Here is a 54,840-nt window from a genome sequence, read left to right on the forward strand (position 1 = left end):
GGAGCAAGCCGCTCGACCACCCCGGACCGGTCAGCCCGCGGACCGCCGACCGACTGGCCGCCCTCGGCCGCACGGTGGAGGACCGGACGTTCCCGGCGGACGTCACGGCGCCTCGTACTGGCCCGGACGTCACGGCTGTTCGTGCCGGCCCGGACGCCGAGGAGCCGCCAACCGGCCCCGACGCCACCGTTGCCCGTACCGGCGCCGACGCGACGGGGCCGCGTACCGGTCCGGAAACCACGGCTGTTCGTACCGGCCCGGACGCCGAGGAGCCGCCAACCGGCCCCGACGCCACCGTTGTCCGTACCGGCGCCGACGCGACGGGGCCGCGTACCGGTCCGGAAACCACGGCTGCTCGTGCCGGCCCGGACGCCGAGGAGCCGCCAACCGGCCCCGACGCCACCGTTGCCCGTACCGGCGCCGACGCCAGGGAGCCCCGTACCGGCCAGGACGCCGACGTCCGGGTCGGGCACCCGTGGCCGGTCGCCGCCGCGGCCCCGTACCGCCTCACCTCGGGCCGCGCCCCCGCCGCCCCGGGCGAGATCGTCGTCACCACCCGGCCCGGCGGCGGCGCCCCGCTCCGTACCGGTGACCGCGTATCGGTCCGCACCCCGGCCGGGAGCACCCCCCGGACCGTCGTCGGCACCGTGGCCGGCCGGGGCTTCGAGGACGCCGTCTTCTTCACCGACGACGAGGCCGCCCGGATCTCCCCGGACATCGACGCCCTCGTCGTGCACGCCGACGCCACCGCCGTACGCAGGGCGCTCGGGCCGGACAGCGGCATGGACGTCCTCACCGGCCACGACCGCCGTCGCGCCGACCCCGACCCCGACCGCGACGCCCGGGCCCTGGTCTCCGTCAACGCCCTGCTCGGCACCGCCGCGGGCATCACCCTGTTCGTCTCCGCCGCCGTCGTGGCCTCGACGTTCTCCTTCGCCGTGGCCCAACGGCGGCGGGAGTTCGGCCTGTTGCGCACGGTCGGAGCGACGCCCGGCCAGATCCGCCGTACGGTGTGCGCCGAAGCGGTCCTCGTCGGCGTCCTCGCCTCGGCCGCGGGCGTGTGGCTCGGAGCCGGGGCCGCGCCCCTGCTCGTCGGCCGGATGACCGAAGCGGGCCTCGCACCGCCCTGGTTCGCCCTCGGCGACGCCTCCTGGCCGCTGCACACCGCCTTCTGGACCGGAGTGTTCGTCGCCACGGCAGGGGCGCTCGTCTCCTGCCACCGGGCCGGGCGCACCGCCCCGACCGAGGCGCTGCGCGAGGCGGCCGTCGACAGCCGCGTCATGCCGGCGAGCCGCTGGGCGGCCGCCGTCCTGGTCCTGCTCGCCGGACTGGGCCTGCCCGCACTGGCGTTGGCCGTCGACCCCGGCGATCTGCTCGGCCGCAAGTCCTACATCACCCGGCCCATGCTCCTCGTCGTCGGCCTCGCACTCCTGGCCCCCGTCCTGGTGCGCCCCGTCGGCCGGCTGCTGACCTGGCTGCCCGCGCGGCTGCCCGGCGCCACCGGCGTACTCGTCCGGGAGAACACCGCCGCCGGGGCGCGCAGGACCGCGGCCGTCGCCGCGCCCGTCCTCATCACCGTCGCCCTCGCCACCACCCTGACCGGCACCGTCGCCACCCTGGAGGAGGCCAGGGCCACCGAGGCGCGCACCGCCACGACCGCCGACTTCGTGGTGACGTCGGGACAGGAGGGCCGGCCGCTGGCGCCCGCGTTCGTGGAGCGGGCGCGGGCCGTCGAGGGGGCCGTGGTCAGCGTCTCGCGGTCCACGGCCGTCACCGTCCTCGAAGAGGACACGGCCCTCGTGACCTCCGAGGCGCGCGCGGTCGACCCCGCCCGGCTGGCCGCCGTTTCGGAGCTGCCCGTGACGGCGGGCCGGCTCTCCGACCTCGACGACGGCGCGATCGTCGTCAACGAGGAGTGGCTGACCACGCGGGTCGGCGACCGGGTCACTATCTGGCTGGGCGACGGCCGCAAGGCCTCGCTGCGGATCGCCGCCGTCCTGGCCACCGGCACCGGCGACAACGGCGTCTACGTCACCCGGCGCAACGCCGGGGGCGCGGGCGTCGACCGGATCGACGTCAAGGTCGCCGAGGGCGCCGACCGGCGGGCCGTCGCCGCCGCGCTGCACACCGCCGGGACCGCCACCGGTACGCGGGTGACGACCCGGGCGGAGTGGCTGGCCGCGAACGGCCCGGGGACGAGCGACCAGACCAGGACCGGGCTCCGGATGATCCTCGGCATCGCCCTTCTCTGTACGGCGACGGCCCTGGCCAACACTCTGGTCATGGCCACCTCCGACCGGGTCCGCGATCTCGCCGTGCTCCGTCTCGCCGGAGCCACCGTCCCCCAGGTCCTGCGGCTCGTCGCGGCCGAGGCGGTGGCGGCGGTCGGTGTGGGCGCCGTCCTCGGGGGCGCGGTCGCGGCGGTGAACCTGCTGGTGGTGTGGGGTGCGCTGGTGCTGCTGGGCGTCGTGTCCGCCGTCGTGGTGCCCTGGGGAACGCTCGGCCTCGTCGTCGCGGCCGCCGCGCTCCTGGCCGCCGTCTCCGCCGTCCTGCCCGCCTCGCTCGCCCTGCGCACCCGGCCGGTCGAACTCGCCGGCGCCCGGGAGTAGCCCCGTCGGCTGCTCACCGGCGCCCGGGAGACGTCCGTCGTCGCCGACTGCTCACCGGCACTGCGAGGAGTCGTTGCCGGACCCGTGACGCCCGTGAGCAGCCGACGACGCCTTCACAAGGCTCGTGATCAACCCGTCCAGGGCATAGGCTCGCCCCATGGGCAGCCACTCCGCACATCTGCCGAACCCGACCACCCCGGCCGGCCGCGAGGGGCTCGACGCCGTTCTCGCCCGGCCCGACCGCGCGGTCGTCGCCCTCGACTTCGACGGCACGCTCGCCGACATCGTCCCGGACCCCGAGCAGGCCCGCGCCCACCCCGGCACGGTGGCCGCGCTCGCCGCGCTCGCGCCGAAGGTCGCCGCCGTCGCCGTGATCACCGGCCGCCCGGCGGGCGTCGCGGTGCGCTACGGAGGTTTCGCGGGCGTTCCCGGACTGGAGCACCTCGTCGTGCTCGGGCACTACGGCGCCGAACGCTGGGACGCCGTGACCGGCACCGTGAACACCCCCGCCCCGCACCCCGGCGTCGCCGCCGCCCGGGCTGAACTCCCCGGCGTACTGCACGAGTTCGACTCCTGGCGCGGCACCTGGATCGAGGAGAAGGGCCAGGCCGTCGCCGTCCACACCCGGCGCGCCCAGGACCCGCAGGCCGCCTTCGAGACGCTGCGCGGCCCCCTCGGCGAGCTGGCCGCCAAGCACGGTCTGATCGTTGAACCGGGCCGCCAGGTCCTGGAGTTGCGCCCGCCCGGGATGGACAAGGGCGTCGCGCTCGGCAGGTTCGTCGCGGAGCTGGACGCCGAGTCCGTGATCTACGCCGGCGACGACCTCGGGGACCTCGCCGCGTTCGCGGCGGTGGAGAAGCTGCGGACCGAGGGCCCGGACGGCATCCCCGGCCTCCTGGTGTGCAGCGGCAGCGCCGAGGTGCCCGAACTGGCCGAGCGGGCCGACCTGTCGGTGCCGGGCCCGGCCGCCGTGGTCGCGTTCCTGGCGGCGTTGGCCGAGCGGCTCTGAGCCGAGTCGAGCGACTCCGAGTCGAGTCAAGCGGCCCTGAGCAGAGTCAAGCGGCTCTGAGCAGAGTCGGGAGACCGGCCGCCTCACCCCTGCCGCAGCGCCTCCAGCTGGTCCAGGAACCACTGCTGGGGCGGCAGCGCGGTCGCCGCCTCGGCCAGGCGTTTCGTGCGGCCGGACCGCTCGTCGGCGCTCATCGTCAGCGCCTCGTGCAGGGCCTCCGCCGTGCCCACCACGTCGTACGGGTTCACCACGATCGCGTCCTCGCCCAGCTCCTCGTACGCCCCCGCCTCCCGCGACAGCACCAGCGCGCAGCCGTGGTCGGAGACGACGGGGACCTCCTTGGCGACCAGGTTCATCCCGTCGCGGATCGGGTTGACCAGAGCCACGTCCGCCAGCCGGTACGCGGCCAGCGAGCGTGCGAAGTCGTCCTTGACGTGGAGCACGACCGGCGTCCAACTCTCGGTGCCGTACGCCCCGTTGATCTCCGTGGCCAGGGTCTGCACCGCCGCCGTGTAGTCCCGGTAGACGGCGAGGTCCTGCCGGGAGGGGTAGGCGAAGGCGATGTGCACGACGCGCTCGCGCCACTCGGGGTGGGCGTCCAGCAGGGCCCGGTACGCGTGCAGGCCGCGCACGATGTTCTTGGACAGCTCGGTGCGGTCCACCCGGACGATGGTCTTCCGGCCCTCGCCCACCTGCTCCCGCAGCGCTGCCATCCGCTCGTCCACGTCGGCCTCGTGCGCGCGCCGGCGCAGGAAGTCCGCGTCGGCCCCCAGGCCGTGCACCCCGATCCTCGTCCGGCCCGTGCCGCCGAGGATCTCCGTGCAGCAGCCGATGAACGCGTCCGCCCAGCGGCGGGTCAGGAACGCGGCCCGGTCCGCGCCGAGGATGCCGCGCAGCAGCTGCTCCGCGATGTCGTCGGGCAGCAGCCGGTAGTAGTCGACGGGTGCCCACGGGGTGTGCGAGAAGTGACCGATCCTGAGGTCCGGGCGCAGCTCCCGGAGCATGCCGGGGACCAGGGCCAGGTGGTAGTCCTGCACGAGGACCGACGCCCCGGGGCCCGCCTCCTCGGCGAGCGCCTCGGCGAAGGCCCGGTTGTACGTCTCGTACGAGCCCCACCGGCGGCGGAACTCCGCGTCGAAGACCGGCTCCACGGGCGTCTGGTAGAGCAGGTGGTGGACGAACCACAGCACCGAGTTGGCGATGCCGTTGTACGCGTCCGCGTGTACCTCGGCGTCGATGTCGAGCATCCGCACGCCCGTTTCGCCGACCCCGCGCCGCACCGCCTCGCGGTCCCCGTCGCCGAGGGCCGCGCAGACCCACAGCTTGTCGTCGACGGCGCTCAGTCCGGAGACGAGACCTCCGCCGCCGCGCTTGGCGTCGAGCGTCCCGTCCTCGCCGAGCGTGTACGAGATCGGGCCGCGGTTGGACGCGACGAGGACCTGGGCGGTGGAGGCGGCCGCGGGTTCGGGTTCGTGTTCGGCGTGCTCGGAGACCATGTAGCGGAACCTAGCCCGTTCGGGAAGCCCCCAAACGCCTCAGGGCTTCATGCGGCCCACCGCCTCACGCCGCGTGGCGCTCCGCGTACTCCGCGATCTCCCGCATCGGCGGCCGCTCCTCCGTGTCCACCGCATGGGTGCGGGGTACGAAGCCGCCCTCGCCGCGCTCGAACTGGGTCAGCGCGGGCCGCACCAGATGACCCCGGGAGAGCCGCAGCTGCGCCGTGCGGTAGATCGCCGCCGCCATCCGGCCCAGCGCCTGCCCGTCCTGGTGGCGGTGTCTGCGCACGCCGACGTCGACCTGGCCCAGCGCGTCCAGGCCCACCGTGTGCAGCGCGTCGACCAGCAGGCCCAGCTCCACTCCGTAACCGACCGGGAACGGCAGCCGCTCCAGCAGGGACCGCCGCACCGCGTACTCGCCGCCCAGCGGCTGCACGAACCCGGCCAGCTGGGGCCAGTGCAGATTGAGCAGCGGGCGCGCCACCAGCTCGGTGACCCGACCGCCCTGACCTGCGCTGTCGCCGAGCGGGCGGTCGTACATCGCCTTGACGAACTGGAGGGACGGGTCGGTGAGCAGCGGTCCGACCGTGCCCGAGACGAAGTCCGCGGAGAAGTCCCTGAGGTCGGCGTCGACGAAGCAGACGATCTCGCCGCTCGTCACCAGGAGTGACCGCCACAGCACCTCGCCCTTGCCGGGCAGGGCCGGGACGCGGGGCAGGATCGCGTCCCGGTGGACCACCCGGGCACCCGCCGCCCGGGCCACGGCGGCGGTGGCGTCGGTGGAGCCGGAGTCGATCACCACGAGTTCGTCGACCAGCCGGACCTTCTCCATCAGCTCCCGGCGGATCGTCGCCACGATCGCGCCGACCGTGGCCTCCTCGTTCAGCGCCGGCAGCACCACGCTCACGGACGTGCGGTGCGGATCGGCGTCCCGGGCGTCGGTGAGCCGGTTCAGCGGGCGGTCGCCGGACGACCAGGAACGCCTGGTCAGCCAGCGTTCCACCTCTTCGAGCACGGTCGGCACTCCCTGTGTGTGATCCATCTCGCGGTTCGGACGACTATCTCAACGGTCCGGTGCTTCGGTTACAGTCTTGAACAACGCGTATCGCCGTCGCATGTCGGGGTCGGAGCGCGCATAAACGCCTGGATCGAAGATCCAGCGCCATAAGAGCTCATCCAGAGGGACTGAGGGAACGGCCCGTTGAAGTCCCGGCAACCCTCCTGCCGACCGCGAGGTCACGGTGGGGAAGGTGCCAATTCCGTCTTGCGGCGAAATGCGTCGTAGGGAAGATGAGGAGAAAGGGACCTCCGCCATCATGGCTGTTCAGACCGTTGCAGGTAGCACCGCTTCTTCCGCCCCGGCCGTCGATCTCGGCCCCGCCGCGGCGCTTTCCTGCCGCGAGTGCGGCGAGCGTTTCGAGCTCGGCCCCCTTTTCGCCTGTGCGTCCTGTTTCGGGCCGCTGGAAGTGGCCTACGACCTGCCCACGGGCTCCCCGGAGGAGCTGCGCAAGCGCATCGAGGCCGGCCCGAACAACATCTGGCGCTACGCCCCGCTGCTGCCGGTGCCCGCGGACGTCGCGGAGAAGCCCAACATCAACCCCGGCTTCACCAAGCTCGTCAAGGCCGACAACCTCGCCCGTGAGCTGGGCGTCACCGGCGGCCTGTACGTGAAGGACGACTCCGGCAACCCGACGCACTCCTTCAAGGACCGCGTCGTCGCCATCGCCGTCGAGGCCGCCCGCGCCTTCGGCTTCACCACCCTCTCCTGCTCCTCCACGGGCAACCTGGCCGGAGCCGTCGGCGCCGCCGCCGCCCGGGCCGGACTGCGCTCCTGTGTGTTCATCCCGCACGACCTGGAGCAGGGCAAGGTCGTCATGGCCGCGGTGTACGGCGGTGAGCTGGTCGGCATCGAGGGCAACTACGACGACGTCAACCGCTTCTGCTCCGAGCTCATCGGCGACCCGCTCGGCGAGGGCTGGGGCTTCGTCAACGTCAACCTGCGCCCGTACTACGGCGAGGGCTCCAAGACGCTGGCGTACGAGATCTGCGAGCAGCTCGGCTGGCGGCTGCCCGACCAGATCGTCATCCCGATCGCGTCCGGCTCCCAGCTCACGAAGATCGACAAGGGGTTCCAGGAGCTGATCAAGCTCGGCCTCGTCGAGGACCGCCCGTACAAGATCTTCGGCGCCCAGGCCGAGGGCTGCTCCCCGGTCTCCGCCGCCTTCAAGGCGGGCCACGACGTGGTGCGCCCGCAGAAGCCGAACACCATCGCCAAGTCGCTGGCCATCGGCAACCCGGCGGACGGCCCGTACGTCCTGGACATCGCCCGCCGCACCGGCGGCGCGGTGGAGGACGTGACCGACGAGCAGGTCGTCGACGCGATCAAGCTGCTGGCGCGCACCGAGGGCATCTTCGGCGAGACGGCGGGCGGCGTGACGCTCGGCGTGACGAAGAAGCTCGTCGAGGCGGGCGTCATCGACCCGACGCTCACCACCGTCGTCCTGAACACCGGCGACGGCCTCAAGACGCTGGACGCGGTCTCCGCGACCTCGCAGGCCACGGCGACCATCAAGCCGAGCCTGGACGCGTTCCGCGCCGCGGGCCTCGCCGCCAGCTGATCACCAGAGACTTCAGGAAGGCACCCACCATGAGCGTCAAGGTCCGCATCCCCACCATCCTCCGTACGTACACGGGCGGCCAGGCCGAGGTCCCGGCGGAGGGCGCCAAGCTCTCCGAGGTCATCGAGTCCCTGGAGAAGGACCACCCGGGCATCGCTGCCCGTGTCCTGGACGACCAGGGCAAGCTGCGCCGCTTCGTGAACGTGTACGTCAACGACGACGACGTGCGCTTCGAGGGCGGCCTGGACGCGGCCACGCCCGACGGCGCGGGCGTCTCGATCATTCCCGCCGTCGCCGGCGGCTGCTGAACCGCTGAGGGCCCGTCCCGCTCCACGGCGGCCCATCGCACCTCTGTGTGACCACAGTTGCCCCCTCCGCGAGAGAAGCGGAGGGGGCAATTCTGTATGGTTGAGCACGGTACAGTTGGGGAAGCCCCGCCCGCTGCCCGTGCCGCCCGCATATGTGAATGCGCCCGGACCCGATAAGAAGCAGCCAAAGTGCGTGAACCTCTTGCGGCATAAGTGCCCTTTGTCTGGCCCGACTTGCCCGTAAATCTCAGCAAACCCGCATATTCGCGTGTTCTGCTGTGCCCAGAATTCTCGTCTGATTGACCTGTTGCAGAGGGCAGTTGGGCGGATACATTCGGCCGCGGTCGACGCGCTGCGGCGCCGCACACCCTCTCCTGTCGGGGGTGAGTTCCGACCCGGGTCCGCGAAGTGCGGTCCCGTGCAAGGGCCAGTAATAGGGGAGTTAGGCATGGCTCAGGGCACCGTCAAGTGGTTCAACGCGGAGAAGGGGTACGGCTTCATCGCGGTCGACGGTGGTGCGGATGTTTTCGTCCACTACAGCGCGATCCAGATGGACGGGTACCGCACCCTCGAAGAGGGTCAGCGAGTTGAATTCGAGATCTCGCAGGGCCAGAAGGGGCCCCAGGCCGACATGGTCAAGCTCGCCGTCGGCTGAGCTCGGCGCGGTCGTCCGACGACACTACTCACGCACGCAGGGCCCGGCCCCCGGATCAGGGGACCGGGTCCTTCGTGCGTCCCGGGGGCCCTGTCGGGAGGCGCGCCGCCGCCCGCCGCCGCCCGCGTCCGATGCGCGGCGCCGCCTGCCTCCGACGCGCGCCGCTGTCCACATCCGGAGAGGGACGCTTGCACTCGCAGGGGTCGAGTGCTAATCATTGGCGTTAGCACTCTCCAGGTGAGAGTGACAGAAACTTGGACCGGGCCGGTGAGGCCCGCAGGCGCGGTGGGGCAAGGAACCACCACGCAGGCAGGCCGTCCGTCGCGGGCGCCTCTCGGTCCGGAGAAATCCACCCCTGTCCGGGAGGACCACTTCACATGGCCAAGATCATCGCGTTCGACGAGGAGGCACGGCGCGGTCTCGAGCGCGGGATGAACCAGCTCGCCGACGCCGTCAAGGTCACCCTCGGCCCCAAGGGCCGTAACGTCGTCCTCGAGAAGAAGTGGGGCGCGCCCACGATCACCAACGATGGTGTTTCCATCGCCAAGGAGATCGAGCTCGAGGACCCGTACGAGAAGATCGGTGCGGAGCTGGTCAAGGAGGTCGCCAAGAAGACGGACGACGTCGCCGGCGACGGTACGACCACCGCCACCGTTCTGGCTCAGGCTCTCGTCCGCGAGGGCCTGCGCAACGTCGCCGCAGGCGCCAACCCGATGGCCCTCAAGCGGGGCATCGAGAAGGCCGTCGAGGCCGTCTCCGCCGCGCTGCTGGAGCAGGCCAAGGACGTGGAGACCAAGGAGCAGATCGCTTCGACCGCCTCCATCTCCGCCGCCGACACCGAGATCGGCGCCAAGATCGCCGAGGCGATGGACAAGGTCGGCAAGGAAGGCGTCATCACCGTCGAGGAGTCCCAGACCTTCGGTCTGGAGCTTGAGCTCACCGAGGGTATGCGCTTCGACAAGGGCTACATCTCGGCGTACTTCGCGACCGACATGGAGCGTATGGAGGCGTCGCTCGACGACCCGTACATCCTGATCGTCAACTCGAAGATCGCCAGCGTCAAGGACCTGATCCCGCTGCTGGAGAAGGTCATGCAGTCGGGCAAGCCCCTGCTGATCATCGCCGAGGACGTCGAGGGCGAGGCGCTCTCCACCCTGGTCGTCAACAAGATCAAGGGCACGTTCAAGTCCGTCGCCGTCAAGGCTCCGGGCTTCGGCGACCGCCGCAAGGCCATGCTCGCGGACATCGCCATCCTCACCGGTGGCACCGTGATCTCCGAGGAGGTCGGTCTCAAGCTGGAGAACGCCGGCCTGGACCTGCTCGGCCGTGCCCGCAAGGTCGTCATCACCAAGGACGAGACCACGATCGTCGACGGCGCCGGTGACAGCGACCAGGTTCAGGGTCGCGTCAAGCAGATCCGTGCCGAGATCGAGAACTCCGACTCGGACTACGACCGCGAGAAGCTCCAGGAGCGTCTGGCGAAGCTGGCCGGCGGCGTGGCCGTCATCAAGGCCGGCGCCGCCACCGAGGTGGAGCTCAAGGAGCGCAAGCACCGCATCGAGGACGCGGTGCGCAACGCCAAGGCCGCCGTCGAGGAGGGCATCGTCGCCGGTGGTGGCGTGGCTCTGCTCCAGGCCTCGGCCGTCTTCGAGAAGCTCGACCTCACGGGCGACGAGGCGACCGGCGCCAACGCCGTGAAGCTCGCGCTGGAGGCCCCGCTCAAGCAGATCGCCGTCAACGGTGGTCTTGAGGGTGGCGTCGTCGTGGAGAAGGTCCGCAACCTGCCGATCGGTCACGGCCTCAACGCCGCGACCGGCGAGTACGTGGACATGATCGCCGAGGGCATCATCGACCCGGCGAAGGTCACGCGCTCCGCTCTGCAGAACGCCGCGTCCATCGCCGCGCTCTTCCTCACCACCGAGGCCGTCATCGCCGACAAGCCCGAGAAGGCCGGCGCGGCCGCCCCGGGCGGCATGCCGGGCGGTGACATGGACTTCTGATCCGCCGCGGAGTCCCGGGCCCGCCCGGAAGCCCCTCCGGCTGATCGAAGTTCGCCGTACGTCCCACAGGGGCGGTATCTCCTTCGCGGAGGTGCCGCCCCTGTGGCGTTCCCCGACGGGCCGATGCGCGCCGCCGCGTGCCGAGGCATGCCGACGCGTGTCGCCGCGGGCCGATGCGTGCCGCCGCGGGCAGCCCGGTGTGCGGGTGCATGGCCGAATGGCTACTTGCCGCGTCCTTCCCGGTGAGGCACCACGTGCCGGCGCGGTGGCGCCGTTCACGGGGGCGCGCCCCCGACCCCTGAGGCAGGGCGGACGTGGAGCCGCCTGGAGGACCGTCCCGGCTGGTTCCCCGCTGCCCCGGTGGGCCGCTCCCTCTCGTGGCAGCTCACCGCCCGGTCCGGCGACCGCAGCCGGTCAGTGGTCCAGTCCACCTCGCGTCCGCACCCTGGTGGTGTGCGACTGCACATGGCGCCCGGCCGACGTCCCCGGCCCCGGTGGAGACGGTCCGGAGCGGCCCGCCCCGGACCTCGCCGCTCGCGCTATCCAGCCAACTTCGGATGGTAAGTCGGAATCATGCGTACCGGCGGGACTGCGGGACATGATGGCTCTCGTGTTCACGTGGTGAACACCAGTCGCATAAACAACTTCCGTTATGCGGAATCCACTTGGGCATAACGGACGTCAACCGCACAGAAGGGAAGGTGTCATGAAGCTGCGGAAGAAGGCTTACGTGAAGCCGTCGCTGTTCAAGCAGGGCGACTTTTCGAAGAAGACCGCCGGTTACTTCTACGGCTCGTACAAGGAGTACTGGGTCCGTCGCATCAGCTGACCCGGCCCCCGGCCTCCTGTGCGCTGTATGAGAACTTCCGGAAGGTGAACATGCCCGGCCACCCGCGTGACTACTTCGTCGTCCTGCCGGACAGTGCGGCGGGAGCGGCGGTGGCCGGGCAACTCCCCCCGGGCACGGGTCACCCCCCGGGCACGGTCCTCTCCTCGGGTGCGGGCTTTCGCGCCGGTACGGGCGCCACGGGCGGGACGCCGGTCGTCGCCCACGCTTCGGGGCGGCCCTGGATCGTCGCCCGCCCGCTGGTCCGCGAGGTGAGCCACCTCCGCCGGGGCGACGACGCCCTCGTGCTCATCGGCCCGGACCGGGTCCCCGAGGCCGTGCTAGCCGGTCTCCTGGGGGGCGCCCGCGACCGGGCGGGCCTGGAACGCCGCCTCGCCCGACTGCCCGGCCTCCACCACGTGGTCGCCCGGCTCTCCGGCGAGACCTGGATCCGGGGCACCGCCTCCGGGCTGCGCCGGGTCTACCACGCCCGGCACCCGGAGGCCGGAACCATCGCCTCCGACCGTCCCGCCGTCCTCGCGCACCTGATCGGCGCACCCCTGGACGACGGTGCGCTGGCCCTGCGCATGCTCGACTTCCTGCCGCACCCGCTGAGCCGCCGCGTCGTGTGGCGGGGCGTGTACGAGACCGGCGCCGGGTACGGCCTGGCCCTGCCCGTCGCAGCACCGGGCACGGCCGCCGTCCCGGGCCCCACGGAGCACCGCTGGTGGGAGCCGCCGCCCGCCGAACTCTCCCTGGCCGAGGGGGCCCGAAGACTCGGTGACGCCGTCGCCGCCTCCGTACGGGCCCATGTCGGCGGCCTGGACCGGATCAGCTGCGAGCTGTCCGGCGGCCTGGACTCCACCGCGCTCACGTTCGCCGCCCGTGCGACCGGGCCCGCCGAACTGTCCCTCCTCACCGTGGCCGCCCGGGACCGCTACAGCGAGGACGAGACCTGGGCGCGGCGGGCCGTGCAGGCGGCCGGGGGGAGCGGGGCGGCGGCCGGGGGGAGCACGGGCACCGCGTCCACCGCCCTGGACCACCGGATCATCCCCGCCGATGACGTCCCCTACTTCTACGCCGATCTCGCCTCCTGCGCCGAAGAGTTGAACGACGAACCGCTCCCCGTCGCCCCCGGCCGGGCCCGCGCGCACCTCCTGCTCGGCCGCGCCCACGCCACCGGATCGCGCTACCACCTCACCGGCTACGGCGGCGACGAACTCTTCCTCGGTCTGCCCCACGCCTACCAGGACCTCTTCCACGGCAACCCGTTCACCGCCTGGAGTCACCTCGGCGGCCTGCGCCACCAGCTCGGCTGGCCGCTCCTGCCCACGGTGCGGGCCCTGCTGAACCGCTCCACGTTCCCCCGTTGGCTCGCCGGGGCGGTCACCGCCGAACCCCAGCCGGTCGCCCGGACCCCGCTGCTCTCCTGGGGCGTACGGCAGTCGCTGCGGCCCTGGTTCACCGACCACGCGAACTCCCTGATCACCGAGGAGTTCCGGGCCGCCGCCGAGCACGCCGAGCCGATCGACCCCTGGCGCGGACGGCACGTCGACATCGACGCCGTGCGGATGGGGGCCCGGCACTTCCAGGCGATGGAGGACGTCGGCATGACGATCGGGCTGCCGGTGGCCGCGCCGTTCTACGACGACCGCGTCCTGGAGGCGACCCTTGCCGTCCGCCTGCCGGAGCGGATCAGTCCCTGGCGCTACAAACCGCTGCTCGTCGAGGCGATGCGCGGCGTGGTCCCGGACGCGCTCCTGACCCGGACCACGAAGGACCACATGTCCTCCGACGAATACCAGGGCCTGCGCGAACACGCCCCGGAACTGGCCGCTCTGTGGACCGGCTCCCGGCTGGCGGAACGCGGTCTGGTCGACTCCCGCCGTCTGCTCCGGCTCGCCGCCGAACCCTTCTCACCGGTCCTGGTCGAGCACTCCATCAGCTCCACCGTGGCCGGGGAGACCTGGCTCCGCACGGCCGAGGACGCCTGGCCGGCCCCTCGGACACATACGGCATCGCCGGCATCGCCGGCATCGCCGACATCGCCCATCTGACCACCAGCGAGGCATCCGATGAAGCTCAGAAAAGGCATCGCCGTCACGACCACCGAGTACGGCGGCGTCCTCCTCGACGAGAAAGACGGCAGCTACTGGCAGGTGAACGACACCGGCGTCGTCATCGTCGACACTCTCGCCTCGGGGCACACCCCCGAGATCGCCGTGGAGCGGATCCTCGCCGACTTCGACGTCGAGCGGGCCGAAGCGGAGGCGGACGTGGCGGAGCTGACCCGGCAGCTGGTCGAGGCGAGGATCCTGCACCCATGACCACCGAGATGACGATGCCGCGCCGGGGCGCGGGAGCGGGCGGGTTACGGCTGCGCACGGCCATCGCCGCCGCGTTCGTCCTGGCCCGCCTCAAGCCTGGGCGGCTGCGCCGGGTGCTGGCCGGGTGCGCCCGGGGTGCGCGCCCGGCCTCGTACGCGGAGACGCTGGAGGTGTGGGAGGCGGTCGTCACCACCAGCCGCCGCTGCGCGGGCCGTTACGGCTGTCTGCCCCGCTCGGTCGCCGTCGCCCTGGCCTGCCGGATGTCCGGTGTCTGGCCCGACTGGTGCGCGGGGGTGCGGGCGGCTCCGCCGTTCTCCCCGCATGCTTGGGTGCAGGCGGGGGGCCGTACGGTCGGCGAGCAGGCGGAACCGGCGGATCTGCGTCCCTTGATGGTGGTGACGGCAGACGGAGGGGATCCGGGTGAGCACGGTGACGGGGACGACGGAGGCGGACGAGGGCCGCGGGCCTGAGGGGAGGCCGGACGGGGCGCAGTCGGCTGGGGAGCAACCCGCAGGGGATCAGCCCGCGGGGAAGGGGCCTGCGGGGGAGGGGCCTGCGGGGGAGCAACCCGCCGGGGAGCATCTTGCGGGGAAGGGGCCCGCCAGGGAGCGGCCCGCGGGGATGGAGCCTGCCGGGAAGCAGCCTGCCGGGAAGCAGCCTGCCGGGAAGCAGCCCGCCGGAGAGCGGCCCGCGCGGGATGCGGCGGAGGGGCCCGCCCAGGGCGAGCCGGGTGCGGGCCCGTCTCCTCTCCGGCTCCTCCTCTCCCGGGTCCGTCCGCACCGGGGCGTCCTCGTCCGCGCGGGTCTGCTCTCGCTCGCCGGTTCCGGGGCGGGCCTCGCCATGCCGCTGATGGCGAAGCACGCGGTCGACGCGTTCGCCGCGGACCGCTCGCCCGCGGGACCGCTTATCGTGCTGACCGCGCTCGTGCTGGCGGGAGCCTGCCTCTCCGCGTACGGGCGCTATCTCATGTCCCGTACGGGAGAAGGCGTCGTCCTCCGCGCACGCGATCAACTCGTGGGCCGCATCATGCGGTTGAAGGTCCCGGCGGTGGACCGGCTGACCCCTGGCGACCTCCAGTCACGCGTGACCAGCGACACGACCCTCCTGCGGACGGTTCTCTCCAGCGGCCTGGTCGAGTCGTTCAACAGCGTGCTGATGCTGCTGGGGACGATCGGCTTCATGGCGTACATGGACCTGACGCTGCTCGGCGTGACGCTGGTGGTGATCGTCGGCATCGGAGCCGTGACCTCGCTGCTGATGCCGCGCATCCAGCGGGCCCAGCTCCGCGCCCAGGAGGCCGTGGGCGCGATGGGCGCGGCACTGGACCGGGTGCTCCAGGCGTTCCGCACGGTCAAGGCGAGCGGGGCGGAGGAGCGGGAGACGGCGGCCGTCGCGGAGGCCGCCCGGCACGCGCACGACCGGGGCGTCTCGGTGGCGCGGTGGTCGTCGGTCTCCGACGTCACCATGGCGATGTCGATCCAGCTGGCGTTCCTGGCGGTGCTGGGCGTGGGCGGCGCACGGGTCGCGTCCGGCTCGCTGGAGATCTCGTCGCTGATCGCGTTCCTGCTCTACCTCTTCTACCTGATGGGCCCGATCGGCGGCCTGGTCGAGGGCTGGACGGGCTTGCAGAGCGGGCTCGCGGCGGTCCGCAGGATCGACGAGGTCGAGTCGCTGCCCGGCGAACCGGCCGCCGGTCCCGGAGCCGTAGCCGTACGGCAGGAGATCCCCGCGACTCCGCTCGGCGTCACGTTCCAGGACGTGACGTTCGGGTACGGCGACGAGCGGGCCCCCGTCCACAAGGGGGTGACGTTCGACGTCCCGACCGGCGGACTCGTCGCGCTGGTGGGCCCGTCAGGGGCGGGCAAGTCGACGGTGTTCAGCCTGCTGGAACGCTTCTACGACCACGACGGCGGCACGATCACGGTCGCCGGCCGGGACATCCGCGACTGGCCCCTGGCCGAGCTGCGGGGCTCGCTGGCGTATGTGGAACAGGACGCGCCGGTCCTGGCCGGAACGCTGCGGGAGAACCTCCTCTTCGCCGCCCCGGACGCCGAGGAGAAGGAGGTGGTCCAGGCAGTGGCCCGCACCCGCCTGGACAGCCTGGTCGACCGGCTGCCGGAGGGCCTGGACACGGCGGTGGGCCACCGCGGCGTCACCCTCTCCGGCGGCGAACGCCAGCGGATAGCCATCGCCCGGGCCCTGCTGCGCCGCCCCCGTCTGCTGCTGCTCGACGAGGTGACCTCGCAGCTGGACGCGGTCAACGAGCAGGCGCTGCGCGACGTGATCCTCGAACTGGCGGAGCACACAACGGTGTTGGTCATCGCGCACCGTCTCTCCACCGTCCGGCACGCGGACCGCATCGTGGTCCTGGAGGACGGCCGGGTCCGCACGGCGGGCACGCACGAGGAGCTGATCGCCGGGGACGACCTGTACCGCGAGCTGGCGACCACCCAGCTCGCGGCCGAGGTGCGGTGAGGCTTCAGCGGGCGTAGTCCTTGAGCTCCTCGGTGTCCAGGGTGATGTCGACGGGGCCGGGGAGGGGGACGGCGTCGCCGTAGTCGTACGAGTGCTGCTGCCGGTAGCGGCCCTTGACGGGCTCGCTGTGGACGACGAGGGTGCCCGACTCGCGGTCGATCAAGAGGTACACCGGGATGTCCGCTGCCGCGTAGCCGTGAGGCTTTTCGCTACGGTCACGACGGTCGGTGTCGTAGTCGTAGGAGGTCACTTCCACCGTCATCAGAACACCCTTGGCGGGCGCCCACTCCCCCTGCCCGGCGAAGTGCCGACGGGGGGCGAGAGCGCCGTCGGGGCGGGCCCGGCCCTGCCGGTACGCCTCCACCATCAGCCCCTGTTCGGGGTGCAGGTCGAGTTCGGGGCGATGTTGCATGCACTGACGCAGCAGCCACATGAAGATGGTTCCGTGGTCCCCGTCCGGCACTGGCTTGACCTCCAGCTTTCCGTTGATGAGCTCAAGCGTCACGGTCTCGGGGGACGTACGGGCGAGCTGCTCGAACTCCTCGACGGACAGCTGGGCGTGCGGGACGTGATCGGCGGTGCTGGGGGTCATGGCGTCGCCTCCTCCCCTCCATCGTGCCCTGTCCGGTCTGTGGGTGAGCTGCACGGTCATCGGTATGTCCTCTCGGATCGGGGAGTCAGACCCGCCCGGACCGCGTTCATCCGGTCCCGTACGCCGGGCGGCTGCACGGCTCCCGGCGGGCCGACCGGGGGTTGTGGGGACGGACCCCGGCACGGCCGGCAGAGGCCGCCGAGCGGCGCTTCGGGCGCGCCGGGGGCCCCGCACTCACCGCACTCCAGGGTGCGCAGGACCGTACGGGGGCCCGGCAGGACCCGCTCGGGCGGCAGCTTGTCGCGCAGTCGCCGTTCGACGAGGCGGGCGGCGCAGTGGACGGGCGACGGCAGTCCGCCGGTGAGCGCGTGCAGCAGCTCGGCCTCCGTGGCGCCCCGCGCGAACCACTCGCTGACCTGCGGTTCCAGCTGTACGCAGTCGGCGGCGGACAGCGTCAGCGCGGGGGCGGTCCGGCCGAGCGCCGCCAGCAGGATGAACGCCCGCGAGCGGGTCGGCCGCCGGGGTTCGTCCGGCGGGGCGTCACCCCGGGTGTAGGCGTTCCACCAGTCGTCCTCGCGTGCGGTGCGGGAGAAGAAGGTGCGCGTCACCCAGAGCATGACCTCGTCGGTGATCACGCACTCGCTGCCGCGCCGCAGGTGCCCCGCGTCCTGGAGCCGGTTGAGGGTCGTGCCCAGGGCGCACTGGCCGTACGGCAGGTGCTTGGCCAGGGTCTTCACGGAGATGTCGGAGCCGTCGGGCAGCCGGTCGATGTAGGCGGCGACGGCGGCGTCGCGGGGGAGGAGGTGGGCGAAGTCCCGGTCGGTGCGGGGGCGTTCGCCGGGGGCGGAGCGCTTGCCGTAGCCGGGGTTGGCAAGGGGGTGGGGGTTCGCGGAGGGGCTCGCGGGCGGGCTCGCGGCATCGCTCTCGGGCGGGGTCTCGCGCGGGGTGCGGTGGGCATCACTAAACTGGCTGGCAGCCATGGGGATCGTGTCTTTCTGAGTGGATCGATCTTCGGTGGTCAGACCCCTGTCGGTGTTGGAGCACCGGTGGGGGTCGACTTTTTTTGGTCCAGGTCCTCCGCACGCTAGAGCCTGGCGACCGTGTGTCGCAACTCGATCACAAATTGTCAACTTCGTAGCCAGGGTGGGTGGGTGGGACAACTGACCCATCCACCCCATCCTTGTTAAGAGCGCTCGGATCTCACGGCTTGAGCTTCGGGAGGCCGAAGCGGAACGGGGGACGGTATGAAGGACCCAGAGGACGCGAGTGAGGGCGCGGGCGCGGGCGCGGAGCTGACGGCCCGGTTCGCCGCGGAGGTCGACTGGACGAAGGTCGTCGACCTCTACATCCCCCTGCCGGAGGGGCAGTACGGGCCGGACCTGCTGGAGCGGCACTGGTCCCCCGATCTGCTGACGGCCGAAAACGCCCAAGCCATCCTTCACTTCGCGTGCTGCGGCGACGGCAGCTCGGTGTCCCCCGCGGCGCCCGAGGTGCTTCCGTTCCTCGTCGAGGCCGTCAGGGACCCGGCCGTGAAGGTGCGTCCGCAGATCCTGGAGACGCTCGTCGTTCTCGCCCGAGCCGGGAACGCCGCCCGCGCCGCGGAACTCGGCCTGGGGCACGGCGGGCGGTGGCGCACCGCACCAGCCGCCTGGCCCGCCGCCTGGGATCGGGCGGTCGACGCGTTGCTGCCGCTCCTCGCCGACGACGTGGAAGGCGACGAGGACATCCGGGTCGGAGTGGCCGCCGTACTCGCAGGGGCCATCCGCCGGGCGGACGACCTCGTCGACCGCTTCCTGGCCCGGTTCGAGGACGAGCCCGATCTGTCGGTGGCGGAGCAACTCGTGCTGACCGTCGGCGAGCTTGCCCCTCACGCGGTGGAGCGGCGCGAGGACGCCGTCGCGTGGCTGCGGGAGCGGACGACCGACGCCGGGAAGGGCGAGGAGCCGGACATGGACGACGACATCGACGCGTGGCTCGCCTGGATGGACCGGCACGGGCACGATGTCCGGCCGGCCGCGACCGTCGCGCTGCGCAGCGCCCTTCGACCGCAGTGACGCTGTGACGTTGTGACGCTGTGACGACCGTCACCCCCGATTTCTCCTGGGTAGTGTCGACCGGATGACCTGCGGCGGGCGTATACCCGGTGAAGCGAAAGAGTCCGGGAGCAAGTTTTGACCGTCGAGGAGTTCGAAGAGTTCTACGCCCAGGCGGTCGCACGTCTCACGGGCCAGCTGTACGTGATGACCGGCGATCTCCAGGAGGCGCAGGACGTCGTGCAGGAGGCGTTCGTCAAGGCGTGGGTCCGGCGCGGCCGGCTGGACCGCGACGGCAGCCCCGAGGCGTGGATTCGTACGGTCGCCTGGCGGCTGGCGGTGAGCCGTTGGCGCTTCCGGCGGCGTTCGGCGGACGCCTGGAGCCGGGGGAGCGGCGCGCCCGGACACGTGGAGCCGCCGGACCCGGGCCATGTGGTCCTGGTCGACGCGCTCCGGGAACTGCCCCCGCAGCAGCGGCGGACGCTGACCCTGCACTACCTGTGCGACCTCACGGTTGAGCAGATCGCCGGGGAGACCGGGCTTTCCGGCAGCACGATCAAGACGCATCTGGTTCGCGGACGGGCGGCGCTCGCCCACCGTCTGCGGGACCCCCGCATCGAGGAGGCCCCTGATGTCTGACCCGCGGGATCCGTTGCGGTCCCTGTTCCGGGAGGCCGGTGAGTTCGGGCAGGCTCGCTCCGACGCGGACGACGCGTCGAGCATCACGCGACGAGGAATGCGCGCGCAGCGACGCCGGATGGCCCTGGTGGCAGTGGGTGTGTGCCTGGTCGTCGGCGGGGGCGGCGCGGTCGCGGTGAGCCTGCTGCCGGTGCGGCCGCAGCCGGTCGCCCCGGCCACGGACCCGTCGCCCAGCTATCCGTCACCCGTACCGTCGGACCGGCTGTCGACGCAGCCGCCGTCCCTGCCGCCGACGCCGAGCACCACGCTGCCGGAGGGCCGGTCCACCGGGCCGGGCGGAGCGCCGACAGGTATGAGTACGAGTACGAGTACGAGTGAGGGCACGGGTACGAGCAGGGAGACGGGTCCGGGTACGACGCGGCTGCCGCCCACGTCCACGCCGTCCACGCCGTCCACGCCGTCGGCGACGACCGATGGGGCGACGTCGATGCCCTGACACCCCGGCTGACGCCGCGCCGCCGTACCCGATAACCCGGGCCCGTCCGGGTCCGCCATGGTCCGCCCGTTTCCGCTTCCTCCCCGCCCCGGCGACCTCACCGGGCGATCCCGTACGCCTCGACGTATCCGCGTATCCGCGAGGCACGCCCGAAAGGTGCCTCAGTTGTCCACGCTCTCCCCCGGGCTGCGGCCTTCCGCCGGCCGCCCCGTACCACCCGAGCCCCGGACGTCCGCGCGCGCCGAACCCCGGACTGCCGCCCCGCCCGAGCCCCGGACGGGGCGGCTCCGCCGGGCGGCGGCCCGCCTGACCCCTGCCGACCGGGCCGTGCTGTGGCTCTACCTCCTGACCCGAATATCCCTGTGGATCACGGTCCACTTCGCCCGCTGGCTGTTCCCGGCCCGCCCCGGCACGCGGGAGGCGACGCCCGTACTCGCGTCCTTCCAGCGGTGGGACGCGAACCACTACCTCCACATAGCGCGCGACGGCTACTTCCCGGCGGGCGCTGGCCCGTGGACGAGCGGCTGGGACAACCGGGAGGCGTTCTTCCCGGGCTATCCCTTCCTGCTCCGTGCCGTGCACACGGTGGTGCCGGACTGGACGGCGGCCGGGCTGCTGATCTCGTTCGTCGCGGGGGCGGTGGCCGTACTGGCCCTGGCCCGTATCGCGCGGGCGTATCTGCCGGAGGACGCGGCGGGCCGCCGTACGGCTGTTCTCTTCCTGCTCTCGCCCTGCGCGGTGTTCCTGGCCGCCGGCTACACGGAGGCGCTGTTCCTCGCGTTCGCCCTGCCCGCCTGGCTCGCCGCCGTGCGGCACCGCTGGGCGCTCGCCGCCGTGCTGACGGCCCTGGCGACGACGGTGCGCGTCAGCGGCCTGTTCCTCGCCGCCGCCATCGCCCTGCTCTTCGTGCTGACCGCCCGGGAGAAGCGGGACCGGCGGAGCTGGCGAGCCGCCGGCTGGATGCTGCTCCCGGCGCTGCCCCCGGCCGCGTACAGCTGGTACCTGCACGCGCGGACCGGCGACTGGATGGCCTGGAAGCACGCGCAGGAACGCGGGTGGTACCGGACGTTCCACACCCCGTGGGAGGCGTGGTCGAACACGTGGGACGGGGCGTTCAGCCACACGCAGACGACCGGCTACGCGCTCATGTTCCAGGCCGAACTCGTGGCGATGCTGGTGGGGCTCGCACTGGTGGCCGTGCTCCTGTACCGCCGTCGCTGGCCCGAGGCGCTGTACGTGGCCCTCAGCCTCTGGGCCCTGGGCACCTCGTACTGGTACACGTCGATCCCGCGCGCGACGCTGCTGTGGTGGCCGCTGTGGATCGGCCTGGCGGCGCTGAGCCTGCGGAGACCGTGGTTCAGGACGGCGTACCTGAGCGTGGCCGCGCCGGTGACGACGCTCGTCGCGCTGACGTTCCTGACGGGGAGGTGGGCGGGGTGAGCGCGTCCCGACGGGGCTCCTTGAGGATCTCCGTCAGCGCCGCGATGCTCTGCGTCCCGTAACCGGCCTCCACCGCCCTCTCCAGCAGCTCGTGGAACGGCTTGTGCCACTCCACGTCGAGGCCCGCCTCCTTCCCGAGCTCCGCGTCGTGCGCGGCCCCGGCCACGAAGACGTTCACCGACGACAGCGGTTCGCTGTAGTCGCCGCTGTCGATCTCCCGGGCCAGCACGGGCAGCACCGAAGCGATCATCTGCAACCACTGTTCGCTGAACCGCACCATCGAAGCCGCCTCCAGGCCACGTGCCCGCAGCGCCGCCGCCCCCTGGAAGAAGCCGACGAGGGCGGGCAGCAGCGTGCCGCCCACCGCCATTTCGTACAGAGCGGCGAGGTCCGGGTCGGCACCGAGATACACGGTGTCCCCCCCCAGTACCCGCAGCACCGGTTCGTGGGCGGTGAAGACAGTGCCATCGCCGCTGTAGTAGAGGAGCGTGTCCTCGGCGCCCACCGCCGGCGGTACGTTCTTGATCGCGCCGCCGAGGTAGCGTGCGCCGTGCCCGCGCGCCCACTCCGCCGTGCGGCGGGCACCGGCCGGAGACCCACTGTTGAGGGTCACGAGGTCCCGGCCCTTCAGCGCGGTGGCCGCCGGCTCCAGGGCCTCGATGGTGTCCTCGTACGTCGTCAGACAGGTGATCACGAGCGGGCTCGCCGCGACGGCCTCCGCCACGGTCTCCGGATGCGCGGCGCCCTGGGCGACGAGCGGGGCAGCCCGTGACGCGGTTCTGTTCCACACCGTGGTCGGGTGCCCCGCCGCTATGAAGGCCGCCGCCAGTGCGCTTCCCATCGCGCCCAGGCCGATGACGGTCACGGGGGTCTGGTGCTGGTGTTGTTGCTGGTTGCGCGTGGACATTTGCCGCTCCTGTTACGGGAGTTGGAGGGTGGGCACGGAAGGCCCGTTGGTCCGGGCTCCGGTGATCTCCATGCTGTGACGGCACGATAGATTGCACAAGTACCGACAATTTTGTTCGGTACCCACACTCTTGTCAGTGGGAGAGGTCATGCCGAAGTACACCTGCGGATTCGACGCCGCCATCGCCGTCATGGGCGGAAAATGGAAAGGGCTGATCCTCTTCTGGCTCGGTGAGGAAGAGCGGTTGCGCTTCGGGGAGTTGCGGCGGACGGTCGCCGGAATCAGCGAGCGGATGCTGACGCTGCAACTGCGCGAGCTGGAGGCGGCCGGGCTCGTCCACCGCGAGGTGCACGAGCAGGTGCCGCCCAAGGTGGAGTACTCGCTGACCGACTTCGGCCGCTCACTCGTCGCCGCGCTGATGCCGCTCGGGGAGTGGGGCGAGGAGCACATGGAGCGCCTCGAAGACCTGCCGTGACCGGCTGCGGCAAGCACTCAAGCACTCAAGTACTTACGCCTCCAGGCACTCAGCCTTCGGGGTAGAAGACGAAGAGCGTGCAGCCCGACGCCGTCTGGGGGATGTGCCAGGAGCCGGCGGGAGCGTGAATGAACGAGCCTGCCGGATAGTCCCGTTGACCGTCGTTGAAGACACCGGAGACAACGAAAACCTCTTCCGGCCCCGGTTCGTGCACGTCGATGCCCTCCCAGCACGTGTGCGGATCCATCTCCAGCAGTTGGGCCTTCGCGCCGTTCCCGCCGCTCCATAGGGGGCGCACGCGGATGCCGGGGAAGATCTCATGCGCGGGCGCGTCGTGCACGGCGGACCAGACGTAGCCGGGCAGCTGTCCCCCCGCCCGCGCCGAAGTGTCCTCTGCCTGCGTCGTCTGTGCCGTTCGTGGCTTCTGCTTCGTCATGGGGCAAGCCTTGTCGACCGCCCACGCCCCGCCCAGTGTCTCGATTGACGTTCTCCGGTACTTTCCTGCCATGCACCGTGTAGCGGCACTCGTCCACGCACCTCAGTCGACCTTCGAACTCGCCTGTGCCGCCGAAGTGTTCGGCATCACACGACGCGAGCTGCCCACCCGTTACACCTTCGGCGTATGCACCGAGAACCCCGGCCCTGTCGCCACGCGCGCCGGATACGACATGCTCGTCATGGAGGGCCTTGACGCCCTGGACCGGGCGGCCACCGTGATCGTCCCCGGCTGGCTGCCCACCGACGAACCCCCGTCGCCCGCTGTCGTACGGGCTCTGCGCCGTGCGCACGAGCGGGGCGCACGCGTGGTCAGCATCTGCTCCGGCGCCTTCGCCCTGGCCCACGCCGGTCTGCTCGACGGCCGCTCGGCGACCACCCATTGGGCGCTGGCGGACGAGTTCGCCGCGCGCTTCCCGGCCGTCCGCCTCGATCCGGACGTGCTGTACGTGGACCACGGCGACGTCGCCACGAGCGCGGGCGCCGGGGCCGGGGTCGATCTGTGCCTGCACCTGGTACGGGCCGACCAGGGCGCCGAGTACGCCGCGCACGTCTCCCGGAACATGGTCATGCCGCCGCACCGCGAAGGGGGGCAACTCCAGTACGCCGCGCCGCCCCACCCCTCCCAGGTCGACGGCTCGCTAGCGCCACTCGTCGAGTGGGCGACGGGCCGCCTCCACGAACCGCTGGCCGTCGAGGACCTGGCCGCACACGCCGGTTGCTCCGCTCGCACCCTGGCCCGTCGCTTCACCGAGCAGCTCGGCACCAGCCCGGGGCGGTGGCTGCTCGCACAGCGGATCGTCGCGGCCCGGGAGCTGTTGGAGTCCTCCGATCTCCCGGTGGACACCGTCGCCCGCCGCGTCGGGCTCTCCTCGGCCACCAACCTCCGCAGACGTTTCCTCGACGCCCTGGGCACGACACCGGGCGCCTACCGCCGGGCGTTCCGGGCGGAGCCGAGATGACAGCCCCCCCCAGGACGCCACCGGCTCGCCGCTGTCGTGGTGGCCGCACCGGTGTCGATGCTGGGTCGCGCTGACGTTCCCGGCGGGGAGGTGGGCGGGGTGAGCTCGTGCCATCCGTGGCATCCGTGCCGATGGCCTTGTCCGGTGCGTCCAGGCGCCTCCAGGAGGCCGTCCCCCGACCCTCAGCCAGTAGTCTGATGCGATGGTCGACGTGGGGGTAGGCGAGCTGCGGCGAAGCCGCGAGCGGCTCGCGAAACAGGGAGACGCCGCCGAGCAGGCAGGGGACGGCGCGATCAGCGGGTTGCTGCTCTTCTATGCTGCCGAGTGCGGGTTGAAGGCCGAGGTGTTGCGCTGGATCCTGCAGCGTGAGGACACGTCTGCGCTACCCAGTGACCTGCGATCCCACAATCTGCGCCGACTGGCCAAGGCGTTGAATCTTCAGGACCCCACCCCCGGACAAGACCCACTGCGGTGTCGTCGGCACAAGGACAGCACGTGGATCGAGAGCCATCAGCTGCATGAGGCATGGCGCTATGGTGCAGAACTGTGCGTGGATGATCAGAAAGCTGCGCTGGAAGCCTTGAAGTCGCTGGTGAAGGACGCCAGGAAAGGATCTTGAGCGATATGGCCGGCAAGCTCTTCACCTGGGTGGACATCGATTCTCAACTGGCCGAGGCAGCTACGGACGGCCAGTGGCCGCAGTGGCTCCTGGAGGTCGACGCTTGGTGGGACACTCTGGAACTGACGGTGCGCCCAGGTACGGAGAGCGGAGCAGTCCGCGAGTGGCTGGACAGCCAGTTCGGCCTCGGATCAGCGGCTGAAAATGACGCGGGCCTGGAACTCGCCCTGGATCGTCCCGCAACTCACGCCCCCCGCTCCCTCCCTGTGCGCCTGGCCGAGTCGGACGATTTCGGAGCAGCCCCCCGCCGTCCGCGACTCAGTGAGCGTCGTGTCACCTCAGCCCTGGGGGACGCCCTGCCGCGACCCGAGCACACTCAGTTCGCCGGTGACAAGCAGCTCATCGCATTCCACTCCTTCAAGGGCGGCGTGGGACGCACGTTGCATGCCGTGGCTCTCGCTGATTTTCTGGCCTCCCAGGGCCAGCACGTTCTCCTCGTGGACGCGGACCTGGAAGCCCCCGGCATTACCTGGATGTACCAAGCACAGGGGGGCCGCTGCGACGTCGCGTACGAGGACGTTCTCGCTCTCCTGCACTCTTCCAAGCAAGGTGACCCCACTCAGGCGGTGGAAATCGCTGCTGCTTATCTTCCCAACCAGCGTGTCTCACGCTACTCGGGGTCAGGCCGCGTGACCGTTCTTCCCGCCAGCCGACGTAGTCGACTCGGTCCGCCCCGAATCAGCCCCACCGACCTATTGACCGAGGACCGCTCACCGTACTTCCTCAGCGAATCCCTTGCGGCCCTCGCTGTCGCGGCCGAGGTCGACACCGTCGTGTTGGACTTGCGGGCCGGAGCCTCTGAGCTGTCAGCACCCATCTTGCTGGACCCCCGCGTGACTCGGATCTTCGTCACCACGGTCAGTAGCCAGTCCCTTCAGGGGACGGAGACTATGATCCGGCAGTTGGGAGCCCAGTCTCCGGCCGTAGCGCGAACGGATCCGACTCCCGGCGCGATCGTGACGCAGTACCGGCTGGACGTCCATGACCTTCATGCCGAGGAGGCCCGACGTGGTCTGTCCGCAGCGCTGTCGTCCACCCTTGCCATGGCGGCCACTGATGAGTACACCTCGGAAGACCTCGCGGTGGACGAACAAGTTCTGACCGAGCCACTGCTGAGTCCGTTCCGCGAAGAGCTGCTCGCACTCCCGCAAGACTGGGACGCAGTCGTGGAAGTCATCCGACGCTGCGGTCTGCCCAGCTTGCTCAGTGAGTTCGCACCGAGCGCTACGCAAGCGGCACCGGCGTCCACAGACGAGCTGTCAACCTTGGACGAGCGCCGACGCGCAATGGAAAGCGCAGCAGGTCGTCTCGTCTTCGCTGAGCGACAAGGTATGGATTCCAGTCTCGGCTTCCTCACGACCGAGCCGGTACGTCGCCTGATCGCAGATCACAGCACCGACCTCCCGGTAGCAGTCGTCGTCGGCGCGAAAGGCGCAGGCAAGACGTTCACGTTCGCCAGGATGTGCACCGCAGGCACGTGGGACGCCTTCGCGCGCGAGAACGGTCAGAGCGTCGAGCGGACAGCAATGGTCATTCCTGTCCTGGACCCGGCCAACATCGCGGAGCCGCAAACCGGCGTGCTCTCACCACAAGCCCTCAGGGACCGCGCCGCAGGTGGGCCAGGCGTCACCGCTGATGAACTCCGCAGCTATCTGAACGCCGGCCTGACGGATGCACAGGCCCACGAGTCAGAGTTCTGGAGACGGCGCTGGCTGGAATGCCTGGCCTGGTCAGCCGGTGCCCCACACGGCGAACCAGCCGAGGAATTCCTCATCCAGCGGACTTTGGATACGTCCGGAGCCTGTGTCTTCGTGATTGATGGCTTGGAGGACTGGCTCGAGACGCTGGATGCGGAACCTCGGCGCATCGCCCTCCGAACCCTGCTGATCGAGGTCCCGGCCTGGTTCCGTCGCCTCCGCAACCGCTCGCTCGGCCTCGTGGTGTTCGTGCGTCAGGACCTGGTCCGCACGGCGATCAAGCAGAACCTCGGGCAGTTCCTCGACCGCTATTCCCCTTACGAGCTTCGCTGGGACGCCGAAGACGCGCTCCGGCTGTCGTTGTGGATCGCGTCAAGCTCCAACGCAGTGGTGACGCCTGACTCTCCGATCGCAGATATGGGCTTCGACGAGATCGTCCAAGCTCTCCTTCCCCTCTGGGGCGCGAAGCTCGGTACCGAGAACTCGCGTGAAGCGTGGACCGAGCGGTGGGTCCCCGCGGCTCTCGCCGACTTCAATGAACAGATCCAGGCTCGCGATGTCGTCCGTTTCCTGCGGGAGGCGGCTTCCGCTTCCACCGGCGATGAGCGCTGGCAGGACCGAGTTCTGACCCCGGCTGCCATGCGTCACGCGCTGGGAGCCTGCAGTCGCGAGAAGGTACAGGAGATCAATCAGGAGAATCCCCGCCTCGGGAAACTCCTTCGGCACATGGCAACCTTTTCGGACTCCGTCAAGATGCCCTTTGATGCGGCTGACCTGAACCTGGCCCCTGACGCGGTCGAAGCCCTGGAGCAGTGGGGTGCACTGGCCAGAGACGCCGACGGGCGCTACCGCATGCCCGAGATCTATCGCCACGCGCTCGGTTTCCGCACCCAGGGCAGGGCACGAGTGATTCGGTGAGTGAACCGTTCCGGATTTGGTAGAGATCTCAGGTTGTAGTTGCGACCTGGGAAAGGGTTCGCCAGGGCCGCGCGGGCAGCGGTCAGCGGGCGGTGGGAGCGGGGCGACTTTCCGAGACGTCTCTTGAATCCGGTGTCAGGATCGGCTTCCCAGGGGCTGACCATGCTGCCGCCCTCCCCGCACGAGCGGGTCAACGCACCAGTGACGGCTGGATCGGCATGGCCGCGTTCGGCGTCTACGGATGCGCCCTGATCGCCGCCACCCGCTCGTACTGGGTCCGCACCCGTCCCGTCGCCGTAACGTGACCAGCTCTTACGGCACATGAGCCGGGTCCACCGGGCCGGACGCGCGGGGGCGGCCGATCAGGAAACCCCACCGTGCGGGTGCGCGTGCGTGGCACGGTGGGGCGGCGGTCCTGGGACGGCTCGTCAGACCGTGTCGAACGTTCCGCCCCGGACGGCCTCGACGAAGGCCGAGAACGCGGTGACGGGGACGTCGACCACGGGGCCGTCAGCGACCTTGGAGTCACGGACCGGGACGATGGCGCGCGGGGCGGCGAGGTTGGCGGCGACTTCGACGCAGGCGCCGCCGTTCGAGCTGTACGAGGACGTGAACCAACGAGGGGATTCGTTCGTCATGAGGTGTCCTTTCGTAGCAGGAAGCCCCACCGTGCGCGGCACGGTGGGGCGGTGTCGGCTCGTCCCGTCAGACGGTGTCGAGCCTTCCGGCCTGTACCCCGGCGACGAAGGTGGAGAACGCGTCGGCGGGGAAGCTCAGTACGGGGCCGCTGATGTCTTTCGAGTCGCGGACCGGGACGATGCCGCGTGTGGCGGCGAGGTTGGCGGCGACCTCGACGCAGTTGCCGCCGTTGTCACTGTACGAGGACTTGAACCAACGGGGGGATTCGCTCATCACGGGGTGCCCTTTCGCAACTGGCTGATCTTGGCCACAGACGCCGCCTTCGACAGCGCCTCGCCCTGGAGTTGATGGTAGGCCGTGAGCATGGGTACGACGAACGAAGTTTCGCGCTCGACGTACCCCTGTGTCTGCGATTCGGCATACGCGACGATGGAGCGGTCGGCAAGGGTCAGCAGATTGACCGGCAGGTAGAACGCCCTCCGTGCCCCCAGGCTGAACGGTGCCACCTGGATGATCCAGTTGGGTAGCGCGGCCATCTCCTCCAGCCGTTCCAGCTGAGCGTCCATGACCTCCGTTCCGCCGACAGCCTGATGCAGGCAGCTCTCGTCCATGACGACGAAGACCATGGGCGGACGTGACCGCACCAGCGCCGCTTGCCTCTCCGCCAGGAACGAGACGCGCTCGTCAGCCTGTTCGGCGGTGATGGATCCGCGTTCTACGTGCCCGTATGCCACGGCACGTGCGTACTCCGGTGTCTGTAACAGCCCTGGGATCAGGCCGACGTCGAACAGCCTGATCTCCACCGCCCGGCCCTCGTACCCGACGTACTCCGGGAAGCCCTCCAGCAGCGAGCCGTTCCGCAGCTCGGCCCACTCGCGCTCGAACGAGTCGGCCGTGCCGGTCGTACCGAACGCCTGGTCAGACCTACGCGAAAAGCGCAGGGTTGGCGGTTTGCGAACAGTTTCCACGGCCGAGACATGCTGACTGGAGTACCCGATGCGGGGGGCCAGTTCCTCCTGGCTCCACCCCCGCGCCTCCCGGAACCGCCGGATGCGGGCGCCGTAGGCCGCCTGCGGGCTGCTGCCCGGGTTCAGATCCTTGCGATTGACCATGCTGAAGCCCCTCCCCTTCCTTCTTTTCCAGCTAGTTGAAGGGTTCTTCACGCTAGGCCACTCTGAGGACCCCCGGTAGTCAAACAGCTACGGAGAGGAGCGATAGGTGTACGGCGAGAACGCGCGTCCGAATACCCCGGAGCCTCCTGGCCCCACGGTTCCCCCGGCCCCCGGCACGCCCATGGTGGACACCAGCCGCGGGAATCGCGTGGGCGAGTTCCGTGGCATCGCCGGCCTCTACTGGTCCCTCCGCCCCATCGGCGGCGGCATCGAGTGGGAGGTCGAGCCCCGCCACGTACGCCCCGCGCTTCCCATAGAGCAGCTCCGGGCCCGTACCGCGCGGGCCAACGCCCGGAGCCGGGGTGAGGTGTTGTGAGCGTCCTCGCCCGGTCGCGGGTCCGGCTCGCGGTCACCGGCGAGCGTGTCGTATGACGCGCACGGGGTACGCCGCCGAGGTCACCCTGACGGACGGGCAGTGGTTCGCCTCGCTCGGCGGTGTGACTGTACGGAACCGGCGGCTGGCCCTCCTGTGGCTGCGGGGGCAAGCGCTCCGCCTGGCCAACGGACACGGACACGGACACGGGCACGGACACGGGCACGGACACGGGCGCGGGCGCACGAGGCACCCCGGCCCGCCGGAGTCGTCGTCGGCCCCTGATGTGCGGCCCGTCCTCTTCCACGGCTCCGACGCGCCCCAGGGGTTGCGGGCCTGGGCGACCGACGGTGAGCGCCAGGACGACGCGATACGGGCCCTGGAAGCAGGTTTTCCGTTGCTGTTCACCGTGGTCGACCCCGCTGTCGGGCTGAGCCTGACCCTCTCGGGGTGGCGCGGTTCCCTGACCGATCATCTCTAGGCCCGCCGACAGAAGAGGCCGACGTGCTGCAATGCACCGCCGTGACCCAGGCTCCTCCCAGTGACGCTCCGGACACCGTCGTCCCGCCCTCCTTCCTCCTCTGCGAACTGGGCGAGCACGACGCCTTCACCGAGCACGCCGCCTTCCTCCGGGCGGCCGAGCCGTCCAGCGCTCCGGCTCTGTGGTTCTTCTGGACCGGTACCGGCCCGGACCGGTCCCACCGGGTGGCCTCCGTGCCGTGGTGCCCGGCCGTCCTCCGCCACCTCGGTACCGGCGTCGTACGGCAGTGCGCGTTCCCCGACCATCACCCCGCGCCCCATTCCTGGAGCGTGACGGACCCGTTGGGCGACCTGATCGCCGAGCGGCTCCTGTCCGGCGACGGGTCCGACACCTCATGAGGACGGCCTCAACCGTGAACCAGTGCACCGCTGTTGCCCTGCTGAAGCCCCCGGATTTCCTTCTCCCCTTGTCCGCCCCCGGGCGCCGGCCGGAGCCCGGACACGTGCTCTGCGAACTGGGCGAGGACCATGCCGGTGACCACGAGACCGACCACGATCACGCGGCGCTGCTGTGGGACGAGGGCGGTCGGCCCGGAAGCGCCGTCTGGGTCAGGTGGAGCGCGGAGCGTACGCGCTTGGACTCGCTCCCGTGGTGCCCTGCGCGTGATGCGCGGAAGGAGGCGTGCGAGCTGTTCGCCGGGCATCGGTCCGAACACAGCTGGGGCGTCACGGACCCCACCGACGAGGCGATCACCCGGGTCCTCGCCGCGCAGCATCCTCATCTCTTCCCCGAGTGCCGGGACGGGGGCGGGACGACGTGATCCGTACCGGCCTGTGAGCCGGATCACGTCCGCTTTCGGCGCGGACCGGGCCCCGGCGGGTGGTTAGGATGGATGGGCTCGGCCCCGTGGCCGAGGTGGTCGGACCCCGCCTTGCGGTGTCCGGTCCGAGGCTTGAAACCTCCGGCGCTCATCTGGACAGAACCCCGGAGGTTTCTTCATGTCTGTCCCCCTGCCTTCCCAGCCCTCCATACCCGATCCCCGCCGATGGTGGGCGCTCGCGGTGATCGCGCTGACACAGCTGGTGGTCGTGCTCGACGCGACCATCGTCAACGTGGCCCTGCCCCAGGCCCAGCTCGAACTGGAGCTGAGCGACACCGAGCGGCAGTGGGTCATCACCGCGTACGTCCTGGCGTTCGGCGCCCTGCTGCTGCTCGGCGGACGCGTCGCCGACTACTGGGGGCGCAAGCGCAGCTACATGGTCGGAATGCTCGGATTCGGCGCCGCCTCCGTGTGGGGCGGTCTCGCGCAGAGCGGGACCGAGCTGATCGCGGCGCGCGGTCTCCAGGGCGCCTTCGCGGCGCTGCTGGCCCCCGCCGCGCTTGCTCTGCTGACGGTCACGTTCCCGGCCGGGCGCGAGCGCGGAACGGCGTTCGCGGTCTTCGGCACCGTCGCCGGCACCGGCGCCGCGGTGGGCCTGGCCCTGGGCGGTGTCCTGACCGAGTACGCCGACTGGCGGTGGTGCCTGCTGGTCAACATCGTCTTCGCCGTCGTCGGCCTGATCGGCGCGCTGCTGTTCGTCTCCGAGAGCCGGGTCGAGGGCGACAACCGGTACGACATCTGGGGCACCCTCGCCGTCACCCTCGGCCTGGCCGCCCTCGTCTACGGGTTCACCCTGGCCGAGTCCGGATGGACCGAGCCGGACACCATCGGCTTCCTCGCCGCCGGCCTGGTCCTGCTGGCGGTGTTCGTGTGGATCGAGTCCCGCGTCGCGCAGCCGCTGCTGCCGCTGCGGGTCGTGCGTGACCGTGCCCGTGCCGGAGCGTTCCTCATCCAGGCGGCCATCGGCGCCGTCTACATCGGGATGACCCTCTACCTGATGTTCCACCTCCAGATCGTGCTCGGGCTCTCCCCGCTGCTCGCCGGACTCGCGAGCCTCGCGATGACCTTCGCGACCATGATCACCGCACCCGTGGCCGCCAGGCTGCTGCCCACCCGGGGGCCGCGCGTCCTGATGACCGGTGGGCCGCTGATCGCCGCGGCCGGGATGGTGTGGCTGACCTTCGTCACGGCCGACGGGAGCTACTGGACGGAGGTGTTCGGCGGCCTCGTGGTCGTGGGCATCGGCATCGCGTTCGTGATCATCCCGGTGCAGAACGTCGCGCTCGCCGGCGTCGGTCACCACGACGCCGGCGCGGCATCGGCCCTGGTCAACTCAGCCATGCAGATCGGTGGCTGCGTGGGCCTCTCGGTGTTCACCACGATCTACCTCGGCGCCGTCGAGCGGTCCGCCGCGGCCGGCTCGGGCCGGGGGGCCGCCCTCACCGAGGGCTATTCCGCGGTGTTCCTCGCCACGGCCGTCACCCTGGTGGTCGCGGCGGTCGTCGCCGCGACCATGCTCCGCGGGCCGCGCCCCTCGGTCACCCCGCAGCAGCTCGCCGAGGTGCCGGTCCACGTCGGCTGATCGCCTGATCGCCGTCCCCGTTCCGGGAGCGGACCGGGGGCCGGGCTTTCTTCATTCGTGCGGTGTTCGGTCGGTACCGTCCGGACACCGTGACGCCCTGGACCCGCTTCCCCACGCGTCGGCGGCCACGACCAGGCACACGGCCACCAGGACCACGTTCTTGACGACGTACTGACCTTCCATGGTCGGCGCGGGGGAGTGGGACTGCCACATCGCGTCGGGCAGGAGGACGAGGGTCGAGAACACGCCGCCCATGTGGAGGAAGAACGCGACGAGAGCGGGGCGCAGCAGGCGGCCTCCCGCGATCAGGCCGATCCCGATGGCCGTCTCCAGTGCCGCGAGGGAGAGCAGCAGCACCGTCTCCGGTACGAGGCCCAGGGTCATCTTCGTGGCCGCGTCGACGGCCAGTTGCTCGGCGGGGCTGGCCGAGGGGAACAGCTTCAGTACGCCGAAGCCCAGGAAGACGATCCCGACGGTCACCCTCAGCAGGACGACGGCGCGGACGTTGACGTGGTCGGCCAGCCGTTGAAGGGCTGCTCGGGCGCCGGCTGTCGCCGGACGTTCGCGGCCGAAGCCGCGTGTGTGGGACGGGGGTTCAGGTGCGCGGCCGGGCGGGGACAGGCTCGGCTCGGCGGTGTGGCTCCTCATGTGCGATCTCCCGCTGTGTCCGTGGGGGTGGGAAAGCGTGCATGGGCGGTCCGCGCGGGTGCGCGGGCGCCTGTGGGGTGTGTGCGGGAAGCGTCGGCACTTGTCGCTTCGGCGCACGGGGTGACGGGCCTCTCGCCGGCGCCCGGGTGTTCTTCTCCTCGGCTGGAGGATCTGGGGAATCTGGTCCTCGGCTGGAGGATCGGAAGGATCTGAAGGATTTCGGAGATCTGGCGGAACTGGGGGAACTGGGGGATCTGGAGGATTCGGAAGGTGAGGTCGAATGCGCCTGGCCGGGTACGTGGGCGAGGCAGGGGCGGCGCGTGACCACCACCGCCGACTGCCTCTCTCTGCTTGGTCTAGACCATACGGATGGGGGTCCGGAGGTCAAGAGGCTTATGGAGCGGCCTCGGTCGGAGGCGACGGATTCGCGCCAAGTTGCATCGGGGCAAAGGGTGTTGGGCGGCGGCGTGCACGGCGCACGCGGATCGGCCGCGCGGACGATCGGAGCCGACCGTGCGGATGGGGCCGCCACCAGGCTCACCGGCCCGGACGGGCTCCGGCCCACCCCTCGGCTGAGCAGCCCCGTTCTCCCGGCTTCGGGGCCCGTCGGCGTTCCGGAAGCGTCGGTCGGGCCGTACTCCCAGGGCCTCTTCGGGCCACGCGGGTGCTCCGCCGCCCCCCGCACCGGCTACCCGCCGGTGCGGGGGGCTTCACCGGTGATTCATCCGGCCGAAAGTGGTCCGGCCGATTCCAGGAGAAAACTCTCATCGCCCGTACTCTTCGGCCGGACGCCCGCCCACAGGTCCCGGGCGCACCCCGAGCCGCCCCCGGACGCGCGCCGGGGCCCGGAGCGCATGCCGCTCCGAGCCCCTGCGTAAACCCGTAACCCGTGCTCGTAACGCGTGCTTGTAGCCCGTAGCCCGTAGGCCGTGAACCTGTGACCGGGAGGCGGCAGGCGGTCGTCGGCCGACCCGACCCGCCGGGCCCTGCCCCCGTTTCAGCGCTCCAGGCCGCCCCGCGCGATCACTTCCGCGTACCACCGCGCGCTGTCCTTCGCCGTGCGGCGCTGGGAAGCGAAGTCCACGTGAACGATGCCGAACCGCTTGCTGTAGCCGTACGCCCACTCGAAGTTGTCCAGCAGCGACCACAGGAAGTACCCGCGCACGTCCACCCCGTCCGCGATCGCCCGGTGCACCGCCGCCAGGTGGGCGTCCAGATACGCCACCCGCTCCGGGTCGTGGACCGCGCCCTCCGGGTCGGCGTAGTCGTCGTACGCCGCCCCGTTCTCCGTCACCAGCAGGGGCACGGAGGGGAGTTCGTCGCGGAGGCGGGCCAGCAGCTCGTACAGACCGTTCGCGTCGACCGGCCAGTCCATCGCGGTGCGCGGGCCGGCCGCCGGGGTGAACGCCACGTGCTGTTCCGCGCCCGCCCACGGCGACGGGGCCTCCGACATCCCCGCCGAAACCACGCTGGGCGTGTAGTAGTTGATGCCCAGTGAGTCGATCGGCGTCGACGTCACCTCCAGGTCACCGTCCCGGACGAACGACCAGTCCGTCACCTCCGCCGTGTCCTCGACCAGGTCCTGCGGCAGCCGGCCGTGGAAGACCGGGTCCAGGAAGATCCGGTTCGCCACCGCGTCGATCCGGCGCACCGCGTCCCGGTCCGCCTCCGTGTCCGCCAGCGGGCGCAGCGCGTTGAGGTTCAGGGTGAGGGAGATCTCGGCGGTGTCCGGCAGGAGGTCGCGCAGGACGCGGGCGCCCGCGCCGTGCGCCAGGTTCAGGTGGTGGGCGGCGCGCAGGGCCGCGAGGTCGCTGGTCCGGCCGGGGGCGTGGACCCCGTTCCCGTACCCGAGGAACGCGGCGCACCAGGGCTCGTTGAGCGTCGTCCAGGTCGGCACCCGGTCGCCCAGCGCCCCGGCCACCAGGCCCGCGTACTCGGCGAACCGGTGCGCCGTGTCCCGCTCCGGCCAGCCGCCCGCGTCCTCCAGCTCCTGCGGCAGGTCCCAGTGGTAGAGCGTGGCTACCGGTCTGATCCCGGCCGCCAGCAGCTCGTCCACCAGACGGCGGTAGAAGTCCAGGCCGCGCTCCACGGCCGGGCCCCGGCCGGTCGGCTGGACCCGGGACCAGGAGACGGAGAACCGGTAGTCGGTGACGCCCAGTTCCTTCATCAGGCGTACGTCGTCCGGCATCCGGTGCAGATGGTCGGCGGCGATGTCACCGGTGTCGCCGTTGCGCACCTTGCCGGGCGTCCGGCTGAAGGTGTCCCAGATGGACGGCGTACGGCCGCCCTCGGTGGCTCCGCCCTCGATCTGGTAGGCGGCGGTGGCGGTCCCCCAGCGGAACGCGGTGGGGAAGCGGAGTTCCGCCGTGGTGTCGGGGCGGGGACCCGCGGAGTTCGCCGGACGGGCATCGACAGCGGTCATGGACTGACACTCCAGAGGTGAGGGAGGGGGCGGAGGCGGGGGCCCGCAGGAGGGGCGGGGCCCCGCAGGGAGGGCGGGCGGCCCCGAGGGGCGGGTGGTCCCGAGGGGCGGGGCGGTCCTGCGGGGCGGGCGGCGTACGGCGTCAGCCCTTGACCGCGCCCTGCATGATGCCGCCGACGATCTGCCGGCCCAGCAGGCCGAAGACCAGCAGCACGGGCAGCGTGCCCAGCAGCGTGCCGGCCATGATCACCGACTGGTCGTTGACGTATCCGCCGCCGAGCTGACGCAACGCGACCTGCACGGTCGGCTCCTGCGAGGACAGCGCGATGATCGGCCAGAAGAAGTCGTTCCACGCCGTCATGAACGTGAGCATCCCGAGCACCGCCATCCCCGGCCGCGCGATCGGGATCACGATCGACCAGAAGATCCGGGCCGTCGACGCCCCGTCCACCCGGGCCGCCTCGATCAGTTCGTCCGGCAGCGACTGCACCAGGTACTGGCGCATGAAGAACACCCCGAAGGCCGAGACCAGGCCCGGCAGGATCACCGCCTGGAGCTGGTTCACCCACTGGAGCTCGGCGATCAGCATGAAGAGCGGGATCACACCGAGCTGCGGCGGGATCATCATCGTCCCGATCGTCAGCGTCAGCAGCGCGCCCCGGCCCCGGAACTTCAGCTTGGCGAAGGCGAATCCGGCCAGCGTGCAGCACAGGACCGTGCCGAGCGTGATCGAGCCGGACACGATCAGCGAGTTGAGGAGGGCCTTGCCGATGTCGGCCTCTTCGAGGACCGCGTCGAAGTTCTTGATCAGGTTCGGTCCGGGCAGCAGGCTCGGCGGCACCTGCGCCAGGTCCGCGTTGGACCGGCTGGCCGCGACGATCGTCCAGTAGAACGGGAACGCGGAGATCAGCAGCGCGACGCCGAGGATGAGGTAGGAGAGCCAGCCGCCCTTCATCGTCCGGCCCGCCCCGCCGCCCCCCTTGCGTAGCCGCTGGCGCGGCGGGACCTGCGGCGGGCGGCCCTTCCCGGGCGCGGTCGGCGGTGCGGCGAGCGCGGTCATCGGCCGGCCTCCTTGCGTGCGCGGCGGCGCACGAGCAGGGCGTTGGCCCCGACGAGCACCACGATCAGGACGAACATCACCCAGGCGATGGCCGCGGCCCGGCCCAGATGGAAGAAGCCCCAGCCCTGCTCGTACATGTACAGGCCGAGGGTCTGGTACTGGTGCGAGATGCCGCCGGAGATCGATCCTTCGAACAGCAGCGGCTCGCCGAAGAGTTGCGTCGCGCCGATCGTCGAGATGATCACCGTGAAGATGATCGTGGGTCGGAGCCCGGGCAGCGTGACGTGGACGAACTGCCGCCAGCGCGACGCCCCGTCCATCTCCGCCGCCTCGTACAGCTCGTGCGGGATCGACTGCATGCCCGCCAGATAGATCAGCGCGTTGTACCCGGTCCAGCGCCAGATCACGATGGTGGAGACCGCGATCTGCGAGGCGACCGTGCCCGTCTGCCAGTCCACCGGATCGAAGCCGACCAGCCCGATCACGTAGTTGATCAGCCCGAAGTCGCGGCCGAAGAGCTGCGCGAAGACGAGCGTGGCTGCCGCCACCGATGTCGCGTACGGGAGCAGGATCGCCGTCCGGATGAAGGTCCGGCCGCGCAGCTTGTAGTTCAGCAGGTGCGCGAGGCCGAGTGCCATCGCGAGCTGCGGGACCGTGGACAGCACGCCGATCGTGAACGTGTTGCGCAGCGAGATCCAGAAGTACTCGTCGGTGAACAGCGCCGTGTAGTTGGCGATGCCCCGCCACTCCATCTCGCCGCTCGTCTGGAGCTCGACCCGGTAGAGCGAGACGAACGCCGTGTAGAGGAGCGGGAAGAGCCCGAAGGCCAGGAACAGGGTGAAGAAGGGGGCGATATAGGCGTACGGGGAGGCCTTGCGCCAGGTGCGCCGGAGGGCGGCGGCCCGGCCGTCGTCGGGGCCGGGCCCGGTTCCGGACGGGCGGGGCCCGGCCTTCGCGGTGGCGGTGAGGGACACGGAGCGGCCCTTCGGGAGCGGGAGCGGGCTGGGGCGGAGGGGAGGTACGGGGGTGAGCGCCGGTCTCCGCCGTGCGCGGGCGGGGGCGGGTCCGGGGGTGGCCCGGTCTCCGCCGTGCGCGGGCGGGGGTGGGGCCGGCCCGTCCGCCGTGCGTGCGGGTGGACGGGCCGGCCCCCGACCGACGGAGGCGAGGCGGTGGGGCGGTGGGGCGGTGAGCGGCGTCAGCCGATCACGTTGTCCACGCCCTTCTTCGCCGTCTGCCACGCCTTGTCCGACGACACCCCCTTGCGCTCGACCTCGCTCAGCGCGTTCGTGATCTGCTGCATCACGTTCTGGTCGTGCACGCCCAGCACCTGGACCGGGGACTCCTTGGCCGCCTCACCGAAGATCTGGCCGATCGGGGCGTTCGAGAAGTATTCGTCCTTCGCGCCCGCGATCGTCTCGATGGCGCCCGTCGAGGACGGGAAGTTGCCCTGCTTCTGGAAGACCTTCGCCTGCTGCTCGGGGGCGGTCAGCCACTCGATCAGCTGGTACGCCTCCTTCTTGTGCTTGGCCGCACGCGGGATGGACAGGTACGAGCCGCCCCAGTTGCCCGCGCCGCCGGGGAGCTTCGCGATGTCCCACTTCCCCTTGCCCGCGTCGCCGGCCTGGCCCTTGACGTAGCCGAGCATCCAGGCCGGGCACGGGATCGTCGCGAACGAACCGGCCGCGAACGCCTGGTTCCACTGCGGGGACCACTGGTCGAGCTTGGCGCTCAGACCTGCCTCGGCCGCCGCCACGGAGGTGTCCCAGGCCTCCTTCACCGCCGGGTTCTTCTCGTAGATCAGCTCGCCGGAGGCGTCGTAGTACCGCTCCTTCTCCTGGCCGATCATGATCCCGTAGAGCGAGCCGACGCTGTCCAGCCAGGCGCTCTTGGCGGGGGCCTTCTTCTTGTACTGCTTGCCCAGCTCCAGGTAGCCGTCCCACGTGGCCCACTTCGCAGCGAGCTCCTCGCGGTCCGTGGGCAGCCCGGCCTGCTTGAAGAGGTCGGTGCGGTAACACATCGCCTCGGGGCCGACATCCGTGCCGAGGCCGAGGATCTTGCCGTCCTCGGTCGTCGCCGCCGACCACTTGGCCTCGGCGAACTCGCCCTTGAGCTTGTCGGCGCCGAACTCCTTCAGGTCCTGGAACTTGTCGGACTGCTGCTGGGTGACCGAGGCGATGCGGCCCACCTCGACGCCCTGCACGTCGGCGAGACCGCCGCCGCCCGCCAGCCGCGTCTGGAGCGACTTCCAGTAGTCCGCCTCGTCCTGGGTGTCGCTCTGCTTGATCGTGATGTCCGGGTTGAGCTTCTGGTACTCCTCGTACAGCCCGGCCTCCTTGAAGCCGAACGACCCGAAGAGGTCGACGTTGAGCGTGACCTTTCCGCCCGCGCCGTCGGAGGAGTCCGACGGGTCGCTGGATCCACAGGCGGCGAGGAGCGCCCCGGCGAGGACGACCGCGCCGAGGCGGGCGGTGGCTCTCTTGGCGGCTCGGGCGATGGGCATGGGAAGCCTCCCTTGGCTTCGGGATGAACCGAGCGCTTTGAGAGCGCTCTCAAACCTGCGTCTGGAGCGTCCCTCACCGCCTCCGCCCCGTCAAGACTCGAACGCATAACAGCTTGGGGTTACGTCCGGAGCCCTTCCAACTGCCGTCTGTGCGCGATCTATTGACACCTACGTTTCAGGAGTTTTACGTTCCTTGGCACTTGAGAGCGCTCTCGAACGCGCTCCTCCCCCCATGATCGAGGTGCTGCTCGTGCGAACCTCCCTCTCCAGACTCGCCCCCGGACTCGCCTCCAGACCCGCCGCGGCGACGCTCCTGGCCATCGCCGTGGCCGCCGTGGGCCTGGGCCCCGCCGCGTCGCCCGCTGCCGCCGCCACCATCCCCGCCGGCGCCGGCAGCTACTCCGACTCCCGCCCCGCCGGTACCTCCGGCCCGACCACCAACACCGGCGCGCCCGTCACCCCCAAGCTCACCGCCGCCGCGCGGGACAAGCCGGTCCCGACCAACGACTGGTGGTCCTCGCTCGCCTACCAGCGCTACGGCGACAACCCGTACAGCACCCCCATGTACGGCCATCCCCTCACCTACCAGGCCAAGGCCTCCGGCCTGGAGGTCGGCTATCCGACCATGCCCGCGGTCGTCGGCGACGGCCGCCAGTACGAGTACGCCCACAAGGCCGACCTCACCGTCGGCCTCAGCGGCCTGAACTCACCCGACACCAAGGCCGACGCCTGGTCCGACTGGACGGTCACGCCCTACTGGGCCGACGGCTCCCGCACCTTCCGGGCCACCATCGGCCACGGCATGCCGTTCGTGTACGCCAAGGGCTCCGGCGGGGACGCCCGCATCACCACCGCCTCCACGCCCACCGTCTTCTCCGACCAGGGCAACGTCCTCGGCATCACCGTCGCCGGACACCACTACGCCCTCTTCGCCCCGACCGGCAGCGACTGGAACGTCTCCGGCACCGCGATCACCGCCGGTCTCGGCGGGAAGGACTACTTCTCGCTCGCCGTGCTGCCCTCCACGGACGCGCTCGCGACCTACAAGAAGTACGCCTTCAGCTTCGTCACCGGCTCCCAGGTGGCCTGGCAGTCCACCGGAGGCAACGTACGGGCGACCTACAGCCTGACGACCGAGGCCAGGGAGGGCACCGAGCGCGGCACGCTCCAGGCCCTGTACCGCCACCAGTGGCTGCACACCACCGACGCGCTGACCCCTTACACGTACGTGTCGCCGCGCGGCACGATGAAGGTGCGCGAGTCCGCCTCCTTCACCACCAGCCAGAAGAACAACGGCGTGGTACCCGCGCTGCCCGCCTCCAGCGGCGTCGACAAGGCCCGGCTCACCGGCTATCTCAACGAGGTCGCCAACGCCTCCGACCCGTTCTCCGGGGCCGCCGACACCTACTGGACCGGCAAGGCGCTCGGCCGCCTCGCCCAGCTCGTGCCGATGGCCGACCAGATCGGCGAGACCGCCACCCGCGACAAGCTCCTCGGCCTGATGAAGGGCCGGCTCCAGGAGTGGTTCACGGCGGGCGGGGCCAGTGAGTTCAGCTACGACAAGGACTGGAAGACCCTCACCGGCTACCCGGCCTCGTACGGCAGCGACACCGAGCTCAACGACCACCACTTCCACTACAGCTACTACGTCTACGCGGCGGCGATCATCGCCCAGTACGACCAGGCCTGGGTCGCCGACTCCGCCTGGGGCACGATGATCAAGCACCTGATCCGCGACACCGCCAACCCCAGCCGCACCGACTCCGCCTACCCGTTCCTGCGCGGTTTCGACGTGTACGCGGGCCACAGCTGGGCCTCCGGCCACCAGGGCTTCGCGGCGGGCAACAACCAGGAGTCCTCCTCCGAGTCCATCAACCTCAGCGCCGGACTCGTCCTCTGGGGCGCGGCCACCGGTGACACCAGCCTCCGCGACCTCGGCAGCTTCCTGCTGACCACCGAGTCCGAGGCGATCACCCAGTACTGGTTCGACGCCGACCAGCAGGTCTTCCCCGGCTCCTTCGGCCACGACACGGTCGGCATGGTCTGGGGCAGCGGCGGCGCGTACTCCACCTGGTGGACCGCCAACCCGGAGGAGATCCACGGCATCAACGTCCTTCCGGTGACCGGCGGTTCACTCCACCTGGCCCGCGAGAAGGCGGCCATCAAGCGGAACATCGCCGAGATGGAGCGCGAGAACGGGGGTCCCGCACAGGAGTGGCGCGACCTGCTCTGGCAGTTCGAGTCGTTGTCGGACCCGGCGGCCGCGAAGGCCAAGTGGGACGGGGTGAACGGGAACTACACCCCGGAGCAGGGCGAGTCCAAGGCGCACACCTACCACTGGATCAACACCCTGAACACGGTCGGCGCGCCCGACATGACGGTCAGCGGCGACCTGCCCACCTCCGCCGTCTTCTCGAAGGACGGCATCCGCACCTACACCGCGCACAACCACGGCTCCACCGCCCGTACGGTCACCTTCTCCGACGGCAAGACCCTCGCCGTACCGGCCCGTTCGACGGCCACGAGCACGGGCCCCGGCGGCGGCAACCCGGACCCCGACCCGGACCCGGACCCGCCGACCGGCAACACCTTCCGCCTCAAGACCGGCGGCGTCCTCACCACCGCCACCAACGACCCGGCGGGCGCGGACACCATCGCCTCGGCCGACGGCGTCAACCGGGACGGCACCCCGTACCGGCCGACCGTCTACGAGGTGAAGAAGGTCAACGGCAAGGTTGCCCCCGGCGCGGCCACCGCGTTCCGCCTCCGGGTCGACGCGGGCACGAAGGTCGGGCTCGCCCCGCAGGTCCGGGTCAGCTACGACCTCACCGGCGACGGCACGTTCGACCGGGCCGAGACCTTCCGCTACTTCGCGACCGACCCGGTCAACGGGTGGGAGGAGTACACGCAGGCGGTCGGTGCGAGGGCTGTCACCGGGAGCCTGGGCGAGCTGAGGAACGGCACGGTCCGCCTGGAGGTCTGGAACGCGCTCGGCAGCGGCACGTCCCAGGTGCAGACCGGCACGGACGCGGCTGTCCTGAAGATCCCGTACGTGTAGGCCGCGCGGGATTCCGTATGTATGGGTCGCGCCGACCCGTACGTGCGGGTCAGCGCGACCCATCCGGATAACCGGATAAGTGGCGGGATCTGTACGTGTAAGGCGTGACGGTACGGGCACGATTCGTGCGGCGGGTCTTCGGCTCCTCAGGGCGGAGGCCCGCCGCACTTCCGCACTTCCGCACTTCCGCACTTCCGCACTTCCGCACTTCCGCACTTCCGCGCTTCCGCGCGCGTTGCGGTCAGGCCGAGGCCCGGCGCACCAGTGTCGTCGGGGTGATCACCGAGTCGGGCGCCGGTCCGCTGCTCGTGCGGTCCCGGCCCAGGCCGCGCAGCAGCAGGCGGGCCATCAGCCGGCCCTGCCCCTCGATGTCCTGGTTGACCGTGGTCAGCGGCGGATCGGTGGTCCCGGCCACCGAGTCCATGTCGTCGAAGCCGACGATCGCCACCTGCTCCGGCACGGCCACGCCGCGCTCCCGCAGCACACGCAACGCACCCGACGCCATCAGGTCGTTGGCGGCGAACACCGCGTCCAGGTCGGGCCGCCGCTCCAGCAGCTCCGCCATCGCCCGCGCCCCGCTCTCCACGGTGAACGCGCCCTCGGCGACGAGCGTCGGGTCCACGTCCGGCAGGACGTCCCGGTAGCCGTCGAGGCGGTCCATCGCCGAGGTCTGGTCGGGCGGTCCGCCGATGTGCGCGATCCGCTCCCGCCCGAGGTCCTTCAGATACCGCACGGCCACCCGCGCGCCGCCCCGGTTGTCCGCGTCCACATACGAGACGGCCTGGTCCCCGGGATCGGCGGTCCAGCTGGGCCGGCCCCCGTACACCGTGGGAATCCCCGCCCGCCGGGTGATCGCGGGCAGTGGGTCGTCGGTGTGCAGCGAGAACGCGAGCGCCCCGTCGACGTGCCCGCCGGACAGATAGCGGGCGATCCGGTCGAAGTCTCCGGGCCCCTCCACCAGCAGCAGGACGAGCTGGGTGTCGTGGGCGGCCAGCTCTTTGCTGATGCCCCTGATCTGCTGGGAGAAGAAGGGGTCGGAGAAGATCCGTATCTCCGGCTCCGAGATGACGACGGCCACCGCTCCCGTCCGCCGGGTCACCAGGGTCCTGGCCGCGTGGTTCGGGATGTAGCCCAGCTCGTCGACCGCCTTGAGCACCTTGTCCACGAGCGGCTTGCGGACTCCGTCGCCCCCGTTGACGACCCGCGAGGCGGTGGCCCTCGACACCCCCGCACGTGTCGCGACGGCTTCCAGGGTGGGCCGGGACCCGGGGGACTGCTCGGGCAAGGCGATCGCTCCTCGTTGACGGGGGCGGCGAGACGCGGGCTGGTGCGTGGGGGTGCGCGGGGTGCTGTGCGCGTGCTCGGTGTCGCCGCCGGATCGTCTACAGCCTAGCGCCGGGCGCCGACAGCGCTGAGAGCGCTCCCAAGCTGGGAGTGTGGGGGTAACCGTCGGTAGTGGGAAAGCGGTTGCCCGAACTGCGCCTCTTCCGGGCCAACTGCGCGTTGGACACGCTGGGTATGCATGGCCATCACTCAGAGTGGAAGGTGTGCGGCATGGAAGCGATGGAGCGGCGCAGGGCGGCGGCTGACCGGGTGCGGGTGGCGGAGGGCGCCGTGGAGCGGTTGAAGGAAGGTCTTGCGGAGTTCGGGGTGAAGCTGCCGTCCCTGCGGATCGATCCGGTCTCGTGTGCGGGTGACGAGCCGGCGCCCCTGGTCGACCTGGGCCGCTGCAACATCGACACCGCGTTGCGGCTGTGCGAGGTGCTGGCGGAGAAGGAGAGCGGTCATGACGGGTGACGGATATGGGCCGGGTGTGCCCGAGGCGGGCGGGTTCGCGGTGGACGCGCGGGACGGGCGGGTCGGCCGGGTGGCGGGCCGGTCCGGACCGAACGTGCGGCTGCGGCCGCCCGGCGGCGGGCCGGAGTGGGAATGCCCGCCGGAGGCGGTGCGGCCGGCGTCACCGGGAGTGGCGCTGCGGGCCCGGGTGACGGAGATCAACAGGGAGGGGCAGCTGCCGCGTTGAGGGCGGGCGGGGGCTGGCGCCACGCTGTCCCGCGGCCGGGTGCCGTTGCTGTTCTGGTCGGGCCCGGTGGTCCGGCGTCCGCAAGATCACGTTATTAGAGTCGCTTATATATAGGACACGACGCGTGAGGCGGCGGGGCCGGCCCCTCCTCGGGGTCGGGCCCGCCGCCGTTCAGGGGGGCGTACGCCGGGTCACATGATGCGGTACGCGAGGTAGTACGCGGACAGTTGCTCGTGGTAGCCCGGGTCGTCGGCCTGCCGGTGGCGGTCGAACTCCGGGGAGTCCTTCACCTGTTCCTTGGTGAGGTCGACGTAGACCTTCCGCTCCTTGGTGTCGATGTGCTTCACCGTGCCCGCGGGCAGCAGGACGTCCTTGCCGAAGATCCAGACTCCGGTGTCGACGAGCAGATAGGCCGAACCCACGTCGTCGGAGTGCTTGTCGACCTTACCGATACTGCCGTCGGTGGCCTCGACCGCATAGCCGGTCAGATCGGCGCCCGCGGTGTGACCGCTCGACGGCTGATAGCCCCACAGGGAGTCGCTCATTGTGGCTCCTTTCGCGAAGGTCGCCCAGTGCATTCGCACCAAGTGCATTCGTTCTGGTGGATCGGAAATGCACTTGTGATTTATTCACCGAATGATATTTCCGCTGAACTTCGTGTGCCCGGGGAGAGGCGGCGTACACCTGGGCGGTGCCGCCGGTCAGCGTTGGAAGCTGGTCAGAAGTGACTACCAGCGGTACCAGCGGCCCCGTCGGCCGCCGCTCGCGGCGGGACGGACGAAGAATCCTATGAGCCACAGCACCAGGACGATCACGGCTATCCACCAGAGAGCCTTGACCGCGAAACCGACACCGAAGAGGACCAGGGCGAGCAGAAGAACGAGAAGTAGGGGAACCATGACTATCAACCTCCGGAAATTCAGGTTCCCGCTTACATTTTTCCTACACATGAACGGTGCCGATATACTCCCCCCCCGACGGGTCAGGGAACGGGGCGCGATATCACTCGTGACCGGTGGTCGCCGCGCGCTTCCCTGTGCGGGGCCACTCGTTCGTGGAACGCTGGGAGGAGCGGCGGACAGCCGTGAAAGCCCCGATCTAGCCTCGTCGGCAAGGCCACGGAAGAAGGGACCCGCGATGACCGCAGCGTTCGTCGAGAACAGCCGGGCTTCGGATGGGCGCGCGTGGGACTACCTGCTGCAGACATGGCGTGAACTGGACGTGCCCGAGGGTTGGCGCGCCGAGATCGACGAGGGGCAGATCGTCTTGGTACCACCGCCGCACGCGCACCACAACGGCATCGCCGAGGCGGTGCAGAGCCGCCTCTACCGAGGCCTCCCCGGAGGGCTGGGGATCTACCAGACCCTCGGCGTCCACGTCGCCCCGCTCGGCAAGCTGTACGTCCCCGACCTGGTCGTCATGCCGACCGAGCTGATCGCGGCGGCCGATCCGGAGGTCAGCGATCCGATGGACGCGGCGGAGGCCTTGCTCGTCGTCAAGATCACCTCGCGGGGCAACGCGCGGGAGGACCGCACCAAGAAGTACCGCGCGTACGCCCGCGCGGGAGTCCCGATGTACCTGCTGATCGACCGGTTCGACACCCGGGGGCCGATGGTCACGCTGTTCACGGAACCGAACGAGGACGGCACGTACAAGCACACGGACGCGGTGCCTTTCGGTAAGCCGCTGACCGTGCCGTCCCCGTTCGACGTGCAGTTGACGACCGGGGAGTTCCCGGGGGCCGCCGTCTAGCTAGAGGGTGTCCGCCGACGGGCGGGTGACCACCTTGATGTTGAAGGTGTGGGACCCCACGCCGCCCGCGATCCCCATGAAGAGGAACGCGAAGTGCTCCTGGCCGCGCGCCGTGGTGATGCCGCCGATGTCGAGCTGGGAGGACTCCGGCCACCCGAGGTCCGTGAGCAGCCGGCCGGTGGTGCGCTTGGCCTCGGCGTCGTCGCCGGAGAGGAAGACCGTGCCCGGCTCGGTGAGGTCGCCCGGGGCGGTCATGGTGGTGGAGTCCATCGTGCAGAGCGTCTTGACGACGGGAGTCAGCGGGAACGCCTCCTGGATCAGCTCGCCCAGGCTGCTGTTGGGGTGGGTGAGCGCGCTGAAGTCGTCGGAGAGGCCGACGCCGACGTCGATCAGCAGCGTGCCCGCCAGCGCCGGGGCCCCGATGGAGTGCAGCAGGTCCACGGAGACCCCGCCAGGAGTGGCGTTGACCAGCACCTCCGCATGCGCGGCCGTCTCGTCGAGGCCGACGACGGGCAGTCCGAGGCCGGTGCGTTCTTCGGGCCGACGTGATCCGAGGACGACGTCGTGCCCTGCGGCGCGCCAGCCGTGGGCCAGGGCGCGGGCGACATTTCCGGTACCGAGAAGTCCTATACGCATGGGGGAGACGCTAGCCAGCGCAGCCCTGGGGCGTATCGGTCCGGAGACTGGGGCGGGGCGGTACCTGAGGCGTAGTCCGCAGGACGCCCCTATGCGTGGGGCGACCTTCCGGAACCTGTGCCGCGCCGGTCACGCCGCTGTACGGGCCACGAAAGCGACCTCTTCCTGTTCCTCGTCGAGGGCGATGCTGAGTGAGGCGTCCAGGGCGAGCGCCAGCCGCCGGAGCAGGAGCAGGGTGGGCACGGCGTCGGCGCCCTCGATACGGGAGATCTTCGCCTGGGTCAGTCCCGCTCGCTCGGCGACATCGTTCTGGGACAGGCCGAGTTCCTTGCGGCGGTCGTACACCGCCTTGGCGAAGGCCATGGCGAGCCGGACTTCCGCGCGCTCGGCGCGGGTCTCCTCGGACTCGTCGGGCCCGGAGGCGAGTTCCTGTTCGCGCTTCAGCTTCCAGCGGCTGTGTTTCATGAGTTCTCCCTGCTCTCTCCGCGTGTGTACGTCGTGTGGGCCGGGTCGTGTTCGGCCTCGCACAGTGCCCGGGCCCGCACGGCTCGATCCACCTGGGCCTGCTCCCGCATCCGTGTCTTGCGGAAGACGGTGAGAAGCACGATGCGGCGTTCCGAGGCGAACCAGTACGTGATTCTTGTGGCCTCGCCGTTCAGTGTCGGCCGAAGTTCGTACACTCCGTCCCGCAAGGGGCGACTGAACGGCATCGGAGTGCTTGTTCCCATCGAAGCCAGCAGGGCCGCGTACTCGTCCACTTTGCTGTAGTGCTTCTCGGGGAGAAGCTCCAGCCAGTCACGAACTTCGGGCTCTACCTCGATGACGTGCATGTATGTCACGTCCCGCACCGTAATATGTTGTGGACGACATGATAGTCCCGGTGCGGCGCGTTCTGCCTGTTCGGGTGAGTGGGGAAGGCCAGATTGACGCGATTCCGTCGCCTTCTCGCAGTACCCGCCCGCCGTCGGCGCGCGGGAGGAGGCGCAGGACGCCCCCGGCCCGCCCGCCGGGACGGGCGGGCCGGGGGCGTGCTGGGCGGCCCGGAGCCGGGTCAGACCCTCGCGGGATCCTTCGCCGGGGAGGTGCCGGGGTCCGTGCCGTCGGAGTCGGGGTCGGGGCCGGAGCCCGTGTCGGCGGGGGCGGCCGGCGCGGTGGCGGGGTGGGGGTTGCCCTGGGCGGCGACCGTGGACGGGGCCGGTTCCTGGGAGACGTTGAACTCGGCCAGCAGGTCCTTGCCGAAGCCGAAGAAGTACGTCGCGACGAACCCGGCCACGTAGCCGACGAGCAGGCCGCCCGCGTAGATCGCGATCGTCGAGCCCAGACCGTGGTTGCCGTCGAGGAGGGGGAACAGGGCCCAGCCGGACGGGCCGATGGCCGTCGAGCCGACCGTGTCGCCGAGCTGGTTGAACAGGCCGACGAAACCGGCGCCGAACGCGCCGCCGACACACGCCGTGACGAACGGGCGGCCGAGCGGGAGCGAGACGCCGTAGATCAGGGGTTCGCCCACGCCCAGCAGGCCCGCCGGGAGCGCGGACTTGATGGTGCGGCGGATCGACTCGTTGCGGGGGAGGCGGAAGTAGACGGCCACGGCCGCGCCCACCTGGCCGGCGCCGGCCATCGCGAGGATCGGGAGGAGGACCGTGTAGCCCTGCTGCTCGATGAGCGTGGTGTGGATCGGGATCAGCGCCTGGTGCAGGCCCAGCATCACCAGGGGCAGGAACAGGCCGCCGAGCACGAAGCCCGCGCCCGCGCCGCCGTTGGACAGCAGCCAGTCGGCGAACGTGCCGATCGCGGAGGACACCTCGCCCGCCACGTACATCAGGCCGAAGATCGTCACCAGGCCGGAGATCAGCACCGTCAGGGTCGGGGTGACCAGGACGTCCAGCGCCTCCGGCACCCACCGGCGGCACCACTTCTCCACGTACACGGCGAGGACCGCCGCGCCCAGCGCGCCGAGCACACCGCCCTGGCCCGGGGAGAGCGTCTGGCCGAAGGCGTCGATGTTCGCGACGCCCGGGAAGACGATGATCGCCGCCACCGCACCGCCCAGGATCGGCGTACCGCCGAACTCCTTCGCCGTGTTGTAGCCCACGAACACCGCGATCAGCGCCATGAAGCCGGACGCCATCGCGGCCAGCGCGGGTGTCACGGCGGGCAGCCACTGGAGGTTCACCAGCAGACCGTTGAGGCCCGCGATGATCCCGCAGCCGATGAGCGCCGGGATCAGCGGCACGAAGATGTTGGCGATCTTGCGCAGGAACAGCTTGAACGGGGTGGCGTTCTTCGCCTTCCGCTGGGCCTTGATCGCCGCGCCCTGTGCGGCCAGTTCCTCCGCCGAGACGGCGGTGACAGCGGCGGTGCCAGCGGGGGTGTCTCCCGGGGCCGGCGCGGCCTCGCGGGCCTCGTCGACCAGCTGCTCGAACTCCGGGGTGACCCGGGCGACGGTGCCCGGGCCCAGCACGATCTGGTACGTGTCGTCGTCGACGACGCCCATCACGGCGGGCAGGGCCTTCAGCGCCTCGTCGTCGACGAGGGACCGGTCGTGCAGACCGAGGCGGAGCCGGGTCATGCAGTGGGCGATGGAGGCGACGTTCGCGGCACCGCCGACGAGCGGCAGGATCGCGGCGGCGGTGGCGCGGTTCTTGTCTTCTGTGGCCATGGTGCTCGGTGCCTTGCTGTGCGGGGGGTGGGGCGGGGTACCCGGGTGGGTCAGGTGGTGCGTGCGGCCGTGAGTGCGGCGCGGAGGTGGCCGTCCGCCTCGGTGAGGCGGGCGGCGGCGGTGGGGCCGTCGACCTGGCCGAGGATGACCAGGATCGCGTTCTTGACCTCGCCGTCGGTGGCGGCGAGCGCGGCCTCGATCTCGGCGTCGGACGCGCCGGTCGCCAGGGAGACGATGTGCCGGGAGCGGGCCCGCAGCTTCTCGTTGGAGGCGCGGACGTCGACCATGAGATTCCCGTACGTCTTGCCGAGCCGGATCATCGTGATCGTCGAGATCATGTTGAGGACGAGCTTCTGGGCCGTGCCCGCCTTCAGCCGGGTCGAGCCGGTGAGCAGCTCGGGGCCGACGACGACCTCCAGGCCGTGTTCGGCGGCGGCGCCGAGCGCGGAGCCGGCGTTGCAGGAGAGCCCGATGGTCAGGGCGCCCTGTGCGCGGGCGTGCTCGACGGCCCCGATCGCGTACGGCGTGCGGCCGGAGGCGGAGATGCCGACCACCGTGTCGTCGGCGGTCAGCTTCAGCCCGTCGAGGTCGGCGGCGGCCAGCTCCTTGCTGTCCTCCGCGCCCTCGACGGCCGTGACCATGGCGGAGGGGCCGCCCGCGATCAGGCCGATGACCTCGGACGGGTCGGTGTTGAAGGTGGGCGGGCACTCGCTGGCGTCCAGCACTCCGAGGCGGCCCGCGGTGCCCGCACCCGCGTAGATCAGCCGGCCGCCGCGGGCCATGCGCTCGGCGGTGGCGTCGATGGCCGCGGCGATCTGCGGCAGCCGCTCGGCGACGGCGGCCGGGACGGTGGCGTCCTCGCCGTTCATGATCCGCGCGATCTCCCGCGTGGGCTGCCGGTCGATCTCGGCCAGCTCGGGGCGGAACGCCTCGGTGGTGAGGGTGGCCAGCTGGGCGCGGAGTTCGCCGTAGGTCCCGGAGGTCTCGGGGATGTCGGTGTTCGCGTCGGTGGTGGAGGTCATGAGGTGCGGCTCAGCTTTCTCGGTGTTCTCGGTCTCGTACGCGTACGTGTGGTGCGGGGCCTGCGCGGCCCTGACCGTGGTGGTTGGCCGGGGCGGTCAGCGGGTGCGCGGGTTGTGGCGGTGGGCGAGCGCCTCGTAGGAGGCGGCCAGGGCGGGCGCGGCGGTCTCGTACGTCCGCTGCGCGACGCCTATGAACAGACAGTCCACGACGAGCAGCTGGCTGGTGCGGCTCGACATGGCGGCGGGGCGCAGCTCGCTCTCGCGCGCGGTGGACGTGGTCAGCACGTGGTCCGCGTACTGCGTCACGGGCCCGTCGGGCCGTCCGGTGATCGCGATCGTCGTCGCCCCGCGGTCGAAGGCGACCCGCAGCGGCTCGATGACGTCGCCGGTGGAGCCGGAGTGCGTGATCGCGATGGCCACGTCGCCGGCGCGCAGCTGCACGGCGTTGGTCACCGCGAGGTGCGGGTCCATGTGGGCGTGGGCGATCAGCCCGATCCGGAGCAGCTTCTGCGCCAGGTCCTGGCCGACGAGGGAGGACGCGCCGATGCCGTAGACGTCGATGCGGCGGGCGGTCGACGCGGCGGCGACAGCGGCCCCCAGCTGTACGGTGTCGAGCCCGGCGGCGGTGTCGGCGAGGGTCTGCTGCTCGTCGTAGGCGAGCTTGGCGACCACGTCGGCGATCGGGTCGTCCACCGCGATGTCGGCGGTGACGGCGGGGGCCCGGCCGGACTCCTGGTGCGCGGCGAGACCGGCCAGCGCGAGGCGCAGATCCCGGTAGCCGGGGTAGCCGAGGAGCCGCGCGGTGCGGACGACGGTGGCTTCACTGGTGCCGGTGAGCTCGGCGAGACCGGTGACGGTGAGGGCGGCGCACCCCGCGGGGTCGCCCGCCACGGCTTCGGCGACCAGCTGCATCGAGCGGGTCATGGAGGGGGCGAGGGTCCGGACCTTGGCGGCGAGGGCCGCGGGGGCCGGCGGGGAGTCGCCGCTGAAAATTTCCTTCACGTCACTGGTCACATCTGAAAGATATTTTCAACCGGGGGGTCCGTCAACCCCCCTTTGGTCCCTACCTCTGGCGGGGGCCGCCACCGGCGCTCCCGGGCCGCCACCGATGCCCCCGGGCGCCCCCGGGACTGCCCGGGACCGTCGGGGGGCGCCCGGGACTGCCCGGGGCGGGGCCTTTCCCGCGCGGGCGCACAATGGGGGCATGGAGTTGAACCCCCTGGAGCAGGCCCTGCACACCGCCCGCGCGCTCGTCATGGCCGACCTGGCGGCGGGCGGTGTCGCCGAGGCGGACATCGTCTCGCTGGTCGAGGACGCGGTGACGCACCGCCGCTGGTGGGTGGAGCAGTGGCCCGAGGGGGCGGAGTTCGTGGCCGGTCTGGTCGCCCAGGACGTACAGGACGCGCTGCTGGAGCGGTACGGGCGGTGGCCGCTGTGCCCCGCGTGCTCGGCGGCGGAGGAGCCGCACGCGCTGGACGTGGAGCCGGAGCTCGGGCCCGACCCGCACTGGGTGTGCACCAAGGCGGCCGTGGCGGTGGCGCCGGTGGGGGCGCTGGGCGAGGTGCTGCGGCGGTGACGCTCTACATCGACCCGCCCACCTGGCCCGGCCACGGCCGCCTCTGGTCGCACCTGGTCAGCGACGTGTCGTTCGAGGAACTGCACGCCTTCGCCGCCGCGATCGGCTGCCCGCCGCGCGCCTTCGAACGCGACCACTACGACGTGCCTCAGGCGCACTACGCGGACGCGGTGCGGGCCGGGGCACGGGAGATCGGCTCGAAGGAGCTGGTCAGGCGCCTGACGGCCGCGGGACTGAGGAGGCCGAAGGGGAGGCCGGCGCCGGGCGTCCGTCCTTAGGGCCTTCCGCCGCCGGGACCGCCGTGCTCTTCGCGATCAGCCGCGACCGCGACCGGCCGTTCCCGCCGCCCCCGCCGCGCTGGAGGCGCAGCGCCACCCCCACCGCCGCCAGGGCCAGGGCCGTCATCGCCGCGCCCGCCCACGCCGTGGACGCGAACCCGAAGTCCAGGTCGATCACCGTGCCGCCGAGCCACGGACCGCTCGTGTTGCCCAGGTTGAACGCCGCCGTCGTGGTGGCCCCGGCCAGTGTCGGGGCGGCTCCGGCCACGTTGAACATCCGGGCGTTCAGCGCGGGGGCCGTGAAGAAGGCGGACAGGCCCAGCAGGAACGCCAGCGCGATGACCGCGACCTGGCTGGAGGCGAAGAGGGCCAGCCCCACCAGGAACACCGTGGACGCCGTGATGCCGCTCAGCAGCACCCCGAAGAGGTGCGCGTCCGCGACCCGGCCGCCGATCATGGTGCCGATCAGCGCGCCCGCACCGAAGAGGCCGAGGATCCACGGCACCCAGCCCGAGTCGAGGCCCGCCACGTCCGTGAGCAGCGGCGCCAGGTAGCTGAACGCGCAGAACACCCCGCCCGCCGCGAGCGCGGTGATCACGATGGCCAGCCAGACCTGCCGGTCCCGGTAGATCGCCAGCTCCCGCTTGAGCTCGGGCTTCTTCTCGGGCAACGGGATGTGCGGGATGCGCGTGGCGACGCCGACCAGGGCCACCGCCGAGGCCGCGCCCACCGCCCAGAACGCCGAACGCCAGCCGAAGTGCTCGCCGAGGAAGGCCCCCAGCGGCACGCCCAGCACGTTCGCGACGGACAGGCCGCCGATCATCACGGCCATGGCCCGCGCCCGCTGGTTCACCGGGACCATCGCGATGGCCACGGCCGCGCCGACGGCCCAGAAGCCCGCGCAGGCGAGTGCGCTCAGGACCCGGGAGACGAAGAGGATCTCGTACGTCGGGGCCAGCGCACCGGCGATCTGGCCGAGGCCGAACACCGAGATCAGCGCGATCAGCGTGGTGCGGCGCGGCAGCCGGAGCGTGGCGACGGCCAGCAGCGGGGCGCCGACCACCATGCCGATCGCGAACGCGGATATGAGGAGCCCGGCCTGCGGGATCGACACGTCCATGTCGTCGGCGATGGGCGGGAGCAGGCCCGACAGCATGAACTCGCTGGTGCCGAGTGCGAAGACCGAGAGGCCGAGAATGTATACGGCCAGCGGCATGGGTGCGCGGCGCGAGGGAGAGTCGGGCATGACTCGCCCCAACGCCGGAGAACGCCTCCGCATTCCCGGCGTCGGACGAGAACGTGCCTGTTCACACGTGCTTCACACCCGCGTCACGCGGGAAGGCTTCACACCCGCGTCACGCGGGATGGCTTCATACCCGCGTCACGCGGGATGGCTTCATACCCGCGTCACGCGGGAAGGGCGTGCGGCTAACGCGGGTAGGGCGCGCGGCTTACGCGGGAAGGGCGTGCAGCTTCTTGCCGTGCAGGGCGAAGACGCGCTTGCCGTCGGTGGCCACCAGCCAGGCGTGGTAGTCGCCGGACTTGTCGTTGAACGTCCAGCGCAGGCCGCCGGCCTTCGCGTCGAAGGCGTGGACGCCGCCCTGCTTGTCGAGGTCGGTGGCCCCGTAGAGGGTGCCGCCCACCTTGACGAACTGCCGGGGCACCTGCCCGCCCGCGTCCTTGAGGGCCGTGGACTGCCAGATCTTCTTGCCGGTCCCCGGCTCGACGGCCCACAGCGTCCGGCCGCTGTCCGCGATGTAGAGCACGCCCTCCAGGAGGGTCGGCTCCCGGAAGGTGGTGAACTCCTCGGCCCGCACGGACCACTTCTCGGACCCGTCGGACAGCGCGAAGGCCTGGAGCCGCTGCCCCTGCGGGACGATCACCAGATCCTGGTGGACGACGAACGGCCCGTAGCTCGTCTTCGTCGTCTTCTGCGTCCACACCTGCTTGCCGGTGGCGGTGTCGCGGACCGTGAGGTTGTTCTTGAAGTCGGTGTAGACGAGATAGCGGCCCCGCACGGCGGCGTGGACGCCGTTCTGCTGGGTGCCGAGGTCGCGCTGTTCCTTCCAGGCGACCTTGCCCGTGCCGCTGTTCAGCGCGGCGATCACATTGGTGTGGGACGAACCGTCGGCCTCCAGGATCTCGGCGATGACGTACACCTGCTCCGCGTCCACCGCGACCGGCCTCGGCTGCCGGTACTCCTTGCCGAGGCGGCTGCGCCAGGCCTCCTTGCCGGACCCCGGGACGTAGCCGGCGACGCTGCCGTCGTACTTGCCGCTCTCCAGGTACAGGGTGCCGTCGCCGAGCAGCAGCGGCGCCCCGGGCACCGCGCCGTCCGGCAGCGACCACCGCTCCTCGCCGGTCGCGCCGTCGAAGGCGGTCAGCGGATCGCCGCTCGCGATCACCACGCCGTCCACGGCCACGAGCTCGTCGTTGTCCCCGTAGGTCTGCGCCGACGTCGACTTCGTCCACAACGGCTCGGG

At 71.1% G+C, this 54,840-nt stretch carries 55 protein-coding genes and 1 riboswitch (2 of these 56 only partly in view); of the genes, 30 read left to right on the forward strand and 25 right to left on the reverse strand.

The features are described 5' to 3' along the window. Positions 1-2,609, forward strand: the 3' portion of a protein-coding gene (locus AB0F29_RS20760; RefSeq protein ID WP_361874001.1) for an FtsX-like permease family protein. 217 nt of this gene lie to the left of the window's left edge; the window shows 2,609 of its 2,826 coding nt (coding positions 218-2,826); its start codon lies beyond the left edge, outside the window; its stop codon occupies positions 2,607-2,609. A gap of 157 nt (positions 2,610-2,766) precedes the next feature. Continuing rightward, a complete protein-coding gene (gene otsB, locus AB0F29_RS20765; RefSeq protein WP_361874003.1) occupies positions 2,767-3,618 on the forward strand; it encodes a trehalose-phosphatase in 852 nt (283 codons plus the stop codon). A gap of 83 nt (positions 3,619-3,701) precedes the next feature. Here the strand turns inward: otsB and AB0F29_RS20770 are convergent, their stop codons facing one another. Further along, entirely contained in the window at positions 3,702-5,114 is a 1,413-nt protein-coding gene (locus AB0F29_RS20770) for a trehalose-6-phosphate synthase (protein ID WP_361874005.1), read from the reverse strand. Positions 5,115-5,178: 64 nt separating this feature from the next. Continuing rightward, positions 5,179-6,129: a glucosyl-3-phosphoglycerate synthase gene (locus tag AB0F29_RS20775; protein WP_361874107.1), complete on the reverse strand. Its 951-nt coding sequence runs from the start codon at positions 6,127-6,129 to the stop codon at positions 5,179-5,181. Between the two features lie 154 nt (positions 6,130-6,283). Then, positions 6,284-6,411: riboswitch (SAM riboswitch) on the forward strand. Between the two features lie 19 nt (positions 6,412-6,430). Between AB0F29_RS20775 and thrC the strand changes: the two genes are divergently transcribed. The 9 genes from thrC to AB0F29_RS20820 all read left to right on the forward strand — a co-directional run bounded on the left by thrC (position 6,431) and on the right by AB0F29_RS20820 (position 16,323). Continuing rightward, positions 6,431-7,732 carry a threonine synthase gene (gene thrC, locus AB0F29_RS20780; RefSeq protein WP_361874007.1) on the forward strand — a complete coding sequence of 434 codons (1,302 nt, stop codon included), beginning with the start codon at positions 6,431-6,433 and terminating at the stop codon, positions 7,730-7,732. Positions 7,733-7,761: 29 nt separating this feature from the next. Next, positions 7,762-8,040 carry a MoaD/ThiS family protein gene (locus tag AB0F29_RS20785; RefSeq protein ID WP_003967347.1) on the forward strand — a complete coding sequence of 93 codons (279 nt, stop codon included), beginning with the start codon at positions 7,762-7,764 and terminating at the stop codon, positions 8,038-8,040. 448 nt (positions 8,041-8,488) lie between these two features. Next, entirely contained in the window at positions 8,489-8,695 is a 207-nt protein-coding gene (locus AB0F29_RS20790; RefSeq protein ID WP_003967346.1) for a cold-shock protein, read from the forward strand. 377 nt (positions 8,696-9,072) lie between these two features. After that, the gene (gene groL / locus AB0F29_RS20795; protein ID WP_265600218.1) at positions 9,073-10,695 is read left to right on the forward strand and encodes a chaperonin GroEL; all 1,623 of its coding nucleotides are present in this window, start codon (positions 9,073-9,075) and stop codon (positions 10,693-10,695) included. Between the two features lie 706 nt (positions 10,696-11,401). Continuing rightward, a complete protein-coding gene (locus AB0F29_RS20800; RefSeq protein WP_018958807.1) occupies positions 11,402-11,524 on the forward strand; it encodes a keywimysin-related RiPP in 123 nt (40 codons plus the stop codon). A 50-nt stretch (positions 11,525-11,574) separates the two neighbouring features. Continuing rightward, the gene (locus AB0F29_RS20805) at positions 11,575-13,578 is read left to right on the forward strand and encodes an asparagine synthase-related protein (protein WP_361874010.1); all 2,004 of its coding nucleotides are present in this window, start codon (positions 11,575-11,577) and stop codon (positions 13,576-13,578) included. Between the two features lie 18 nt (positions 13,579-13,596). Beyond that, positions 13,597-13,848, forward strand: coding sequence for a lasso peptide biosynthesis PqqD family chaperone (locus AB0F29_RS20810; protein ID WP_361874012.1), 252 nt, complete (start codon positions 13,597-13,599; stop codon positions 13,846-13,848). Beyond that, positions 13,845-14,318: a lasso peptide biosynthesis B2 protein gene (locus tag AB0F29_RS20815; protein ID WP_361874014.1), complete on the forward strand. Its 474-nt coding sequence runs from the start codon at positions 13,845-13,847 to the stop codon at positions 14,316-14,318. The genes AB0F29_RS20810 and AB0F29_RS20815 overlap by 4 nt, the downstream gene beginning before the upstream one ends. Next, positions 14,269-16,323, forward strand: coding sequence for an ABC transporter transmembrane domain-containing protein (locus AB0F29_RS20820; RefSeq protein ID WP_361874015.1), 2,055 nt, complete (start codon positions 14,269-14,271; stop codon positions 16,321-16,323). Before AB0F29_RS20815 ends, AB0F29_RS20820 begins: the two co-directional genes overlap by 50 nt. Positions 16,324-16,327: 4 nt before the next feature. Here the strand turns inward: AB0F29_RS20820 and AB0F29_RS20825 are convergent, their stop codons facing one another. Continuing rightward, positions 16,328-16,915, reverse strand: a complete 588-nt coding sequence (locus AB0F29_RS20825) for a Uma2 family endonuclease (protein ID WP_361874017.1) — start codon at positions 16,913-16,915, stop codon at positions 16,328-16,330. 56 nt (positions 16,916-16,971) lie between these two features. Beyond that, the gene (locus AB0F29_RS20830; protein ID WP_361874019.1) at positions 16,972-17,895 is read right to left on the reverse strand and encodes a hypothetical protein; all 924 of its coding nucleotides are present in this window, start codon (positions 17,893-17,895) and stop codon (positions 16,972-16,974) included. A 264-nt stretch (positions 17,896-18,159) separates the two neighbouring features. Between AB0F29_RS20830 and AB0F29_RS20835 the strand changes: the two genes are divergently transcribed. From AB0F29_RS20835 to AB0F29_RS20850, 4 genes are all read left to right on the forward strand, one after another. Beyond that, on the forward strand, positions 18,160-18,969 hold the full coding sequence (locus AB0F29_RS20835) for a hypothetical protein (RefSeq protein WP_361874020.1): 810 nt from the start codon (positions 18,160-18,162) through the stop codon (positions 18,967-18,969). Between the two features lie 117 nt (positions 18,970-19,086). Next, positions 19,087-19,587 carry a SigE family RNA polymerase sigma factor gene (locus AB0F29_RS20840; protein WP_361874022.1) on the forward strand — a complete coding sequence of 167 codons (501 nt, stop codon included), beginning with the start codon at positions 19,087-19,089 and terminating at the stop codon, positions 19,585-19,587. Further along, complete coding sequence (locus tag AB0F29_RS20845; protein ID WP_361874024.1) at positions 19,580-20,083, forward strand: hypothetical protein; 504 nt, start codon at positions 19,580-19,582, stop codon at positions 20,081-20,083. The genes AB0F29_RS20840 and AB0F29_RS20845 overlap by 8 nt, the downstream gene beginning before the upstream one ends. Positions 20,084-20,248: 165 nt before the next feature. Continuing rightward, entirely contained in the window at positions 20,249-21,523 is a 1,275-nt protein-coding gene (locus AB0F29_RS20850; RefSeq protein ID WP_361874026.1) for a mannosyltransferase family protein, read from the forward strand. On the opposite strand, the gene AB0F29_RS20855 is transcribed toward AB0F29_RS20850, so the two are convergent. Further along, positions 21,441-22,430 carry an NAD(P)-binding domain-containing protein gene (locus AB0F29_RS20855; protein WP_361874027.1) on the reverse strand — a complete coding sequence of 330 codons (990 nt, stop codon included), beginning with the start codon at positions 22,428-22,430 and terminating at the stop codon, positions 21,441-21,443. The two genes, AB0F29_RS20850 and AB0F29_RS20855, sit on opposite strands and share 83 nt — an antisense overlap. 148 nt (positions 22,431-22,578) lie before the next feature. Between AB0F29_RS20855 and AB0F29_RS20860 the strand changes: the two genes are divergently transcribed. Next, positions 22,579-22,905, forward strand: coding sequence for a helix-turn-helix domain-containing protein (locus tag AB0F29_RS20860; RefSeq protein ID WP_007456995.1), 327 nt, complete (start codon positions 22,579-22,581; stop codon positions 22,903-22,905). 49 nt (positions 22,906-22,954) lie between these two features. On the opposite strand, the gene AB0F29_RS20865 is transcribed toward AB0F29_RS20860, so the two are convergent. Then, the gene (locus AB0F29_RS20865; RefSeq protein WP_361874029.1) at positions 22,955-23,341 is read right to left on the reverse strand and encodes a cupin domain-containing protein; all 387 of its coding nucleotides are present in this window, start codon (positions 23,339-23,341) and stop codon (positions 22,955-22,957) included. A gap of 70 nt (positions 23,342-23,411) precedes the next feature. Between AB0F29_RS20865 and AB0F29_RS20870 the strand changes: the two genes are divergently transcribed. The 3 genes from AB0F29_RS20870 to AB0F29_RS20880 all read left to right on the forward strand — a co-directional run bounded on the left by AB0F29_RS20870 (position 23,412) and on the right by AB0F29_RS20880 (position 27,656). Next, a complete protein-coding gene (locus AB0F29_RS20870) occupies positions 23,412-24,362 on the forward strand; it encodes a helix-turn-helix domain-containing protein (protein ID WP_361874031.1) in 951 nt (316 codons plus the stop codon). A 202-nt stretch (positions 24,363-24,564) separates the two neighbouring features. Continuing rightward, complete coding sequence (locus tag AB0F29_RS20875; protein WP_361874032.1) at positions 24,565-24,981, forward strand: hypothetical protein; 417 nt, start codon at positions 24,565-24,567, stop codon at positions 24,979-24,981. 5 nt (positions 24,982-24,986) lie between these two features. Further along, positions 24,987-27,656, forward strand: a complete 2,670-nt coding sequence (locus tag AB0F29_RS20880; protein ID WP_361874034.1) for an AAA family ATPase — start codon at positions 24,987-24,989, stop codon at positions 27,654-27,656. 428 nt (positions 27,657-28,084) lie between these two features. Here AB0F29_RS20880 and AB0F29_RS20885 read toward each other — a convergent pair whose 3' ends face one another. The 3 genes from AB0F29_RS20885 to AB0F29_RS20895 all read right to left on the reverse strand — a co-directional run bounded on the left by AB0F29_RS20885 (position 28,085) and on the right by AB0F29_RS20895 (position 29,407). Then, positions 28,085-28,294, reverse strand: a complete 210-nt coding sequence (locus tag AB0F29_RS20885; RefSeq protein ID WP_361874035.1) for a DUF397 domain-containing protein — start codon at positions 28,292-28,294, stop codon at positions 28,085-28,087. 67 nt (positions 28,295-28,361) lie between these two features. After that, positions 28,362-28,571 (reverse strand): DUF397 domain-containing protein, encoded by a 210-nt coding sequence (locus AB0F29_RS20890; RefSeq protein ID WP_361874037.1) that lies wholly within the window; start codon positions 28,569-28,571, stop codon positions 28,362-28,364. Continuing rightward, entirely contained in the window at positions 28,568-29,407 is an 840-nt protein-coding gene (locus AB0F29_RS20895) for a helix-turn-helix transcriptional regulator (protein ID WP_361874039.1), read from the reverse strand. Before AB0F29_RS20895 ends, AB0F29_RS20890 begins: the two co-directional genes overlap by 4 nt. A gap of 106 nt (positions 29,408-29,513) precedes the next feature. On the opposite strand from AB0F29_RS20895, the gene AB0F29_RS20900 reads away from it, so the two are divergent. The 5 genes from AB0F29_RS20900 (at position 29,514) to AB0F29_RS20920 (ending at position 32,723) form a co-directional block, all read left to right on the forward strand. After that, entirely contained in the window at positions 29,514-29,783 is a 270-nt protein-coding gene (locus AB0F29_RS20900; RefSeq protein ID WP_361874041.1) for a hypothetical protein, read from the forward strand. A gap of 52 nt (positions 29,784-29,835) precedes the next feature. Next, complete coding sequence (locus tag AB0F29_RS20905) at positions 29,836-30,261, forward strand: hypothetical protein (RefSeq protein WP_361874043.1); 426 nt, start codon at positions 29,836-29,838, stop codon at positions 30,259-30,261. Positions 30,262-30,284: 23 nt separating this feature from the next. Continuing rightward, a complete protein-coding gene (locus AB0F29_RS20910; protein WP_361874045.1) occupies positions 30,285-30,659 on the forward strand; it encodes a hypothetical protein in 375 nt (124 codons plus the stop codon). 14 nt (positions 30,660-30,673) lie between these two features. After that, a complete protein-coding gene (locus AB0F29_RS20915; RefSeq protein ID WP_361874046.1) occupies positions 30,674-31,081 on the forward strand; it encodes a hypothetical protein in 408 nt (135 codons plus the stop codon). Positions 31,082-31,259: 178 nt separating this feature from the next. Then, complete coding sequence (locus AB0F29_RS20920; protein ID WP_361874048.1) at positions 31,260-32,723, forward strand: MFS transporter; 1,464 nt, start codon at positions 31,260-31,262, stop codon at positions 32,721-32,723. 51 nt (positions 32,724-32,774) lie between these two features. Here the strand turns inward: AB0F29_RS20920 and AB0F29_RS20925 are convergent, their stop codons facing one another. The 5 genes from AB0F29_RS20925 to AB0F29_RS20945 form a co-directional block, all read right to left on the reverse strand. Then, positions 32,775-33,371, reverse strand: coding sequence for a DUF417 family protein (locus tag AB0F29_RS20925; protein ID WP_361874050.1), 597 nt, complete (start codon positions 33,369-33,371; stop codon positions 32,775-32,777). 997 nt (positions 33,372-34,368) lie between these two features. Then, the gene (locus tag AB0F29_RS20930) at positions 34,369-35,793 is read right to left on the reverse strand and encodes a GH1 family beta-glucosidase (protein WP_361874052.1); all 1,425 of its coding nucleotides are present in this window, start codon (positions 35,791-35,793) and stop codon (positions 34,369-34,371) included. A 142-nt stretch (positions 35,794-35,935) separates the two neighbouring features. Then, positions 35,936-36,853, reverse strand: coding sequence for a carbohydrate ABC transporter permease (locus AB0F29_RS20935; RefSeq protein WP_361874054.1), 918 nt, complete (start codon positions 36,851-36,853; stop codon positions 35,936-35,938). Then, on the reverse strand, positions 36,850-37,827 hold the full coding sequence (locus tag AB0F29_RS20940; RefSeq protein ID WP_361874056.1) for a sugar ABC transporter permease: 978 nt from the start codon (positions 37,825-37,827) through the stop codon (positions 36,850-36,852). The genes AB0F29_RS20935 and AB0F29_RS20940 overlap by 4 nt, the downstream gene beginning before the upstream one ends. Before the next feature lie 221 nt (positions 37,828-38,048). After that, complete coding sequence (locus AB0F29_RS20945; RefSeq protein WP_361874058.1) at positions 38,049-39,353, reverse strand: extracellular solute-binding protein; 1,305 nt, start codon at positions 39,351-39,353, stop codon at positions 38,049-38,051. Positions 39,354-39,585: 232 nt separating this feature from the next. Between AB0F29_RS20945 and AB0F29_RS20950 the strand changes: the two genes are divergently transcribed. Next, positions 39,586-42,411 (forward strand): glycosyl hydrolase, encoded by a 2,826-nt coding sequence (locus tag AB0F29_RS20950; protein WP_361874109.1) that lies wholly within the window; start codon positions 39,586-39,588, stop codon positions 42,409-42,411. Between the two features lie 241 nt (positions 42,412-42,652). Here AB0F29_RS20950 and AB0F29_RS20955 read toward each other — a convergent pair whose 3' ends face one another. Beyond that, positions 42,653-43,696 (reverse strand): LacI family DNA-binding transcriptional regulator, encoded by a 1,044-nt coding sequence (locus AB0F29_RS20955; protein ID WP_361874060.1) that lies wholly within the window; start codon positions 43,694-43,696, stop codon positions 42,653-42,655. 269 nt (positions 43,697-43,965) lie between these two features. Between AB0F29_RS20955 and AB0F29_RS20960 the strand changes: the two genes are divergently transcribed. Next, the gene (locus AB0F29_RS20960; RefSeq protein ID WP_361874062.1) at positions 43,966-44,208 is read left to right on the forward strand and encodes a hypothetical protein; all 243 of its coding nucleotides are present in this window, start codon (positions 43,966-43,968) and stop codon (positions 44,206-44,208) included. Further along, complete coding sequence (locus AB0F29_RS20965; protein WP_361874064.1) at positions 44,198-44,434, forward strand: hypothetical protein; 237 nt, start codon at positions 44,198-44,200, stop codon at positions 44,432-44,434. Before AB0F29_RS20960 ends, AB0F29_RS20965 begins: the two co-directional genes overlap by 11 nt. Positions 44,435-44,625: 191 nt before the next feature. Here the strand turns inward: AB0F29_RS20965 and AB0F29_RS20970 are convergent, their stop codons facing one another. Together AB0F29_RS20970 and AB0F29_RS20975 are read right to left on the reverse strand one after the other, a co-directional pair. Beyond that, on the reverse strand, positions 44,626-44,979 hold the full coding sequence (locus AB0F29_RS20970; RefSeq protein ID WP_361874066.1) for a PRC-barrel domain-containing protein: 354 nt from the start codon (positions 44,977-44,979) through the stop codon (positions 44,626-44,628). A 183-nt stretch (positions 44,980-45,162) separates the two neighbouring features. Continuing rightward, positions 45,163-45,333 carry a hypothetical protein gene (locus AB0F29_RS20975; RefSeq protein WP_047178003.1) on the reverse strand — a complete coding sequence of 57 codons (171 nt, stop codon included), beginning with the start codon at positions 45,331-45,333 and terminating at the stop codon, positions 45,163-45,165. 238 nt (positions 45,334-45,571) lie between these two features. Between AB0F29_RS20975 and AB0F29_RS20980 the strand changes: the two genes are divergently transcribed. Continuing rightward, the gene (locus AB0F29_RS20980) at positions 45,572-46,186 is read left to right on the forward strand and encodes a Uma2 family endonuclease (RefSeq protein ID WP_361874068.1); all 615 of its coding nucleotides are present in this window, start codon (positions 45,572-45,574) and stop codon (positions 46,184-46,186) included. Here AB0F29_RS20980 and AB0F29_RS20985 read toward each other — a convergent pair whose 3' ends face one another. From AB0F29_RS20985 to AB0F29_RS21010, 6 genes are all read right to left on the reverse strand, one after another. After that, positions 46,187-46,822: an NAD(P)-binding domain-containing protein gene (locus AB0F29_RS20985; RefSeq protein ID WP_361874070.1), complete on the reverse strand. Its 636-nt coding sequence runs from the start codon at positions 46,820-46,822 to the stop codon at positions 46,187-46,189. 129 nt (positions 46,823-46,951) lie between these two features. Continuing rightward, positions 46,952-47,287 (reverse strand): helix-turn-helix domain-containing protein, encoded by a 336-nt coding sequence (locus tag AB0F29_RS20990; protein ID WP_361874072.1) that lies wholly within the window; start codon positions 47,285-47,287, stop codon positions 46,952-46,954. After that, a complete protein-coding gene (locus tag AB0F29_RS20995) occupies positions 47,284-47,652 on the reverse strand; it encodes a type II toxin-antitoxin system RelE/ParE family toxin (RefSeq protein ID WP_361874111.1) in 369 nt (122 codons plus the stop codon). Before AB0F29_RS20995 ends, AB0F29_RS20990 begins: the two co-directional genes overlap by 4 nt. A 221-nt stretch (positions 47,653-47,873) precedes the next feature. Then, entirely contained in the window at positions 47,874-49,481 is a 1,608-nt protein-coding gene (locus AB0F29_RS21000; protein WP_361874074.1) for a PTS transporter subunit EIIC, read from the reverse strand. Positions 49,482-49,531: 50 nt separating this feature from the next. Continuing rightward, positions 49,532-50,503: an N-acetylmuramic acid 6-phosphate etherase gene (gene murQ / locus AB0F29_RS21005; RefSeq protein ID WP_361874076.1), complete on the reverse strand. Its 972-nt coding sequence runs from the start codon at positions 50,501-50,503 to the stop codon at positions 49,532-49,534. A 96-nt stretch (positions 50,504-50,599) separates the two neighbouring features. After that, positions 50,600-51,517 (reverse strand): MurR/RpiR family transcriptional regulator, encoded by a 918-nt coding sequence (locus tag AB0F29_RS21010; protein WP_018958762.1) that lies wholly within the window; start codon positions 51,515-51,517, stop codon positions 50,600-50,602. Positions 51,518-51,707: 190 nt separating this feature from the next. Between AB0F29_RS21010 and AB0F29_RS21015 the strand changes: the two genes are divergently transcribed. Together AB0F29_RS21015 and AB0F29_RS21020 are read left to right on the forward strand one after the other, a co-directional pair. Further along, positions 51,708-52,079, forward strand: coding sequence for a hypothetical protein (locus tag AB0F29_RS21015; RefSeq protein WP_361874078.1), 372 nt, complete (start codon positions 51,708-51,710; stop codon positions 52,077-52,079). After that, positions 52,076-52,357, forward strand: a complete 282-nt coding sequence (locus tag AB0F29_RS21020; RefSeq protein ID WP_361874080.1) for a DUF4031 domain-containing protein — start codon at positions 52,076-52,078, stop codon at positions 52,355-52,357. Before AB0F29_RS21015 ends, AB0F29_RS21020 begins: the two co-directional genes overlap by 4 nt. Here the strand turns inward: AB0F29_RS21020 and AB0F29_RS21025 are convergent. Next, positions 52,290-53,573: a Cmx/CmrA family chloramphenicol efflux MFS transporter gene (locus tag AB0F29_RS21025; RefSeq protein WP_361874113.1), complete on the reverse strand. Its 1,284-nt coding sequence runs from the start codon at positions 53,571-53,573 to the stop codon at positions 52,290-52,292. The two genes, AB0F29_RS21020 and AB0F29_RS21025, sit on opposite strands and share 68 nt — an antisense overlap. A gap of 235 nt (positions 53,574-53,808) precedes the next feature. Beyond that, positions 53,809-54,840, reverse strand: partial view of a PQQ-binding-like beta-propeller repeat protein gene (locus AB0F29_RS21030; RefSeq protein WP_361874082.1) — the 3' portion only. It continues 204 nt past the right edge of the window; the window shows 1,032 of its 1,236 coding nt (coding positions 205-1,236); its start codon lies beyond the right edge, outside the window — the gene reads right to left on this strand; it ends in the stop codon at positions 53,809-53,811.

It is taken from the genome of Streptomyces sp. NPDC026589 (assembly GCF_040638385.1).
Taxonomy (GTDB): Bacteria; Actinomycetota; Actinomycetes; order Streptomycetales; family Streptomycetaceae; genus Streptomyces.

Coding starts and splice junctions, on each gene's coding strand:
- AB0F29_RS20945 (WP_361874058.1), bottom strand. CDS start 39,353: ATGCCCATCGCCCGAGCCGCCAAGAGAGCCACCGCCCGCCTCGGCGCG.
- AB0F29_RS20855 (WP_361874027.1), bottom strand. CDS start 22,430: ATGTCCACGCGCAACCAGCAACAACACCAGCACCAGACCCCCGTGACC.
- AB0F29_RS20835 (WP_361874020.1), top strand. CDS start 18,160: ATGAAGGACCCAGAGGACGCGAGTGAGGGCGCGGGCGCGGGCGCGGAG.
- AB0F29_RS20950 (WP_361874109.1), top strand. CDS start 39,586: ATGATCGAGGTGCTGCTCGTGCGAACCTCCCTCTCCAGACTCGCCCCC.
- AB0F29_RS20925 (WP_361874050.1), bottom strand. CDS start 33,371: ATGAGGAGCCACACCGCCGAGCCGAGCCTGTCCCCGCCCGGCCGCGCA.
- AB0F29_RS20875 (WP_361874032.1), top strand. CDS start 24,565: ATGGTCGACGTGGGGGTAGGCGAGCTGCGGCGAAGCCGCGAGCGGCTC.
- AB0F29_RS20905 (WP_361874043.1), top strand. CDS start 29,836: ATGACGCGCACGGGGTACGCCGCCGAGGTCACCCTGACGGACGGGCAG.
- AB0F29_RS20865 (WP_361874029.1), bottom strand. CDS start 23,341: ATGACGAAGCAGAAGCCACGAACGGCACAGACGACGCAGGCAGAGGAC.
- murQ (WP_361874076.1), bottom strand. CDS start 50,503: ATGACCTCCACCACCGACGCGAACACCGACATCCCCGAGACCTCCGGG.
- AB0F29_RS20995 (WP_361874111.1), bottom strand. CDS start 47,652: ATGCACGTCATCGAGGTAGAGCCCGAAGTTCGTGACTGGCTGGAGCTT.
- AB0F29_RS20800 (WP_018958807.1), top strand. CDS start 11,402: ATGAAGCTGCGGAAGAAGGCTTACGTGAAGCCGTCGCTGTTCAAGCAG.
- AB0F29_RS20885 (WP_361874035.1), bottom strand. CDS start 28,294: ATGACGAACGAATCCCCTCGTTGGTTCACGTCCTCGTACAGCTCGAAC.
- AB0F29_RS20805 (WP_361874010.1), top strand. CDS start 11,575: ATGCCCGGCCACCCGCGTGACTACTTCGTCGTCCTGCCGGACAGTGCG.
- AB0F29_RS20770 (WP_361874005.1), bottom strand. CDS start 5,114: ATGGTCTCCGAGCACGCCGAACACGAACCCGAACCCGCGGCCGCCTCC.
- AB0F29_RS20960 (WP_361874062.1), top strand. CDS start 43,966: ATGGAAGCGATGGAGCGGCGCAGGGCGGCGGCTGACCGGGTGCGGGTG.
- AB0F29_RS20980 (WP_361874068.1), top strand. CDS start 45,572: ATGACCGCAGCGTTCGTCGAGAACAGCCGGGCTTCGGATGGGCGCGCG.
- AB0F29_RS20965 (WP_361874064.1), top strand. CDS start 44,198: ATGACGGGTGACGGATATGGGCCGGGTGTGCCCGAGGCGGGCGGGTTC.
- AB0F29_RS20920 (WP_361874048.1), top strand. CDS start 31,260: ATGTCTGTCCCCCTGCCTTCCCAGCCCTCCATACCCGATCCCCGCCGA.
- otsB (WP_361874003.1), top strand. CDS start 2,767: ATGGGCAGCCACTCCGCACATCTGCCGAACCCGACCACCCCGGCCGGC.
- AB0F29_RS20930 (WP_361874052.1), bottom strand. CDS start 35,793: ATGACCGCTGTCGATGCCCGTCCGGCGAACTCCGCGGGTCCCCGCCCC.
- AB0F29_RS20990 (WP_361874072.1), bottom strand. CDS start 47,287: ATGAAACACAGCCGCTGGAAGCTGAAGCGCGAACAGGAACTCGCCTCC.
- AB0F29_RS21015 (WP_361874078.1), top strand. CDS start 51,708: ATGGAGTTGAACCCCCTGGAGCAGGCCCTGCACACCGCCCGCGCGCTC.
- AB0F29_RS20935 (WP_361874054.1), bottom strand. CDS start 36,853: ATGACCGCGCTCGCCGCACCGCCGACCGCGCCCGGGAAGGGCCGCCCG.
- AB0F29_RS20860 (WP_007456995.1), top strand. CDS start 22,579: ATGCCGAAGTACACCTGCGGATTCGACGCCGCCATCGCCGTCATGGGC.
- AB0F29_RS20880 (WP_361874034.1), top strand. CDS start 24,987: ATGGCCGGCAAGCTCTTCACCTGGGTGGACATCGATTCTCAACTGGCC.
- groL (WP_265600218.1), top strand. CDS start 9,073: ATGGCCAAGATCATCGCGTTCGACGAGGAGGCACGGCGCGGTCTCGAG.
- AB0F29_RS20870 (WP_361874031.1), top strand. CDS start 23,412: ATGCACCGTGTAGCGGCACTCGTCCACGCACCTCAGTCGACCTTCGAA.
- AB0F29_RS20830 (WP_361874019.1), bottom strand. CDS start 17,895: ATGGCTGCCAGCCAGTTTAGTGATGCCCACCGCACCCCGCGCGAGACC.
- AB0F29_RS20845 (WP_361874024.1), top strand. CDS start 19,580: ATGTCTGACCCGCGGGATCCGTTGCGGTCCCTGTTCCGGGAGGCCGGT.
- AB0F29_RS21025 (WP_361874113.1), bottom strand. CDS start 53,573: ATGCCGCTGGCCGTATACATTCTCGGCCTCTCGGTCTTCGCACTCGGC.
- AB0F29_RS20985 (WP_361874070.1), bottom strand. CDS start 46,822: ATGCGTATAGGACTTCTCGGTACCGGAAATGTCGCCCGCGCCCTGGCC.
- AB0F29_RS20970 (WP_361874066.1), bottom strand. CDS start 44,979: ATGAGCGACTCCCTGTGGGGCTATCAGCCGTCGAGCGGTCACACCGCG.
- AB0F29_RS20785 (WP_003967347.1), top strand. CDS start 7,762: ATGAGCGTCAAGGTCCGCATCCCCACCATCCTCCGTACGTACACGGGC.
- AB0F29_RS20790 (WP_003967346.1), top strand. CDS start 8,489: ATGGCTCAGGGCACCGTCAAGTGGTTCAACGCGGAGAAGGGGTACGGC.
- thrC (WP_361874007.1), top strand. CDS start 6,431: ATGGCTGTTCAGACCGTTGCAGGTAGCACCGCTTCTTCCGCCCCGGCC.
- AB0F29_RS21000 (WP_361874074.1), bottom strand. CDS start 49,481: ATGGCCACAGAAGACAAGAACCGCGCCACCGCCGCCGCGATCCTGCCG.
- AB0F29_RS20825 (WP_361874017.1), bottom strand. CDS start 16,915: ATGACCCCCAGCACCGCCGATCACGTCCCGCACGCCCAGCTGTCCGTC.
- AB0F29_RS20895 (WP_361874039.1), bottom strand. CDS start 29,407: ATGGTCAATCGCAAGGATCTGAACCCGGGCAGCAGCCCGCAGGCGGCC.
- AB0F29_RS20815 (WP_361874014.1), top strand. CDS start 13,845: ATGACCACCGAGATGACGATGCCGCGCCGGGGCGCGGGAGCGGGCGGG.
- AB0F29_RS20975 (WP_047178003.1), bottom strand. CDS start 45,333: ATGGTTCCCCTACTTCTCGTTCTTCTGCTCGCCCTGGTCCTCTTCGGT.
- AB0F29_RS20810 (WP_361874012.1), top strand. CDS start 13,597: ATGAAGCTCAGAAAAGGCATCGCCGTCACGACCACCGAGTACGGCGGC.